Annotated in this window: 45 protein-coding genes and 1 pseudogene; 27 read left to right on the forward strand and 19 right to left on the reverse strand. The window is 30.7% G+C overall.

The annotated features are described in order from the left end of the window. Nucleotides 1-149 precede the first annotated feature (149 nt). From ACKTSW_RS05500 to ACKTSW_RS05520, 5 genes are all read right to left on the reverse strand, one after another. The gene (locus tag ACKTSW_RS05500; RefSeq protein ID WP_408024277.1) at nt 150-722 is read right to left on the reverse strand and encodes a phosphatase PAP2 family protein; all 573 of its coding nucleotides are present in this window, start codon (nt 720-722) and stop codon (nt 150-152) included. 2 nt (nt 723-724) lie between these two features. Continuing rightward, nucleotides 725-1774: a peptidylprolyl isomerase gene (locus ACKTSW_RS05505; protein WP_408024278.1), complete on the reverse strand. Its 1050-nt coding sequence runs from the start codon at nt 1772-1774 to the stop codon at nt 725-727. 71 nt (nt 1775-1845) lie between these two features. Beyond that, a complete protein-coding gene (locus tag ACKTSW_RS05510) occupies nt 1846-2616 on the reverse strand; it encodes an FKBP-type peptidyl-prolyl cis-trans isomerase (protein WP_408024279.1) in 771 nt (256 codons plus the stop codon). After that, complete coding sequence (gene gldI / locus ACKTSW_RS05515) at nt 2613-3152, reverse strand: gliding motility-associated peptidyl-prolyl isomerase GldI (protein WP_408024280.1); 540 nt, start codon at nt 3150-3152, stop codon at nt 2613-2615. Before gldI ends, ACKTSW_RS05510 begins: the two co-directional genes overlap by 4 nt. Next, nucleotides 3142-4170, reverse strand: coding sequence for a DHH family phosphoesterase (locus ACKTSW_RS05520; protein WP_408024281.1), 1029 nt, complete (start codon nt 4168-4170; stop codon nt 3142-3144). Before ACKTSW_RS05520 ends, gldI begins: the two co-directional genes overlap by 11 nt. Before the next feature lie 301 nt (nt 4171-4471). Here ACKTSW_RS05520 and ACKTSW_RS05525 point away from each other — a divergent pair, with 301 nt between their 5' ends. Beyond that, nucleotides 4472-4891: a nucleoside-diphosphate kinase gene (locus tag ACKTSW_RS05525; protein ID WP_408024282.1), complete on the forward strand. Its 420-nt coding sequence runs from the start codon at nt 4472-4474 to the stop codon at nt 4889-4891. Nucleotides 4892-4996: 105 nt separating this feature from the next. On the opposite strand, the gene ACKTSW_RS05530 is transcribed toward ACKTSW_RS05525, so the two are convergent. Both ACKTSW_RS05530 and recF read right to left on the reverse strand, forming a co-directional pair. Next, nucleotides 4997-5296, reverse strand: coding sequence for a DUF721 domain-containing protein (locus ACKTSW_RS05530; protein WP_408024283.1), 300 nt, complete (start codon nt 5294-5296; stop codon nt 4997-4999). A 38-nt stretch (nt 5297-5334) separates the two neighbouring features. Then, nucleotides 5335-6414, reverse strand: a complete 1080-nt coding sequence (recF, locus tag ACKTSW_RS05535; RefSeq protein ID WP_408024284.1) for a DNA replication/repair protein RecF — start codon at nt 6412-6414, stop codon at nt 5335-5337. 114 nt (nt 6415-6528) lie between these two features. On the opposite strand from recF, the gene ACKTSW_RS05540 reads away from it, so the two are divergent. The 10 genes from ACKTSW_RS05540 to ACKTSW_RS05585 all read left to right on the forward strand — a co-directional run bounded on the left by ACKTSW_RS05540 (nt 6529) and on the right by ACKTSW_RS05585 (nt 15565). Next, a complete protein-coding gene (locus tag ACKTSW_RS05540; protein ID WP_408024285.1) occupies nt 6529-7311 on the forward strand; it encodes a tetratricopeptide repeat protein in 783 nt (260 codons plus the stop codon). Continuing rightward, nucleotides 7311-7817 carry a 6,7-dimethyl-8-ribityllumazine synthase gene (ribH, locus tag ACKTSW_RS05545; protein WP_408024286.1) on the forward strand — a complete coding sequence of 169 codons (507 nt, stop codon included), beginning with the start codon at nt 7311-7313 and terminating at the stop codon, nt 7815-7817. Before ACKTSW_RS05540 ends, ribH begins: the two co-directional genes overlap by 1 nt. A gap of 194 nt (nt 7818-8011) precedes the next feature. Then, the gene (locus ACKTSW_RS05550; protein ID WP_408024287.1) at nt 8012-8290 is read left to right on the forward strand and encodes a riboflavin synthase subunit beta; all 279 of its coding nucleotides are present in this window, start codon (nt 8012-8014) and stop codon (nt 8288-8290) included. A gap of 4 nt (nt 8291-8294) precedes the next feature. After that, complete coding sequence (gene mutL / locus ACKTSW_RS05555; protein ID WP_408024288.1) at nt 8295-10148, forward strand: DNA mismatch repair endonuclease MutL; 1854 nt, start codon at nt 8295-8297, stop codon at nt 10146-10148. 8 nt (nt 10149-10156) lie between these two features. Then, nucleotides 10157-10888, forward strand: a complete 732-nt coding sequence (locus ACKTSW_RS05560; RefSeq protein ID WP_408024289.1) for a rhomboid family intramembrane serine protease — start codon at nt 10157-10159, stop codon at nt 10886-10888. A 41-nt stretch (nt 10889-10929) separates the two neighbouring features. Next, on the forward strand, nt 10930-11790 hold the full coding sequence (locus tag ACKTSW_RS05565; protein ID WP_408024290.1) for a rhomboid family intramembrane serine protease: 861 nt from the start codon (nt 10930-10932) through the stop codon (nt 11788-11790). A gap of 189 nt (nt 11791-11979) precedes the next feature. After that, the gene (locus tag ACKTSW_RS05570; protein ID WP_408024291.1) at nt 11980-12804 is read left to right on the forward strand and encodes an endonuclease/exonuclease/phosphatase family protein; all 825 of its coding nucleotides are present in this window, start codon (nt 11980-11982) and stop codon (nt 12802-12804) included. Between the two features lie 53 nt (nt 12805-12857). Beyond that, entirely contained in the window at nt 12858-14006 is a 1149-nt protein-coding gene (locus tag ACKTSW_RS05575) for a geranylgeranyl reductase family protein (protein WP_408024292.1), read from the forward strand. 144 nt (nt 14007-14150) lie between these two features. Further along, the gene (locus ACKTSW_RS05580) at nt 14151-14873 is read left to right on the forward strand and encodes an aspartyl/asparaginyl beta-hydroxylase domain-containing protein (protein ID WP_408024293.1); all 723 of its coding nucleotides are present in this window, start codon (nt 14151-14153) and stop codon (nt 14871-14873) included. 437 nt (nt 14874-15310) lie between these two features. Then, nucleotides 15311-15565, forward strand: coding sequence for an SAM-dependent methyltransferase (locus tag ACKTSW_RS05585; protein WP_408024294.1), 255 nt, complete (start codon nt 15311-15313; stop codon nt 15563-15565). A 247-nt stretch (nt 15566-15812) separates the two neighbouring features. On the opposite strand, the gene ACKTSW_RS05590 is transcribed toward ACKTSW_RS05585, so the two are convergent. The 4 genes from ACKTSW_RS05590 to ACKTSW_RS05605 form a co-directional block, all read right to left on the reverse strand. Next, nucleotides 15813-17438 (reverse strand): ABC transporter substrate-binding protein, encoded by a 1626-nt coding sequence (locus ACKTSW_RS05590; protein ID WP_408024320.1) that lies wholly within the window; start codon nt 17436-17438, stop codon nt 15813-15815. Then, nucleotides 17401-17685, reverse strand: coding sequence for a hypothetical protein (locus ACKTSW_RS05595; protein WP_408024295.1), 285 nt, complete (start codon nt 17683-17685; stop codon nt 17401-17403). Before ACKTSW_RS05595 ends, ACKTSW_RS05590 begins: the two co-directional genes overlap by 38 nt. 233 nt (nt 17686-17918) lie before the next feature. Further along, entirely contained in the window at nt 17919-18236 is a 318-nt protein-coding gene (locus tag ACKTSW_RS05600; RefSeq protein ID WP_408024296.1) for an antibiotic biosynthesis monooxygenase family protein, read from the reverse strand. Further along, nucleotides 18233-18733, reverse strand: coding sequence for a GNAT family N-acetyltransferase (locus ACKTSW_RS05605; RefSeq protein WP_408024297.1), 501 nt, complete (start codon nt 18731-18733; stop codon nt 18233-18235). Before ACKTSW_RS05605 ends, ACKTSW_RS05600 begins: the two co-directional genes overlap by 4 nt. 127 nt (nt 18734-18860) lie before the next feature. Between ACKTSW_RS05605 and mtaB the strand changes: the two genes are divergently transcribed. The 5 genes from mtaB to ACKTSW_RS05630 all read left to right on the forward strand — a co-directional run bounded on the left by mtaB (nt 18861) and on the right by ACKTSW_RS05630 (nt 23121). Beyond that, on the forward strand, nt 18861-20195 hold the full coding sequence (gene mtaB, locus ACKTSW_RS05610; protein ID WP_408024298.1) for a tRNA (N(6)-L-threonylcarbamoyladenosine(37)-C(2))-methylthiotransferase MtaB: 1335 nt from the start codon (nt 18861-18863) through the stop codon (nt 20193-20195). A 351-nt stretch (nt 20196-20546) separates the two neighbouring features. Then, nucleotides 20547-21299 carry a DUF6438 domain-containing protein gene (locus ACKTSW_RS05615; protein ID WP_408024299.1) on the forward strand — a complete coding sequence of 251 codons (753 nt, stop codon included), beginning with the start codon at nt 20547-20549 and terminating at the stop codon, nt 21297-21299. Then, on the forward strand, nt 21299-21964 hold the full coding sequence (locus ACKTSW_RS05620; protein ID WP_408024300.1) for an alpha/beta hydrolase family protein: 666 nt from the start codon (nt 21299-21301) through the stop codon (nt 21962-21964). Before ACKTSW_RS05615 ends, ACKTSW_RS05620 begins: the two co-directional genes overlap by 1 nt. A 36-nt stretch (nt 21965-22000) precedes the next feature. Then, a complete protein-coding gene (locus tag ACKTSW_RS05625) occupies nt 22001-22903 on the forward strand; it encodes a lytic transglycosylase domain-containing protein (RefSeq protein ID WP_408024301.1) in 903 nt (300 codons plus the stop codon). 2 nt (nt 22904-22905) lie between these two features. Continuing rightward, nucleotides 22906-23121 carry a hypothetical protein gene (locus ACKTSW_RS05630; protein WP_408024302.1) on the forward strand — a complete coding sequence of 72 codons (216 nt, stop codon included), beginning with the start codon at nt 22906-22908 and terminating at the stop codon, nt 23119-23121. Nucleotides 23122-23203: 82 nt separating this feature from the next. Here ACKTSW_RS05630 and ACKTSW_RS05635 read toward each other — a convergent pair whose 3' ends face one another. The 7 genes from ACKTSW_RS05635 to nadC all read right to left on the reverse strand — a co-directional run bounded on the left by ACKTSW_RS05635 (nt 23204) and on the right by nadC (nt 30609). Beyond that, nucleotides 23204-23395, reverse strand: a complete 192-nt coding sequence (locus ACKTSW_RS05635; protein WP_408024303.1) for a cold-shock protein — start codon at nt 23393-23395, stop codon at nt 23204-23206. A gap of 169 nt (nt 23396-23564) precedes the next feature. Next, entirely contained in the window at nt 23565-24233 is a 669-nt protein-coding gene (gene folE / locus ACKTSW_RS05640; protein ID WP_408024304.1) for a GTP cyclohydrolase I FolE, read from the reverse strand. Nucleotides 24234-24307: 74 nt separating this feature from the next. Then, nucleotides 24308-25669, reverse strand: a complete 1362-nt coding sequence (gene hisS, locus ACKTSW_RS05645) for a histidine--tRNA ligase (RefSeq protein WP_408024305.1) — start codon at nt 25667-25669, stop codon at nt 24308-24310. Nucleotides 25670-25809: 140 nt separating this feature from the next. Next, on the reverse strand, nt 25810-26745 hold the full coding sequence (locus ACKTSW_RS05650; RefSeq protein WP_408024306.1) for a YihY/virulence factor BrkB family protein: 936 nt from the start codon (nt 26743-26745) through the stop codon (nt 25810-25812). 240 nt (nt 26746-26985) lie between these two features. After that, on the reverse strand, nt 26986-27555 hold the full coding sequence (locus tag ACKTSW_RS05655; protein WP_408024307.1) for a pentapeptide repeat-containing protein: 570 nt from the start codon (nt 27553-27555) through the stop codon (nt 26986-26988). Then, entirely contained in the window at nt 27556-29664 is a 2109-nt protein-coding gene (locus tag ACKTSW_RS05660; RefSeq protein WP_408024308.1) for a M3 family metallopeptidase, read from the reverse strand. It abuts the gene before it with no gap. A gap of 84 nt (nt 29665-29748) precedes the next feature. Next, on the reverse strand, nt 29749-30609 hold the full coding sequence (nadC, locus tag ACKTSW_RS05665) for a carboxylating nicotinate-nucleotide diphosphorylase (protein ID WP_408024309.1): 861 nt from the start codon (nt 30607-30609) through the stop codon (nt 29749-29751). Nucleotides 30610-30915: 306 nt separating this feature from the next. On the opposite strand from nadC, the gene ACKTSW_RS05670 reads away from it, so the two are divergent. The 6 genes from ACKTSW_RS05670 to ACKTSW_RS05695 all read left to right on the forward strand — a co-directional run bounded on the left by ACKTSW_RS05670 (nt 30916) and on the right by ACKTSW_RS05695 (nt 36531). Continuing rightward, complete coding sequence (locus ACKTSW_RS05670) at nt 30916-31503, forward strand: 2OG-Fe(II) oxygenase (RefSeq protein ID WP_408024310.1); 588 nt, start codon at nt 30916-30918, stop codon at nt 31501-31503. A 744-nt stretch (nt 31504-32247) separates the two neighbouring features. Then, nucleotides 32248-32739, forward strand: coding sequence for a sigma-70 family RNA polymerase sigma factor (locus tag ACKTSW_RS05675; RefSeq protein ID WP_408024311.1), 492 nt, complete (start codon nt 32248-32250; stop codon nt 32737-32739). A gap of 4 nt (nt 32740-32743) precedes the next feature. Beyond that, the gene (locus ACKTSW_RS05680; RefSeq protein WP_408024312.1) at nt 32744-33073 is read left to right on the forward strand and encodes a hypothetical protein; all 330 of its coding nucleotides are present in this window, start codon (nt 32744-32746) and stop codon (nt 33071-33073) included. 162 nt (nt 33074-33235) lie between these two features. Further along, a complete protein-coding gene (locus ACKTSW_RS05685; protein WP_408024313.1) occupies nt 33236-34666 on the forward strand; it encodes an SMP-30/gluconolactonase/LRE family protein in 1431 nt (476 codons plus the stop codon). Between the two features lie 378 nt (nt 34667-35044). After that, nucleotides 35045-35518: a 23S rRNA (pseudouridine(1915)-N(3))-methyltransferase RlmH gene (gene rlmH / locus ACKTSW_RS05690; RefSeq protein WP_408024314.1), complete on the forward strand. Its 474-nt coding sequence runs from the start codon at nt 35045-35047 to the stop codon at nt 35516-35518. A gap of 143 nt (nt 35519-35661) precedes the next feature. Then, complete coding sequence (locus ACKTSW_RS05695; RefSeq protein ID WP_408024315.1) at nt 35662-36531, forward strand: coiled-coil domain-containing protein; 870 nt, start codon at nt 35662-35664, stop codon at nt 36529-36531. 39 nt (nt 36532-36570) lie between these two features. Here the strand turns inward: ACKTSW_RS05695 and ACKTSW_RS05700 are convergent, their stop codons facing one another. Continuing rightward, the gene (locus ACKTSW_RS05700) at nt 36571-37332 is read right to left on the reverse strand and encodes a helix-turn-helix domain-containing protein (protein WP_408024316.1); all 762 of its coding nucleotides are present in this window, start codon (nt 37330-37332) and stop codon (nt 36571-36573) included. A gap of 202 nt (nt 37333-37534) precedes the next feature. Here ACKTSW_RS05700 and ACKTSW_RS05705 point away from each other — a divergent pair, with 202 nt between their 5' ends. From ACKTSW_RS05705 to ACKTSW_RS05725, 5 genes and pseudogenes are all read left to right on the forward strand, one after another. Continuing rightward, the gene (locus tag ACKTSW_RS05705) at nt 37535-38113 is read left to right on the forward strand and encodes a non-canonical purine NTP diphosphatase (protein WP_408024317.1); all 579 of its coding nucleotides are present in this window, start codon (nt 37535-37537) and stop codon (nt 38111-38113) included. Further along, the gene (locus tag ACKTSW_RS05710; protein WP_408024318.1) at nt 38114-39145 is read left to right on the forward strand and encodes a FecCD family ABC transporter permease; all 1032 of its coding nucleotides are present in this window, start codon (nt 38114-38116) and stop codon (nt 39143-39145) included. A 127-nt stretch (nt 39146-39272) separates the two neighbouring features. Then, entirely contained in the window at nt 39273-39977 is a 705-nt protein-coding gene (locus ACKTSW_RS05715) for an ABC transporter ATP-binding protein (RefSeq protein ID WP_408024321.1), read from the forward strand. Between the two features lie 65 nt (nt 39978-40042). Then, nucleotides 40043-41080: a M28 family metallopeptidase gene (locus tag ACKTSW_RS05720; RefSeq protein ID WP_408024319.1), complete on the forward strand. Its 1038-nt coding sequence runs from the start codon at nt 40043-40045 to the stop codon at nt 41078-41080. A 101-nt stretch (nt 41081-41181) separates the two neighbouring features. Continuing rightward, nucleotides 41182-41330 (forward strand): annotated as a pseudogene (locus ACKTSW_RS05725) (IS3 family transposase); the annotation flags it as partial.

Consider the following 41330-nt stretch of genomic DNA (forward strand, 5'->3'; position numbering starts at 1 on the left):
GACCACATTTAAGTCTTAACATGAAAACACCTAACTTTGTACATAACAAAAAAACCAGAGAAGTTAACTTCTCTGGTTCAATATAATTTTTTAAATAACTGTCAACCTATTTTAGGACGACTCAATACTATTGTTATTTTCTGTAATCTTTACTCTTTTACTAAACCTATTTTCTTTTCTAAAACTAAGTACCCAAAGTAAAATAATGTTCCTAAAATTATTCCTGTGATATAACCAGTAGTAACATCTATTGGAAAATGTACTCCTAAATATATTCTACTATATCCAAAAATTAAAGGAAATAAAATCATTAAGTAAATCATCTTAAAATGCTTTCTTAACAATAAAATCATAAAAGTAGTTATGGTTGTAGATAATGACGCATGCCCTGACCAAAAGCTATATCCTTTGGGTTTATATGTAAACACTCTTAAGTACTCTTTTAACCCTTCAGTATTACAAGGTCTAATTCTTTCTGTTGTGTTTTTAATTAAGTTTGTAAGTTGATCGGAAAAAGCAACTATAAGTGCTATAAACAACACTGTGAATACTCCCTTTTTCCATCCAAACTGCTTAAAGACTAAAAACAACACAAAGACAAATAAAGGCGTCCAAGTAAATTGATTGGTAATGGTTAACCAAAAACTATCCCATTGCTCACTTCCTAAATTATTAAGGTAAATTAAAAGCTCTTTATCTTTTTGTATAATGTAATCTATCAAAACTACTTTCCTACTTTTAAAACTTCTATTTCGAAAATTAAATCAGATTTTGGAGGTATTGGACCTAGTCTACGGTCTCCATAGCCCAAGTATGAAGGTATAAACAAACGAACTTTATCACCTTCTCTCATTGTTTTTACCCCTTCTTTCCAGCCTGCTATTAAAGGAAGTTTTTCATCATCTACGGTAAAAACAAAAGCTTCTCCTTTATCTAAACTAGAATCTATTTTTCTTCCGTCAGCTAAATATAATGTGTAATGTGCTGTAGTTGGTAATGCTGGATTTACTTTTTTTCCTTCTCCTTTTTTTAAGGATAAAATTTTCAAACCAGAATCGGTAGTAATCGCCTCATTAATACCTTTCTCTTCTTGATATTTTTGTTTTAACTCTTCTAGTTTTTTCTTTCGTTCTTCTTCTTTCTTTTCGACATTATCTAATTCTTGTTCAAAAACTACTGGAGCATTAAATTTTGTAGCGTCTTTCCCTACTCTTAAAATCTCTACATGTTTGATGTAATCATTTTTTTGAATTGTATCTACTATTTTTTGACCTTTTAAAACACGACCAAAAACTGAATGCCCTCTATCTAACCAAGGGGTTGCTTTATGAGTAATAAAAAACTGACTAGAGTTTGTTACTGGTCTTGAGTAATTTGCCATAGACAACGTACCGGGACCATCGTGCTTATACAACAACTCCCCTTCCTCATCCATAGGAAATTCATCAGCAAATTTATAACCTGCATCTCCGCTACCAGTTCCTGTCTTATCTCCTCCTTGAATCATAAAGTCTTTAATTACTCTATGAAATTTTGTACCATCATAAAACGGTTTTCCTTTTAAAGAATCTGTCATTTTAGGATGGGTTCCTTCTGACAAGCATACAAAGTTAGCTACCGTCATAGGTACACCTTCTTTAAACAACTTTACCAAAACATCTCCTTTATTTGTTTGTATGTCTGCATATAATCCATTCTCTAAATTAGGATATTTAGTAGACTTGCATGATGTAAATATTATTACAAATACGATTAAATACTTAAAAAAATTCATTTTTTATAGGGTTTAAATAAAAAACATCAACTTTTGAGTGTTGATGTTTTTATATACTTGCAAATTTTTAATTAGTGTCCGTGTCCGTCTCCTTTCGAATGACCTTGCTCTAACGGCTCTACTACTTCCAATAACTCTACTTCGAAGACTAAAGTTGAGAAAGGTTTTATATGTTGACCTCTTTGTTGTGCTCCGTAGGCTAATTCTTGTGGGATAAAGAATTTATACTTTGCTCCTGGCTTCATTAATTGTAATCCTTCAGTCCATCCTTTTATTACCTGACCTACTCCAAACTCAGTTGGTTCTCCTCTTTCTACTGAACTATCAAATACAGTTCCGTCGATTAACGTACCGTGATAATTCACCTTCACTTTAGAATTTACTTCTGGAGCTTCTCCTTCACCTTCCTTTAAAACGATGTATTGTAAACCACTTTCAGTTACTTTAACACCTTCTTTTGTTTTATTTTCAGCTAAGAAGTCTTCGCCTGCCTTTTTATTATCTCCAAATTCAGCTTCTGCTTTTTTAGCTTGTTCTTCTTGCATTTGCTTCATTTTTTCTTGTTGTTTCTTCTGAAAAAATGTTCTTAAGATGTTATTTACATCTTTTGATTCTATTAGTAAGTTTGTAGAATCCATTCCGTTTTTAAACCCTTGAACAAATAAACCTTGATCCATTTCATCAAAATTCGTTTTAATTTTATTAGCCATATCTAACCCTATGGCATAACTTACAGAATCTACCTCTGTTGCTAATGAGCTTTTTTGCTTAAACTGACCGTTACTACATGAAACAATTGATAAACCTACAATTGTAGCTGCTAAAATTTTGGTTAATTTCATTCTTCTTTTTTTGATTTTATATCGATTAATGTTACTGTACTTTGTATTGGCTGATTTACAGCTATCTTGTTTCCATCCCCTGTAACTCCAAAAGCTCTGTATGATGGAATTACAAATGTAATAGTTTCTCCCTTTTTCATCAACTTTATTCCGTCTTGTAATGCCGGAATAAAATCTTCTTTATCTATTTTATAACTTCTTTCTTTTTTTTCATAGAGAATATTCCCGTTTAGATCTGTAATATTGTAAGACAATATTACTAAATCTTCAAACTGTGGAGACTTTGATTTTAAGGTATCTTTGGTTACATAGGCGTACCAAAATCCATTAGGTGAACTTTTATATTCTCTAACAGTATCTTTTGCCACCCAAACTTCTAAACGGTTTCTTTCTAAAGCATTTAATCTTTTGTTTTCTTTAAGAACTTCTTTATAAAAGTTTGTAGTACCATGTTGTTTTGGTCTTCTTGCTTTTGGTTCTTTACAAGATGTTATAATCAAAACAATGAGGACAAAAAGTGTTATTTTATACTTCATACGAATTCTCTAACTCTTGTTGGTATGCAGGTAATAACGATTTAAATCTCACTATCGTATTTTCCATACTATCGTCACTTTTTCCACCAGCAGCATTATCGTGCCCACCTCCATTAAAATAGTTACGTGCAAACTGATTTACAGAAAACTTCCCTTTTGATCGGAAAGATATTTTCACAATTCCTTGTTCTTCATCTTCTATAAAAATAGCTGCAAACACAATTCCTTTCAAAGATAATGCATAATTCACTACTCCTTCGGTATCTCCTTTTTCGTAGCAAAAACGTTTCTTCTCTTCTTCTGACAAAGTTATAAAAGCTGTTTTATATTCTGGTAGTACTTTCATATTACTTAAAGCTTGCCCTAACAACAATAACCTATTGTAAGAATTTGCGTCATGAACATTACTATGAATTCTATCATTTTCCGCTCCTTTATCTATTAAATCGGCAATAATTCTATGTGTAGTACTGGTTGTAGACCTAAAACGGAACGACCCTGTATCTGTCATAATACCCATATATAAACAAGTAGCTATGTTTTTATCTATCAACTCGATGTCTGCCATCATGTTAATAAAGTTATATACCATTTCACATGTTGAAGACATAGATGTATCAGAATACATATACATAAAATCATCAGGTTGCTGGTGATGATCTATTAAAACAAAGTTGTTTTTATATTGCTCTAACGTATTTTGCATATCATTTCCTACTCTATGCAATGCATTAAAGTCTAACAAAAAAACAATATCAGACTTCTCTAGAGCTTTGACAGATTGATTATTTTGACGATCAAAACGTTTTACGGTTTCTGATCCTGGCACCCAATGTAAAAAATCAGGATACTCATTAGGCATTAATACTTGTGTAACATGCCCTTTCTTATCTAAATAATGTTTTAATCCCAAGGTAGAACCTATAGCGTCTCCATCTGGGTTTCTATGGCCAATTATTACAATATTCTTAGGTTCTGATAAGAATTCTCGTAACTCAGTAAAGTGTTTCAAAATCATAAAGGGCGAATATACAAATTAATGCTATATTAACCTTTTATGTATTTATTTTTGTTTTCTAATATTAAAAACATAATTCAGCAAACTCTAGATTTTAAAATTTCTTTTTTGGCTACTTTAATATAAGTTATTGTTATGTTTTCACAGTTAAAACAAAGCTACCCAACAAGAAGTCAAGCAAATACACCCTTAACTTGTTAATCACATTAAAAAGTGTATTTTTGCGGCGATTTATGCAATATTTGCATAAGTAACAACAATTAAGAAATTTATCATATACTGATATTTATAACATTTAATAATGGCAACAAATAGAACTTTTACAATGATTAAACCAGATGCTGTTGAAAACAGACATACTGGTGCAATTTTAGAAAAAATTAATGCTGCAGGTTTCAGAATCGTAGCTATGAAAAAAACACAAATGACAAAGCATGATGCTGAGACTTTTTATGGAGTACATAGTGAGCGTCCTTTCTTTGGTGAATTAGTTGAGTTTATGACTCGCGGACCAATCATCGCTGCTATCTTAGAAAAAGATAACGCTGTTGAAGATTTTAGAACTTTAATCGGTGCTACAAATCCAGCTGAAGCTGCTGAAGGAACTATCCGTCAATTATACGCTACTTCTATTGGGGAAAACGCAGTACACGGTTCTGATTCTGATGAAAATGCAGCTATCGAAGGTGCTTTCCATTTTTCTGGTAGAGAAATGTTCTAAGAAAGAAACTTCTTAACAACATATATGAAAACTCGTTGCTTAATTGTAGCGAGTTTTTTTGTTTTAAATTTAATTTTACTCTGATTTCTAATATCTATTTGAGAATTAAACCAACATCAACTTTTTAACAAGCTCCTCTCCTATCTCTTCATTAATCATACGTATTATTTTATCTTTTCCATAATTTAACTCTTCTCGTAAAACAGAAGAAGATAAGCGTACAATTAATGTGCCGTTTTGTAGTTTTACTTCGCTTGTGTAAGAAGCAACACCAGCCCCCATGAGTTTTCCCCAAGCCTCATCAATATGAATTTTTTGAAACCCTTTTTTTAATTTATTATTCTCTTGAATAAAACTTCCCATCAAGTCTTTTAACGAAAAACTATCGTTTTCTCTTTTAGCCATTTCTTCTATTTTTTATCTTATTTTGTTTAGCTATAACATTATAATTTAAAAATCTGATATTCTTGGTTGCTCTTTTTAATCACTTCCTCGGTACGGTCTGCATGTGTATCTGTAATAAAAATTTGTCCAAACTCATCACTATTTACCAAATAGACAATTTGGGCAACTCTATTTTCATCTAACTTATCAAAAATATCGTCTAACAACAAAATAGGTGTCACGTTTGATTGTTGTTTAATAAACTCAAACTGTGCTAATTTTAATGCTATTAGATACGATTTTTGTTGTCCTTGTGAACCAAACTTTTTAATAGGGTACTCTCCTATTTCAAAATTTAAATCATCTTTATGAATTCCAACTGAGGTATACTGTACTATTTTATCTTTCTCTAGGTTTTGTTGTAATAACCCTTCCAAAGAACTATCGTGTAACTGACTTTTGTAACGTAAGTTTACCACTTCTTTTGCTCTAGATATAATTTGATGCTTTTCATTAAAGATAGGTACAAACTCTTCCAAAAAAGCTTTTCTCTTATTATAAATAACTGTTCCGTACTCAATTAATTGCTCATCATACACCTTCAAGTTTAAAGCATCAAAAACTCTATTCGCTGCAAAGTATTTTAACAATGCGTTCCGCTGACTTACTGTCTTAGTATAGGAAATTAACGTTTGTAAATATTTTTTGTCTTGCTGAGAAATTACTCCATCAATAAATTTACGACGAGTTTCACCACCTTCTACAATAAGATCTCTATCTGCAGGGGAAATAATTACCAATGGAAGTTGACCAATATGTTCCGAAAACTTCTCATACGCTTTCCCGTTACGTTTCAATACCTTTTTTTGGCCTCTCTTTAGAGAGCAAATAATCTTTTCTTGTCGTTCTTTCAATAAATAATCACCTTCCACCATGAAAAAATCTTGACCATGGCGAATATTTTGTCCAGCAATAGAATTAAAGTAACTTTTAGCAAACGACAAATAATAAATTGCATCTAACACGTTGGTTTTTCCAATTCCATTATTCCCCACAAAACAATTTATTTTCTTTTGAAAATCAAAAGTTTGCGATTCAATATTCTTAAAATTAACCAAAGATAGTTTTTGCAAATACATGAATAAGCGTTGTTTCTAAAAAGAATGCGCAAATTATTGAAAATTTACGAAAAAACGCCTTTTAAAATCCAATTAAAAAAACTATTTTTGTCGCCACTAATTTTTTAAGTAATTATGGCTACATACAAGAAAAGAGGTTACAAACCTAAGAAAGAAAAGGTTACACAAGAAGTAGAAGAAGCATTTGATGAAACACAAAGTACTACAGCTGAAGTATTTAACACTTTAGATGATACTGCGAACAAATCAGAGCAATGGATTGAAAAAAATAGCAAGCCATTATTTTACGGATTGGTAACTGTTGCAGCTTTAATTTTACTTTACTTAGGTTACAATAAATTTATTGCTGAGCCAACACAACAACAAGCTTCTAATGAATTAGCATATCCTCGTACTTTCTTTGATAAGGCTAATACATCTGCAGGTGCAATTGCTGACTCTCTGTATAATTTAGGACTAGAAGGCGGCGATGGAAAGTATGGTTTTATTGATATTGCTGAGCAATTTAGTGGTACAAAAGCTGGAAATTTAGCAAACTATTATGCTGGAATTTCTTACTTAAAAATGAAAAAATACGAAGAGGCTATCGAATATTTAAGCAACTTTAACTCTGATGATGAATTATTAGGCCCTACTGCTTTAGGTGCTATTGGTGATGCTTTTGCTGATATTAACCAACCAGAAGATGCTTTAGACTATTACCAACAAGCAGCTAATAAAAAAGATAATCAATTTACTACTCCTTTATTTTTATTCAAAGCAGGTCAAGTTGCTATGGGTTTAAAAGAATACAGTAAAGCTGAAAAATTATACACAACCATTAAAGAAAAATACGCTGATTCTGATCAAGGAAGAGATATTGAAAAATATATCAACAGTGCTAAATACGCTCAATAATGGCAACAACAAATTTATCTTATTACGATAAAGCAACAATCCCAAATGCGAAGTCTTTTCGATTTGGGATTGTTGTTTCAGAATGGAATCCTGAAATTACTCAAAATCTTCATAAAGGTGCTATTGAAACTTTAATAGATTGTGGAGCTACAGAAGAAAATATTATCTCTTGGGATGTTCCTGGAAGTTTCGAATTGGTGTACGGATGTAAAAAAATAATTGAAACACAAAAGTTAGATGCTATCATCGCTATAGGAAATGTAATTCAAGGTGAAACAAAGCATTTCGACTTTGTATGTGAAGGTGTTACACAAGGAATTGTGGATTTAAATATTAAATACGATGTACCTGTGATTTTTTGTGTGTTAACCGATAATACAAAACAACAATCTATAAATCGTTCAGGTGGTAAATTAGGAAACAAAGGAATTGAATGTGCCGTAGCGGCGGTTAAAATGGCAGCAATTAAAAACCAGGAACGCCCATCAAGCTCCTTAGGTTTTTAAAAATCTATCAACAAAGAAGTTTTAAGTTCTATATATATAAATTTAAAAGCACCAAGTCTAGCATTGTCTTGGTGCTTTTTAAGTTTAATTTATGTACTTTTTTTGACCACCTCTCTATAATTCAGTAACTTTGAACTTAGTCTTATTTGGTGTTATTTTTGTTCCACTTAAGCTATTAAAGAAGCAATAATTTTATGGGATTTATCAAAAGAGAAAATAAAAAATTCGATTACAAACCTCGTTACTATAAAGGAGAAGGAAACCCCTATGAAATAAAACAAAAATTTGATCAATACAGAACTACGATTGGAAAGAAAAAAGGGATAAAAGGAAAATTTAATGCTGCTATTGACGAATTTAAAGGGTCTGGTTACAAGCTAAATAAAACCATCGTAATTATAGCATTAATTTTAACGCTAATTTTCTTGTTTATTATCGATTTTGACCTTTCAATCTTTTTCTCAAAAAAATAACTAAATGTCAGATATCATACAGTTACTTCCTGATCATGTTGCAAATCAAATTGCTGCTGGAGAAGTGGTGCAACGCCCCGCGTCTGTAGTAAAAGAACTGATAGAGAACTCCATAGATGCAGGTGCTACTTCTATTACCTTATTATTAAAAGATGCTGGAAAAACCTTAATTCAAGTAATTGACGATGGTAAAGGAATGAGTGTAACAGATGCACGCTTAAGTTTTGAGCGTCATGCTACCTCTAAAATAAAGGAAGCACAAGACTTATTTAATTTAAATACTAAAGGTTTTCGTGGAGAAGCTTTAGCTTCTATCGCAGCCATTGCACACGTAGAATTAAAAACAAAACAAGAAGAAGACGAACTAGGTACACAAATAAAAATTGAAGGAAGTGAAATAACTTCTCAAGAAGTAGTTTCAACTGCTAAAGGAACTAGTATTGCTGTTAAAAATTTATTTTTTAACATTCCTGCACGTCGTAATTTTTTAAAATCTGACACTGTTGAAACGCGTCATATCGTTGATGAATTTCAGCGCGTAGCCTTAGCGCATCCTAATATTTCTTTTTTATTACATCACAATAACAACGAAGTTTATCATTTAAAAAAAAGCAACCTTCGTAAACGTATTGTAGCTATTTTTGGGGCTAAAATGAACGAAAAACTCGTTCCTATTAACGAACAAACTGACATTATTACTGTTAATGGTTTTGTGGCTAAGCCAGAATTTTCAAAGAAAAAACGTGGTGAACAATTCTTTTTTGTTAATAACCGATTTATAAAAAGTTCGTATTTAAATCATGCAGTAGTAAATGCTTTTGAAGGGTTGTTAGAAAGTGGCTCGCATCCTTCCTATTTCTTATATTTAGAAGTACCTGCAAATACGATTGATATTAATATCCATCCTACAAAAACGGAAATTAAGTTTGATAATGAAAAAGCACTATACGCTATTTTACGAGCTACAGTAAAACATAGTTTAGGGCAATACAATGTAGCTCCTGTGTTAGATTTTGATAGAGATGCTACTTTAGATACTCCTTATGATTATAGTAAAAAAAGCGGTTCTTCGGTTCCCCCAATAACGGTAGATCCGTCATTTAATCCTTTTAAAACAGAAACAAGTTACAAAGAACCTTCAAGCACAAGTAACCTATCAAAAAACACGACCATACACAGCTATCAATCTAACTTTAAAAAAGACACTGGAAGTTGGGAAGCTTTATATACAAATACTGATACTATTGAACCTGCTCAGCAAGAACAGCTTTTTGAGTCTGAACAAGAAACTGAAACTGGTAAAACTTTTCAAATTCAAAAAAAATACTTGTTAAGCTCTATAAAATCAGGAGTAGTGTTAATTCATCAATCTTTAGCACACCAACGTGTTTTATATGAAGAGTTTTTAGAAAATATTACTGTAAAAGAAGCTAGTAGTCAGCAATTATTATTCCCTGTAAATATTTCATTTTCTTCATCAGATATTGAAATGATTTATAGTATAAAGTCTGATTTAGAAAGTGCTGGCTTTATGTTTGATGAATTCACTAAAGAAAGTGTGGTTATTGCTGGAATTCCAACATCGATAAGCGAAAGTCAGATTACTCTTATTTTAGAACAGCTATTAGACGATATTGAACTTGAAGTACCTGATACTAGTTTTAGTCACTTTGATGTAATGGCTAAATCTTTTGCTAAATCACTAGCTATAAAAACAGGAACTTCTTTAAGTCCGAAAGAACAAGAAAACTTAGTAAACAACCTTTTTTCTTGTAAAGAGCCTAATATTTCACCATTTGGTAAACCCACGTTTAAAACACTAACTTTAAACGAAATAGACACCATTTTTAATAAATAAAAAATAGCATGCCAAAATTTACACAAACTATAAAACATTTAATAATCATTAACGTGATTATGTATTTTGCTCCGCAGTTATTAAACATGGATTTAACCAATTTGTTTGCGCTACATTATCCAAAAAATGAACATTTTGAAGTTTGGCAATATCTTACCCATATGTTTATGCACGGTAGTACAATGCACTTACTTTTTAATATGTATGCACTATGGGCTTTCGGTTCTCCCTTAGAACAAATGTGGGGTCGAAACAAGTTTTTATTCTTTTATTTTTCTGCAGGTATTGGCGCTGGTTTAATTTACACTTTAGTAAATTATTATCAATTTAATGGATATTATGAGCAATTAATTGCTTCTGGTGTAAGCTCTGAAAGCCTAACTTCATTTTTAAAAACAGGAAATTATTCTGATTTTGCACATCTAACAAATTTTAGCAGAACTGAATTAACAAAGTTCTTTTATCTATACGACACTCCTGCTGTTGGTGCTTCTGGTGCTATCTATGGAATTTTAGTTGCTTTTGGTTTAACATACCCTGATGCTAAATTAGCGTTGATTTTCTTCCCTGTTCCTATCGCTGCAAAATATTTTATACCTTTAATTATTTTAAGTGATTTATTCTTTGGTATCACAAGTTATTCTATTGGTAACATTGCTCATTTTGCACATATAGGTGGTGCTATTATTGGTTTTATTATTGCTTGGTACTGGAAAAAAAATCAATTTAAATTTCGTTAATTTAGTACCTTTACCTGTCTTTATTTAAGAGACCATACAATATGAATATACTCGAAAATTTAAAATACCGATTAAAAAATGCAGGAATTGTAGAACAATTAATATATGGAAACTTAGCTGTATTTTTATTAGTCCATTTAGCAAATGTTTTCAATTTTTTCTTTAAGTCAAAAACTAATTTCCTAGTAAAATGGTTTGCCTTACCTGCCAATTTTGATGAGTTTTTAACTAAACCTTGGACAATTATTACCTACGGTTTTTTACATACTAACTTTTTACATATTTTACTAAACTTAATAGCCTTATTTTATATTGGTCATTTATTTAAACAATATTTTACCTCAAAACAACTGCTTAATTTTTATCTATTAGGAACGTTATTTGGTGGGATTATTTTCATAGCTAGTTATAATTTTTTTCCTGTTTTTTCAAGCGATATTGATGTTAGTATTTTATTGGGTGCTTCTGCCGGAATATCTGCTATTTTTATAGGTATTGCTACCTATATACCTAATTATGAATTAAAGTTTCCTTTAATTGGCTTTGTAAAGCTGTGGGTCGTAGCCTGTATTTGGGTTGCTGTAGATATTATTCAGATACCTGCAGGTAATGCTGGTGGACATTTAGCACACATTGGTGGTGCTTTACTTGGTTTTTTCTACGTGCGCAATGCAAGTAACAAAGAGTTAAATATTTTCTCTTTTATTAATAAGCTTTTTACTAAAAAAGAAAAAAAACTTAAAACTGTATACAACTCTGGTAATAAAACACCTAAAAATAGCGTTGACAAAACAAGAAATCAAACAGAGATAGATGCTATATTAGATAAAATTAGTAAATCGGGTTACGATACACTAAGTAAAAGTGAAAAGGAGTTTTTGTTTAAACAAGGAAAAAATTAGATGAAAAAATATTCTATATCTCATAAGTTTTTATTTTTCTTCAATTCAGTATTTGCTGCTGTTTTATTGTTCTCATATATATTGCCATATGTGTCCCCAAAAACAATCCCTTTTTTATCTATTTTTAGCTTATTTGTTCCTTTTTTAATCTTAGTAAACCTTTGTTTTTTTGTGTATTGGCTTATCAAAATGCACAAAAACGCTTTCTTATCGTTACTTATCTTAAGTATAGGGTGGTTCGTATCTACTCCATTAATTAAATTCTCTAATAAGGATGTTATACTCAATGATGATTTAAAAATAATGAGCTACAATGTTCGTTTGTTTAATCATTACAAACACGAAGATGATATAACAACTGAACAAAAAATTTATGAGTTCATTAATAATGAAAAACCTGATGTTATTGCGCTACAAGAATTTTACAATTCTAAATTATTAGACATTAACCTTCCGTATAAGTATATTAAAACCAAGACAAAAAAAAATAAATTTGGACTTGCTATTTATTCAAAACACCCAATAGTAAACTCTGGATCTCTTAATTTTGAGCATAGCGCCAACAACACTATTTTTGCCGATGTTATTGTAAATAACGATACTATTAGAGTGTACAATGTACATTTAGAATCTTTAAAACTAAACCCAAAAAAGGAAAACTTTGGTGAAAAGAGCTCCGAACGTTTATTAAAACGTTTAGAGAATGGTTTTGTTAAACAGGTAAATCAAGTTGAATTAATTTTAAAACACGAGTACTCTTGGAAAACTAAAAAAGTAATTTGTGGAGATCTAAATAACACATCCTACTCTTGGGCCTACAAACAATTAGCCACCAATAAAAAAGATGCTTTTATTGAATGTGGTATAGGTATAGGTAAGTCTTTTCGATATGTTTATCCGATGCGTATTGACTTTATTTTAACAGATACTAAAGCTACGATTAATCAGTTTAAAACCTACAACAAGATAAAACTATCTGATCACTACCCTATCATGACCCGTTTACATTGGTAAAGTTATTTTTTTCAGTATAAAAGTGTATTTTTACTGCTCTTAAAATAGAATTTATGACACAACATTACGATGTTGCTATCATTGGTAGCGGTCCATCAGGAGCTTCATCAGCTTTTTATTTAGCTCAAAAGGGTATTTCAACAGTTATTATTGAAAAAGAAACCTTGCCTCGATACAAAACATGTGGAGGCGGTTTTGTTTTTAGAGGACGTAAAAACTTACCTTTTGATATTAAGGAAGTTGTTGAAAAAGAGTTTCATACCGTTGATATTTATTTAGGAGATAAACTTCATTTTAGGACTCATAGAGAGGAACCAACCATCTCTATGATTATGCGCGACACTTTTGATAACCTTATAACGCAAAAGGCAAAAGAATTTGGTGCCACATTACTAGAAAATCACAAACTAAAAGGATTGTCTTTTTCTGACAATATAATTACTTTAGAAACTTCTCAAGGAAATTATACTACTAATTTTGTCATTGCTGCAGATGGAGCCTTAAGCCCAACCGCAAAAATGGCTGGATGGAAAGAAGATACTCGTAAATTAATTCCTGCTTTAGAATATGAAGTAGAAGTTTCTGATGAAGATTTTGAACGTTTATCAAAAGAAGTTCGTTTTGATATTGATGCGATTCCATATGGATATGCTTGGAATTTCCCTAAGAAGAAACACTTATCTATTGGAGTAGCTTCGGCAAGAAGAACAAAGATTAACTTAAAAGAGCATTATCAACAATATTTAAAAACTTTAAATATTACGAATATTGTTAGTGAATCTCAACATGGTTTTCAAATACCTGTTTCTCCTCGTACAGATGGTTTTGTTAAAAATAATGTCTTTTTAATTGGTGATGCTGCTGGTTTTGCAGATCCTATTACTGCTGAAGGTATTTCTAATGCTATTTATAGTGGTAAATTAGCTGCTGAGGCCATTATTGAAGCGAACAAAGAACCACAATTAGCAAAAAAACTATATTTAGAAAAAATAGAAGAAACATTACTTCCTGAAATAAAAACAGGTTTATGGCTATCTAAATGGTTTTACGAACAAAAAACTATTCGAAATATTTTATTAAAGAAATTCGGTCAACAGTTTAGTGAAGCTATGGCAGATGTTTTTCATGGTAAAAGAAGTTACCCTAAAGACATAAAGAAAACGATTACTAATAAAATTAAAAATTACTATCTTAAGAACTAAGAGCGACCTTAATAAGGTTACTTTTTAATTTTATTCAGTTTCTTTCCTTTATACTTAAAAAACCAACACTTAGTATAAAAATAGTATTGTAAATTATATTTATAGTAACTTGCTATTCATATTTTAAATCATTTTTTTACACAAGTGGAAACAAAAACTACTTCTCATTTAAAGCTTCCTTTCTTTTTTGACGCTTCAAAACTTTTATTTGATTATTCTTTAGTAATGAACCAAAACTGGGTGCCTCATTTTAATACATCAGGTTATAAAGGAGAATGGAAAGCAATTCCTTTGTATGCTCCCAAAGGAAATGCTTCAAATATTTATGCTTTTCAACAGAGCAATGAAGCCATTTTAGAAACTCCTTTAATGAGTAATTGTAATTATTTTAAAGAAGTAATTAGTTCTTTTGAATGCCCCATTTTATCAGCTCGCTTATTACGATTAAACGTAGGTGCTGAAATAAAACCTCATCGAGATTATAAACTAGGGTATGAAGATGGTAACTTCCGTATACACATTCCAATTATTACTAACAACAATATTCAGTTTATTTTAAATGATGAAAAAATAACCATGCTCCCTGGTGAATGTTGGTATACCAATGTAAATTATGTACATTCTGTCTCTAATCATGGAAAGAAAGACCGCATTCATTTAGTGATTGATGCGGAAAGAAACGAATGGTCCGATAATTTATTTTTTTCGCTTGCTCCAAAAGAAAGCTTTCAGCCCATACAAGAAAAAATTGAATCGTCTGAAACAATTCGTTTAATTATAGACGAATTAAAACGAAAAAATGAACCTGCTTCTGAGCAGTTAATTTTTGAACTGGAGCAAAAATTATCGAAAAACATAATAGAATAACACTTTTTACAACAGTTTTATTATGAATTTCAAAAAAAATTGTTTCTAATTACATCTTTATTTTTTGAAAGTACATTTAACAATCTTGAACTATTTTTAGCTTTTTAAAGAGTATAAGAATCTATTATTAGACGTTTCAAATGAGAACCTTAATAAAGAAGAATATCGAAGTCATATGTAACTCGAAAAAGGCATTGTAATTGGCACTTATGGGCTGCTAATTGTCTTGATGGTGTAGTGCGAACTGAAAAATTTATTAAAGAAACAGATACTGCTATACAAAACAAGATTCGTAAAAAAACTCATTACATATACTTTATGCTGGTACGGGGTCTTTTGCTTCACTCATACTTCCTTTCCTTCTATAATATCCTAATTTAAATATAGTATACACATTATTAGAGATAAATACTTTGAGTTTTACAAACTTAAAGGAAATGATAAAAAGATTAAAAATAGAAACGCATAATATTACTTTTATTAATAATGATGCTACGAAACATGTAATACCAACAAATTCTTGTCCTGATATTATTGTAAGTGAAATTATACAATTCATATTAGATAGAAAACAACAAGTTTCAATCTTTTACAACTTAATGAAACAAGTTAATTCAAACACGTTTTTTATTACAGAAAAAATAGCTTTATATATTGGTACAAAATCCTCTCAAAAAAACAAACAGTCCTAACAGATAAAGAATTTTCAACAGCAAGTGAAATTGTAGTAATTACCAAAATGACAATTTATAAAAATGAAAAACTAGGCATTAATGAGAGTGGTTTAACCATTCTTAAATACATTAAAAATGTTCCTACTGATATAAACGGGACTATGACTATTGAATCACATTTATATTATTGGCTCTGACCCTAAACTTAGTTTAAAAACTTCTTCTCATCATCTTGCTTAAGAAATATATTATAAACTAATGGTTATTATTCTTTATACACGCTCTTCAAATCCAACATATCAATCGGGTTAATCCCCAAACCTTTTACATTTTTCTGTGTAAAACGAATAACCTCATCATAATACAACGGTACAACTGGGGCCTCAGCAATAATAATACTATCCATTTTTTGATATAACTTGTAACGTTTTTTTACATCTACTTCTTTGATGGATTCTTCGTACAAAGTGTCAAAAAATTCATTTTTAAAATGAGTGTAATTGGGTCCGTTAGGCGTAAAATTTTTACTGTAAAATAACGACACATAGTTTTCAGCATCAGGATAATCTGCAATCCAACTAGCCCTAAAGACAGGTAACTTACCATTAGCTTTTCCTTGACGTAACGTTGAAGGCGGAATCATATCAACTTTAATATCTATACCTACTTTTTGCAATTCTCTTTGAATAAATTCACACAAATCTAAGTAGTTACTATTGGTAGTGATTGTAATTTGTAGATTTGTATTTCCTGTTTCTTGTTTGTATTTCGCCACTAGCTTTTTTGCTTCTTCTGGTTTGTACGAATATCCTTTTTGATTATTGAACGATGGTAATCCTTTTGGTATAAAACCACTCGTAGCAGGACTACCAATTCCATTTCTCAAAAACTTAATCATCTTCTCTCTATCAAAACCATAATTTATAGCTTGTCGTATTAATTTTGATTTTGTCGGGTACCCCTCCTCTCCATCCAAATAAATCCCCAAGTATTCGGTATTCAAATACGCACCAGTTTGCATATTTATTTTAGAAACATATTTCTCTTTTAAAGTTCCGTCAGTATTTAGTATATCATCTTTATACGAAGCATCTAAGCTTTTCATAAAATCGAGATTCCCTTGAATAAACTGTAAAAACTCACTCTGTTTATCTGGTAAAAAAGTAACAGCAACTGATTCTATGTACGGAAGTTGATTTCCTTCTTCATCTTTTTCAAAATATAGTGGATTTTTTCTCAGTACCAACTTAGTATTTTCTACCCACATTTTAAGGTAGAAAGGACCTGTTCCAATCGGGTTTGCTCTAAATTCATTTCCAAAGTAATCAATAGCTTCTTTTGGAACAACAGAGCAATATTTCATTGCCAACAAACCTAAAAAAGGTGGAAATGGTTGTTTTAGGTTAATCGTAAAAACTGAATCATTTTCTGCTTTGAAATTTGCAACATTTTGCAATACCCAACCTCCTGGAGAGGCTACGTTTTTGTCTAGTAATCGGTTAAAAGAATATTCAAAATCTTTGGCTATTACATTTCTTGTAGAATCTTTGCCAAATAACTCGTGTTTATGAAATTGCACATCATTTCTTAACTCAAACTGATATGTTTTTCCATCTTCAGAAATAATCCATTTTTTAGCTATAGCTGGTTCTACTTGCAAACTATCATCTAACGCTACTAAACCATTAAATAACTGATTTACCGCCCAAATATTTCGTTGATCTTTTGCAAAAGCAGGGTCTAATGAGGTTATATTTGAGTGTTCATTGTATCTGAAAACCTGGTCATCTGTGTACTCAGACTTCTCCTTTGCACAAGAAAAAAGGAACAACAACGTTATAAAGACAACAATGTTATTTCTTCTTACGTTTATTTTTATAGTAGATTTTATCTGCAATGTAAATGGTTTTAGATACTTCAGCAAAAACAACAGATTTGCCTTTGTTGGTTATTTTAATCTCTTTAATTAAATTAATTCCTTGCTCTTCTTCCGTTTGTTTTTTCATTTGTTCTATTTCTTCTTCAGAAAAACCAAAATCTATATAAGCATCTTGTTTAGCAGGTCTTTTAAATTTTATAATTGCCTCTTTACCCCAAACCACATATTTATCCCCTAAGATATTAAGCAACTGAATCATAAAAACTGGGTCGGTTGCTGAAAACAAACTCCTCAAAAAATAGATCCTACATAGTTCTTATTTCTATAAGTGATAGGAATTTTCACTTGTACTTTGAATATAATATTCAGAAATATATTTTATTTCCCCTATAAATCTTCTATACATAGGTAACACATTAAAGCCGTACTTAAAAATAGTGCTTTCTTTAAAGCATCTCTTTAAAAAGTTAGCAATCGTTTCGTACATACTAATTATTGTTCAAAACCATATTCTCGTTCTACTTTACAAATGCGAAGCTGGTATTTTTGATACCATTTTTCTCTTCCCAACTCCCTCGCTTCTGTATGCTCTACATTGTTCTTCCATTTTGTAATCGCTTCTAAACTTTCCCAATAAGAAACTGTAATTCCTACATCACTTCTTGCTGACTCTACTCCTAAATACCCCTCTTGCTCTTTAGCTAAACTCTCCATTTTTTCAGCCATTTCATAATATCCTTCTCTATCCTCGGTAAGAGTTGTGGTAAAAATTACCGCGTAGTATGGAGGTTTTAAATTATCTACTATCATAAAATTAATTCATATTTTGTTTCTGGTAAGCCAATATCGTCACTTATAAATTTCTCTATCGCAACAAAATTGAATCGTTCTAATATTTTAGCGGAAGCAACATTTTCATCCACCACACAACCAATAAGCTTTTTCATTCCTATCGATTTACAGTACTGTATTAATTTTTCACAAAGTTCAGTTGCAAATCCATTACCCCAGTATCGTTCTATAAACCGATATCCAATTTCATCATTTCCTTCTTCATCTTTCACCAAGGCAACCGTACCTACAAATTCATTATTTGACTTACGTTCTATGGCATAAATCCAAAAATCATTTTCTTTATTAGTGTATCGTGCTATAAGCTGTTCTAAATCCTCTTTAGTTTCTTCTAAATTTTTAGGTTTTCCTGTAGCATATTGTAATACTTTCGGATTGCTTTCCAACTCATAAAAAGTCTCTATATCAACAACTTGAAGCTTTCGAATAAGTAAATTTTTCGTTTCAAAAATCATGAATATTATCGTACTTTTGCAAACCCAAAACTGTTTTAAACAGTACTAGATTAAATAAACTATACGAACTTCTAAAAAATTAAAGACTTGTACAAGGCTTTTGTTTTTTATTTAGGACAGCGAAAAGATGAATGTAGATAAGAAAGTAGCTTTTTACACCTTAGGTTGTAAATTAAATTTTTCAGAAACCTCAACCATTGCCAGAAACTTTGTTAATGAAGGCTTTGAACGTGTTGAGTTTGAAGAGAAAGCAGATATATATGTAATTAATACTTGTTCTGTAACAGACAATGCTGACAAACGTTTTAAAAGCATTGTAAAATCTGCTCTAAAGAAAAATGAAGAAGCTTTTGTAATTGGGGTAGGATGTTATGCTCAATTAAAACCTGAAGAACTAGCCGCTGTTGATGGTGTTGATTTAGTATTAGGGGCTACTGAAAAGTTTAATGTAACTAGCTATATTAATGACTTAACCAAAAATGATATTGGTGAAGTGCATTCATGCGAAATTGAAGATGCCGATTTTTATGTAGGCTCCTATTCTATTGGAGACCGTACTCGTGCTTTTTTGAAAGTACAAGATGGTTGTGACTATAAATGTACTTACTGTACGATACCACTAGCTCGTGGAATTTCTCGAAGTGATACACTAGAAAACGTATTAAAAAATGCCAAAGAAATTTCAGAAAAAGGAATTAAAGAAATCGTATTAACTGGAGTAAACATTGGGGACTACGGAAAAGGTGAATTTGGAAACAAAAAACACGAGCATACTTTTTTAGAATTAGTACAGGCACTTGATAAGGTTGAAGGGATTAATCGTTTGCGAATTTCATCTATTGAGCCAAATTTATTAAAAGATGAAACGATTGATTTTGTTTCAAGCTCAAACACTTTTGTTCCTCATTTTCATATTCCACTACAATCTGGTAGTGATGAATTATTAAAAAAAATGAAACGTCGTTACTTACGAAAAGTGTATACCGATAGAGTTACAAAGATTAAAGAAGTAATGCCTAATGCCTGTGTTGGTGTAGATGTTATTGTTGGTTTTCCTGGTGAAACAGATGAGTTATTCTTAGAAACCTACAATTACTTAACTGACTTAGACATTTCATACTTACATGTTTTTACCTACTCTGAAAGACCCAACACAGAAGCTGTTGAAATGGACGGTATAGTTCCTAAAAAAACACGTGCAAAACGTAGTAAGATGTTACGCGGGTTATCTGTTAAAAAACGTAGAGCTTTTTATGAAAGTCAATTAGGAAATACCCTAACCGTATTATTTGAAAGTGAAAACAAAGAAGGTTACATTCATGGATTTACCGAAAACTATGTAAAAGTTAAGGCTCCCTGGAACCCTGAGTTAGTAAATACACTACACACAGTTACTTTAACAAAAATTGATGAAGACGGTTTAGTGCGTTTTGATTTTGTGGATGCTGAAGTTAGTGCTTAATGTCTTTACAGTAATCTGTTTATACCCTATCTATTGTTCTAATATTAGGCACTTTTTTTTTCTTGTATATCTTAATTAAAGATAGAATAGAAATTATAAGAAGTATCAAACCTAAGAGCGTTAGGAATTTTTTGGGTACTATGACAATACAAATCCTATTAATTACATTTTTAAGCTTCCTTTCTAGATATACCAAAAACCCTCTTGTTACAATTTTATAAACATTATTGGACTAATTATATGGCTTCCTTTTTGGGTTATAGATAAAATATTCCATTTAAATATTTTTGAAGATAAATAATAGTGTATTTTTATAGTCTGAATGAATTCTTTATTTATAAAACAACACCTATGAAGTACTTTTTATACTCTTTTTTAGCCTTAGGAATCTCTTGTAGTATCCCTAAAAAAAAATCTGAAACCAAAGTAACAGAACCGATAGAAAAAGAAACGATTATTGAAGAGGTAAAAGATGTTGCAAAACCCGTAGCACCTCAAAACAAACTAATTATTGTTCTTAAAAATACTAAAAGTATTAATGACGTAAAATCACTTATAAAAAACAGTGGTTTAACTTGGAGTGAAACTCCTTATGATACCGAAGCTACAAAAATTGGTATTGTTGAAGTTCCTGAAGGAAAGCGAGACTTTTGGATTAATAAACTACAGGAAAGTGGAGAGTTTAGATTAGTTGAAAGTAATTCAAAAGAAAAACTATCTGATATTATTTCAGAAGAAAAAAATAATCTTTTAAGAATTACAAAAACACAATGTTTTGGTGATTGCCCTGTATATACAGTTGCTATTGATAAAGAAGGAAATGTCGTTTACAACGGTATTGAATACGTACTAGAAAAAGGTATCCGTAAGTTTACTCTTTCTGAAAAACAACTTCAAGAGCTTACCAGTAAGCTTAATAAAAAAGATTTTTCTAGCTTTAAAAAAGTTTATGATAACCCTAAAGTCCTTGACCTAGCAAGTACTTATATTGTACATGATGGTAAACAAGTTACAATTCGCTTATGGAAAAACATTCCTGAAGAACTTGTTGAAATACACGAATATGTAGATGGTCTTTTATTTGACAAAAAATTCTTTGAGTAATGTCCAAAACTCATATATATTTTGTTCCTGGTTTAGCGGCTAACTCCAAAATATTTGAGTATATCTCTTTACCAGAAAAAAAAAATGAACTGCACTTTTTAAATTGGATGCTACCTACATCTATTAATGAAAGTATTGAGGAATATGCACAAAGGTTTTGTGCTCAAATTAAACATAAAAACCCTATATTAATTGGAGTTTCTTTTGGAGGAATCATGGTGCAAGAAATGAGCAAAATTATTGATTGCAAAAAAGTAATAATAATATCGAGTGTTAAGAGTAATAAAGAATTTCCTAAACGCTTAAAACTGGCTCAAATAACGAAGGCTTACAAGCTTTTCCCTACAAAAATAATCGCTAATATTGAGAGCTATAAACGCTATTTCTTTAATGATTATTTAAAAAAGCGTGCTGAGTTATATAAAATATATTTATCGGTAAGTAGTAAAGAATATTTACAGTGGGCTATCTATAACGTTTTACATTGGAAACAAGAAGAATCAATTCCTAACATAGTACACATTCATGGAAAAAAAGATGAAGTTTTTCCTATAAAACATATTAAAAAATCAATTGAGGTTGAAAACGGTACACATGTAATGATTCTTTATAAAGCAAAAACTATTTCTGAAATATTAAAAAAGGAATGTTTTTTGATGGACTAAAAGCAGTAGGAAACTTGAATATAAAAAATAAATAAAATGAATAAATCTATACGTTTTTTATCAATCTTAATAGTAGTATTCGTAGCTGTTTTATTTACCAATACCATAGGAAAATCGAACGAACCTATTATTAAAAATGTAGCTGAAAGTTATGAAGTTAAAGCTTTAAAGTTACCAGAAAACTTAAATTTAGCGGGAGAACGTGTTCCTATTGAAAAACCTGATATCAGAGAACGAATGGATAGAGAGCTGTTGGTGAATACTTATTGGCAATCTAATGGACTGTTACTCATAAAACGGGCACACAAATACTTTCCAATTATAGAGCCTTTATTAAAAAAACACGGACTACCAGATGATTTTAAGTTTTTAGCCCTAGCTGAGAGTGGGTTTATTGATGAAACATCAAATGTAGGCGCTGCTGGAATGTGGCACTTTATGAAACAAACAGGTAAAGAGTTTGGCTTAGAAATTAATAGTAATGTAGATGAGCGCTACAATATTGAAAAATCGACTAAAGTAGCTGCTGAATACTTAACAAAATCAAAAGAACGTTTTGGTTCTTGGACTCTTGCCGCTGCTGCATACAACGCTGGTAACTATGGCGTATCTAAAAGATTAGAAACTCAAGGAGTAACGAGCTATTATGATGCTTTATTACCAGATGAAACTGAACGCTATGTTTTTAGGATCTTAGCTTTGAAAGAAATCATTTCTAATCCTGAAAAATATGGTTTTATTTTCGATCAAGAAGATTTATACACACTACCTAAAACATATACCGTAAAAGTAGATACCGCCATTAGTAATATTGCTTTATTTGCCAAAAAGTTTGGAACAACTTACAAAAATTTGAAGCTACATAATTCATGGTTACGAGAAAACAAACTAAATAACAGGAGTAGAAAATTATACGAAATTAAAATACCTGCTAACTAAACATGAAAAAAGTACTTCCTTTTATATATTTATTCATAGGTATATTTATTTTAATTAATACATTTTCTATCTTTTTTCAAAAAAGAGAAGTGTATCGACTTTTATTCAGCTTTACAACCGAAAACCAATATGTTTTCTTGCTCTTTAGAGTATTATTTGCTTCTTGGTTTATAGTAGATGGTGTAAAAAGATTAAAACGAAATACTGTTGAAAAATAAATTGTAAAGTACAAAAAACAACAAAGCCTATCAATTTTTGATAGGCTTTGCTCATTAAAAAATTAACTCGTAATATATTATATTATAATACTCGTACGTTTACCGCGTTTAATCCTTTTTTTCCATTTTGTAATTCGAATTCAACTTCATCGTTTTCACGAACTTCGTCGATTAATCCTGAAACATGTACAAAATGTTCTGTGTTTGATCCTTCTTCTGTAATAAATCCAAATCCTTTTGATTCGTTGAAGAATTTTACTATACCTTTATTCATTATAAAAAATTATGCGTTGCTTACTTAAGTGTCTGCAACATTTATTGTTTTGCAAATGTAATGCCAAATTATTTAATAATAGATAAAATATTTATTTTCTTTAATTTAAATTAAAAAAAAAGCTTATTCCTAAAACGGAATAAGCTTTTTTCTTTATTATTATTTTTATTTACTGAAAATCTGTATTTAACTTAATATAATCTAAAAATTCTCGTTTAGTTTCTTTGTTTTTAAACGCTCCACCAAACTCAGCTGTTACTGTACTGCTTTCAATGTCTTTAATTCCTCGTGAGTTAACACATAAATGTTTTGCATCAATAACACAAGCTACATCTTTGGTTCCTAATGCTTCTTGCATTGCTTGCACCACTTGCATTGTTAAACGTTCTTGTACTTGTGGACGCTTAGCATAATACTCTACAATACGATTCATTTTTGACAAACCAATTACCTTACCATTTGAAATGTAAGCCACATGTGCTCTACCAATTATTGGCAATAAGTGATGTTCACATGTTGAATACACAATAATGTTTTTTTCAACTAACATTTCACCATACTTATATGTATTATCAAATGTAGATGCTACTGGTTTGTTTTTTGGGTTTAATCCCATAAACAATTCATTTACGAAAGCTTTTGCTACTCTTTTAGGAGTTCCTTGCATGCTATCGTCAGTTAAATCCATTCCTAACGTTTCAAGAATCTCTTTAACGCTTTTTTGAATTTTTTCTATTTTTTTGGTATCAGAAATATCGAAAGCATCTGCTCGCAGAGGTGTTTTTGCTGATGTACCAATATGGTTCTCTCCTATTTCGTCTAATCTATCGTCATTCATTTTGTTGCTGTTCACTTCAAACATTTCTATCTAAAATTAGTAGGGCGCAAATTTACAACATTGTTGGTAATTTACTACACTTTATTTATCAATTCATCTAAAGAACAAGTGGTTTGCTCTCCAGTTGACATATCTTTAACAACAAGTGTACCGTTTTCTACAGTGGTTACCACAAACTCAATTTCTCTATTGGTTGCATATTTCCACTGCTTTTTTTGTTGGTTATTACTTGTTGCTGTATCTGGATACATTTCTGTTTTTATATTGTTACTACGTAACTTTTTTATCATTTTTACTTTATCTAAACTCTCATTTTCATTAAAGTTTAAAAATAAAACTTTAGGTTTTGGTAATGCCAGGGCTTCAAATAAGCCTAATTCTTCCATCACCAAGTAAATTCTATCCAACCCAAAAGAAATCCCTACTCCTGAAACATCTTTTAAACCAAAAATCCCTGTCAAATCGTCATAACGACCTCCTCCTCCAATAGAACCCATTTTTACACCTTCTGGGGCTGCTACTTCATAAATTGCTCCTGTATAGTAATTTAATCCACGAGCTAGAGTTACATCTAATTCTAGGGTTGCGGAATCTAATCCTATATTTTCTACTCTAGTAACTACAGTTCTTAAATCTGCTACTCCTTGTAACCCTTCTTCCGACCCTTGTAACATAGCCTCTAAAGAAGCTAACTTATCTTGATTACTTCCAGAAAAATTAAATAACGGATCAACTTTTTCAATGGCTTCAGCAGAAATTCCTTTCTCCAACATCTCCTTAACCACACCGTCTTTTCCTATTTTATCTAACTTGTCTAAAGCTACTGTGAAATCAATCAACTTGTCTGATGCTCCAATTACCTCAGCTATTCCTGATAGAATTTTTCTGTTGTTGATTTTGATAATCGTTCCTTTTAATCCTAACTTACTAAAAACAGTATCGTATAATTGTACAAATTCAACTTCTTGCCATAAAGAAGTGCTTCCTACCACATCGGCATCGCATTGATAAAACTCGCGAAAACGTCCTTTTTGTGGTTTGTCTGCTCTCCAAACTGGTTGAATTTGATAACGTTTAAACGGAAAGGTAATTTCGTTTTGGTGTTGTACCACGTAACGTGCAAATGGCACAGTTAAATCATAACGAAGTGCTTTTTCAGAAATTTTAGTTGTTACTTTTTGACTATCCTTAATCGCTAATAAACTTTCGTCTACTTTCTTTAAATAATCACCAGAATTTAGAATTTTAAAAATCAAACGATCTCCTTCTTCTCCATATTTTCCCATTAATGTAGAAGAGTTTTCAAAACTTGGTGTTTCAATAGGTTGAAACCCGAAATTTTCAAACGAATGTTTAATCGTATTAAAAATATAGTTTCTCTTTGCTACTTCAGTTGATGAAAAATCTCTTGTTCCTTTTGGGATTCCTGGTTTCATTTTACAAGTTTTTAGTCGTTAGTTCTTAGTAGTTCGTTACACTAAGCACTAAAGTATATTTATAATTATGAATTAATTGTTAATTCGTAATTTGATTTGCGTTTTAGCCTGCAAATATCCGAAAAATATGAAGAATAATGTTATTTGATTACTGCTTTATTTTCATGCTTTAACCTATAAATAGTTGCATTTAACTCAAATCCTAAGAGTAAAATAATAGCATTTAACCAAACAAACAACATTAAAATTAACAAGGTACCTATAGAACCGTATAGCTGATTGTATTGGGCAAACTTTACTACATAAATTCCAAATAAATAAAAGGTAAACATCGATACTACTGTTGTTAAAATCGCTCCAGCTGAAAAGAATTTCACTTCTTTTCCTTGTTTAGTTCCATACCTAAAAAGTAGTGATACGATGGTAAATATCATCACTAAAAAAAGAAAACCCCTTCCGTAATAAAACAAATCTAAGTCTCCTGTGTTTAACCATCCAAACTTATGAATTCTTGCCAATGCTATTTGATAAAATATAATTAATGTTACTGTTACAATTAAGAAGAAAGACATTAATAATGATACTGCTAAAGAGATAACGTAGGCTCTTAATACATTTCTTACTTCGGTTACATGATATGAGTATTCAAACCCTCCAAAAATAGCATTTACACCATTGGTCATTAAAAAAATGGAAGCTAAAAAACCAAATGATAATAAACCTCCATACTGATTGTTTATAATATCTTTAATAACAAAATCGACTGCTTCAAAGGTTTTAGGGGGTAATGCTTCTTGCATTAATGAGAGTAACCCGTCTTGAAACCCTTCTATCGGGATATATGGGATTAGTGTTAAAATAAATAGTAAAAAAGGGAAAATTGCCATAAAAAAACTAAAAGCAATACCTCCCGCTCTTGTTGTTAATGCTCCTTTTACTATACCTATTACATACATTTCAAGTACGTCGTATAAAGACATACCTTCTAAACCAGGAATTTTTATCTTTTTACCAAAAGCTACGAACCAATTAACCACTGGAATTTTCTCTAGGTTTTCTTCTATATGTTTAGTCATACGTTTTTAGTTACAAAGTGTTTCTAGTTTTAGAGATTCTAAGTTACAAAGTGTTTTTAGCTACAAAGTGTCTTTGGTTTCTGAGGTTCAAAGCTGCAAAGTCTTATTAGTTGTAAGGCTTTCATCGTTTTTCTTTCAGCTTTCTTATTAAACTTAACAGCGTTCTTTTTATCTCTCTTAATTCCTCATAAAGTCTGTCAAAAGATTCTTTTGAAAGTTACTTCAATAATTCTAAACCATTTACTCCACCACAATATTATATTTATACAACAATCCTACAATATTTTCATTAGAAAATTTTGCTTTTTTAACCCTATTATTTTCAGGATTGATAGTAAAATGAGTAGCTGTTCTTAAATCTGTTTTTTCTAAATTAGTTTGATCAAAAATCGCTCCTTTTAAATTACAGTTTTTAAAAATGCTTTTTTGTATATCTGCTTCCATAAAATCTACTTCTTGTAAATTACAATTTACAAATTTTGTTCCCGGAATTTTTAATTGATAGAAAGAAGATACATTTAGTTGACAGTTATGAAAACTCATTGCTAAGAGAAAGTTGTTGCATTCATTAAATTTTACGCCAATTATCTTACAATTTTCAAAAACACAGTCTTTAAATGAGGTATGGTTTACCACTGTATTGCTAAAGTTACAATCGATAAACTCACATTCTAAAAATTCAATATTTGAAGCGTGTACGTTCTCGAAATTACAATTCTTGAACGTACAGCTGTCATATTCTCCTTTGTTGATTTTTGTTAATTTAAAATCAACTTTTGTATATGTTTCGTTATCAAAGAAATCATTCATTTATTGCAATCCTCTCGCTTTTAACATTGGTTCAGCTTGTGGGTCACGACCTGCAAAAGCTTTATACATTTCTGCATAATCCATGGTATTTCCTTTCGATAAGATTTGCTCTCTAAATTTCTGACCGTTTTCTCTTGTTAACAAGCCATTATTTTTAAACCAATCGTACGCATCATGACTCAACATTTCTGTCCATAAATACGAGTAATATCCCGCAGAATATCCTCCGCTAAAAATATGAGCAAAATATGTTGAACGGTACCTTGGTGGTATTTGAGCTACTTTTAAATTCATCTTTTTTAATGCTTCATTTTCAAAACTTGCTACATCTTCTATTTTAGTATCAGCAGTAATGGTATGCCATTGCATATCTAAATTAGAAGAGCATAAGTTTTCTATAATAGAGTACCCTTGGTTAAAGGTTCCAGCATCTTTAATTTTTTGTAATAACTCATCAGGAATTACCTCTTCTGTTTCATAATGTAACGCATAGTTATTTAACACTTCTGGGTGCGTTGCCCAGTTTTCATTAAATTGTGATGGAAATTCTACAAAGTCTCTTGCTGTACTTGTTCCTGAAATTGATGCATATTGTTGGTTTCCAAATAAACCATGTAGTGCATGCCCAAACTCATGGAAAGTTGTTTCTACATTATCAAAACTGATTAATGCAGGCTCTCCTTCTGCTGGTTTAGGGTAGTTACATACATTAAAAATTACTGGTTTTTGATTGCGTAATTTTGATTGCTTTACAAAAGAACTCATCCAAGCTCCTCCTCTTTTACTATCTCTTGCAAAAAAGTCTCCATAAAACAACCCTAATTTACTCCCATCTTCTTCAAAAATCTCATAAACCACTACATCTGGATGATAGGTTGGAATATCAGTGCGTTTTTTAAACGTAATTCCATATAGTTTGGTTGCTGCATAAAAAACTCCTTTTTCTAATACATTCGTTAATTCAAAATACGGTTTAACCTCCTCTTCATTTAGGTTATATTTTGATTTACGTACTTTCTCTGCAAAGTGATTCCAATCATACGGTTCTAAATCAAAATTGTTTCCTTCTTTATTAATTTCTGCCTGAATTTCTTTGGTTTCTGCAGCTGCTTTTTCTAATGAACCAGGAATTAATCCGTTGAACATTTCAAAAACCTTATCTGGTGTAGAAGCCATGGTACCTTGCAAGCTCCAACTAGCATAATTATCAAACCCTAATATTTGTGCTTTTTTCAATCGTAAAAGCGCCATTTTTTTCACTAAATCACTTGTATTATAATCACCAGCATCTGTTCTATGAATAGATTTTTCGAACAATTCTTTACGAACCTCTCTATTTTCTAACGTTTGCAGTAACGGTTGTTGCGTCGTATTAATTAGTTGGATTTCATACTTTCCGTCTTTTTCTAAACTTTTGATTTTATCCTCAGAAAGTCCTGCTAACTTTTCTTTATCGGTAATGGTTAATCCACCTTTTTTACTAGCATCTAGTAATTTCTTCCCAAAATCATTCGATAAGCTTGCTAATTCTGCATTAATTTCCTTTAATTCGGTTTTCTTTTCTTCAGACAAATTAGCTCCAGCTTTTACAAAGTTTTTGTAATATTCTTTTACTAAGTGTTTCGACTCAGCATCTAAACCTAAATTTTCTAAATCGTTGTGTACCTTATTTATTCTTTCAAACAACTTCGTGTTTAATAAAATCTCATCGTTATGTTTAGAAAACTTTGGTGCTAATTCTTTTTGATTTTCTTTCAGCACGTCGTTTGTATGTGCTCCAGTTAATGCATAAAAAACTGCTGTTACATTGTCTAATATTTTACTACTTTCTTCTAAAGCTAGTATGGTATTTTCAAAGGTAGCAGCTTCTTTATTCGCTACAATCTTAACTATCTCTTCATTTTGAACTTTCATACCTTCTAAAATTGCAGGCATAAAGTGTTCGTTCTTTATCTTAGTAAAGTCTGGTGCTCCGTAATCTACGGTACTCTGAACTAGCAACGGGTTTTCTTTCATATTGATATGGGTCTCGCTTTCTTTTTTAGCTTGTTCTGTTTTACACGCCATAGTCACTACTAAGGTGGCTATAACTAATAATTGTTTTTTCATGAGTTTTGGTCTTTATTATTCTAACAGAGTGAAATATAATATCTACAAAAGATTACTTCGTTTCACTCTTAATGACTATTTAAATTAATCAACAGCTTTTAAGCTTAAGTCCATATTATATACTGAATGTGTTAAAGCTCCAGAGGAGATAAAATCAACCCCGCACTCTGCATACTCTCTAATGGTTTTTTCGTTAATTCCTCCAGAAGATTCTGTTAAGCATGTGTCTCCAATCATTTCAACTGCTTTGCGGGTATCTTCATAATTAAAATTATCTATTAAAATTCTGTATACACCCTCATTTTGTAAAATCTCTTCAATTTCTTCTAAACTACGAGCTTCAACAATAATTTTAATATCTAGTTTTTTTTCCGCTAGGTATTTCTTAGTCTTGGTTATTGCTTGTGTAATTCCACCAGCAAAATCAATATGATTGTCTTTTATCATTACCATATCGTACAAAGCAAATCGGTGGTTTTCTCCTCCTCCTATTTTTACTGCCCATTTTTCTAAAGCACGAATTCCGGGTGTTGTTTTTCGTGTATCTAATACTTTGGTTTTTGTTCCTTCTAATAAGTTGGCAAAAAACTTTGTTTTGGTTGCTATTGCACTCATACGTTGCATGGCATTTAACACCAAGCGTTCTGCCATAAGTATCGATTGCGATTTTCCTGAAACATAAAACACAACATCTCCATACTTTACTTCTTCCCCATCGTTAATTAACGTTTCTACTTCTAAACTTGGATCGACATAAACAAACACCATTTTTGCAAATTCTACCCCTGCAATAACTCCTTCGTCTTTTACCAATAATTTTGCTTTACCAGTAGCATCATTAGGAATACACGATAATGATGTGTGATCTCCATCTCCAATATCTTCTCGAATAGCATTTGCTATAATTAAATCTAACTCTTTATTAAATTGTTGTTTTGAAATCATAGTATTGAATTGTTGACGTAAAAATACAATTATTTTTAGTTCTCTGTTTTGAGTTTTTTGCTTATTATTTTGGTGATTTTCACTCTTTCTTTACTAACAAAATTCTAAACTTATACTAATTTAACAAATAGAAAAGCCATTACTAATAACACGACGTTCCTAATTAAAATACTTGCTTTTACGGATTTTTTTAAAAACATGGTCTTTGATTTTTTATATTGTGCTATCAAAATACTAACAGATTTAAAAATACAAAAATCATAGAGAAAAGAATACTTTTTCTTCGCTTACAACTACTTTTATACTATGGCAATAAACTACCCATTTGGTCTTCCGTTAAAACATAATTTTGTTGAATTTGTGCATTACAACGGATTATTTCTTCCACATGAAACAGAAAGAATTCTTAGTTTATGGGATGACAATCAAAAAATTAAAGCAACGCTGAGTGGAGCGGATACTTATGATGATGAACTTCGGAAAAGCGATGTGATGTTTATTGACAATACTCCTGAAAATGAATGGGTATACAACCGATTGGCTGGTTTGGCTATTCAATGTAATAATGAACGGTATTGGTTTGATTTATTGGGGTTTCATAATTGTTTACAATTGGCTAGCTATACGGAAGGTGATTTTTTTGATTGGCATTTGGATTTTGGAGCGGGTGAAATTTCTGATAGAAAGTTGAGTATTTCCATGCAATTATCTGACCCTGATGAATATGAAGGTGGGGATTTACAGTTTATGCTGAATCAAAAAATTGTAAATGCTCCTAGAGAGAAAGGTACCATCATCGTTTTTCCTTCTTTTATGATGCATCGTGTAACCCCTATTACTAAAGGAGTTCGTAAATCTATTGTTGGTTGGGTTGCAGGCCCTCCGTATAGGTAGGTTGTTAAGGGGCTTATGGGGTTCTGTAAGAATGTATACGCGCTTTGTATTAGGTTCGCAGTAATTGTATAATTAATTAACAAACAACAGTAACTCGTTAATAACTTTACCTTATATAAAACATTGATTTTATTATATTTGATAGCGTATAAAAATTGCTACACTTTATGATATCACATGTATTTGTCGAGATAAAAGAAGTAAAGTTTGGTATATGACGAGTTGTACACAATACCTGAAATGAAAATCGCTACTAAAATATTAATACTTTTTCTGAGTTTGAATTTGCTTTCTTGCAAAGGTTCAGCGTAAGAAACTGAAACAAGAAAACCTATTCCGAAGTTTGACTTCTCAACTATTGAAAAGACAACAAATTCAATGCACAGATTCTATAAGTACAAAAACATCAATAAACTTATACTTTATTCAAACAGAGGTATACAGTATTGCAGCAATGTTTACACACAAATACTTAAAAGAAATAAAATTGGAATAAGCATGACAGAAAAAAATCATTGCTGCGAAAATGCAATTAATTTATACATAAAAATTAGATTACATTTATCTTTAGACTATAAAACACCTAATATGGTATATTTAAAAACAGCGTAAAATTAATTTTAACTTGTAGCCATATTTCAAAGACACTTAAGATAATTCGTATATAAATTCATAAACCTGTCATATTTCGAAAACTATTGTCACTAAATAAGTAGAGATTAATAATGAAAGATAAAAAAACCGATGACAGAAACATTTGAACAGCTACTTGAGAATAATAAAGAGAAAATTTATAGAATTTGTAAAATTTACGCAGTTTCTCCTTTAGAACCTCAAGACCTTTTCCAAGAGGTAATTTTTGCAATTTGGAAATCTCTTTCAACTTTTAAAGGTAATTCGAGTGTTGACACTTGGATTTACAGAATTACACTAAATGTCTGTCTTCGCTCAAAACAAAAATCAGAGAAAACTTATAACAAGACACTTCAATTAGAATCTATTCAATTTACTCCTGTTGAAATGCCTATTGAGAATGAACAACAAGAAAAGTATAATGCTTTAACTTCTTGCATCTCAAAACTAAACAATGAAAATAAATCAATTATTATCCTTTATTTAGAAAAATTGAAGTATAAAGAAATTGCTGAAATAACCGGATTAACAGAAAATCATATTGCTGTAAAAATGAAAAGGATTAAAAAAATCCTGTTGGATTGTATAACAAATAAAATATAATACTATGTGGAATAATGAACAAAAAAATATTTGGCACGACATCAAAGATGCTTGGAATGACCAGCCTCAATCCGAAAAAATTAATATTCAAGTATCACAGCTCTTAGATGAATTTAAAAGTAAGGCTAGTCAATTTGAGAAAGATTCAATCAATAAGGATTTAGCTTTTATAACTTCTTCCACAACTAAATTTGAAAAAGATTCAATTAAAAGAGACCTAGCTTTTATAACTACTTCAGTAACGAAATTTGAAAAAAAATCAGTAAAAAGCGGATTAAATTTCATTTCTAATTTTTTAGAGAAAGTTATATCTAAACTCAAGAAAAATAAATAAAACTACTGAACAATAAACGTATATAAAAAAAACAGCAATTTAATCGCCTAAACAAAAGAAAATTAATAAATTAAGATCATTGTAAAACTGAAAATTTAGTGCTTAAAATGCACTACTTTTCATATACAAACCATAAAAACATAAAAACATAAAATGGTAAATATGAAATATTTCAAATATCACTGCATATTATTAGGTCTTTTGGTCAGTTTAGGTTCATGTAAAGTTAAACAGGAAAAAATATATGATGTAGAAGAACTCATTCAATCCAATGAATTACAACGTTTAGCACACATGGAAAATAATGCTCAACTTTTGGTAGATCAAATTGCAGATACAATGATAAGTATCTCTGATGGCCAAATACAAAAAATATCTAATCAGGACATTAAAAAGAGATTTAGCAACTATTTCACTAATGTTCAGTATACTTCTTGGGATGATGTCCAGAATCCGATTATTCATCTTTCTGAAGATGGTTATACTGCCTCTTTATATGTTCAAAAATTAATTGATATTCAGCATCGGGGTCAAAAAGGAAGTTTTGGAGAACATGAATATACACTCTTTGCTTGGAATGCAAACTACAGGAAAGTTAATGAACAATGGAAAATCATAGGAAATACATCTACTAGGCAGAAACTGAGTGAAGAAGAGGCATTCGAACTTCCGATAAATTTAAGTGAAAAATATGCTTCAATCAATGAAGTTGATTTGATACCGGAAGGAGTTGCATATGATCATATTTCAAAAACAGTATTCCTCTCCAGTACGTATAAACAGAAAATCATAGCTATTAATTCAGATGGTTCTTATTATGACTTTAAGACGGAACAAGAGGACGGGTTATGGAGCACGGTGGGAATGGAAGTAGACGAAAAGAATAAACGCCTTTGGGTGATATCTTTTAATGGTGGAGAAGCTTTACCTATGAAGTATCCAGAACCTAAAACAGAATGGACTGCTAAACTATATGTATATCAATTACCTGAAGGAAATCTCCTAAACATATTTGAGCCCGAAATTGAAGGTCGTTATGGGTTTAATGACCTATGTATTGATAACAATGGCGGTGTATATGTTAGTGAATCTTTAAATAACAAAATATACTACTTAAACCCTAATTCTAAATCTTTTGAGAGCTTAGCTATTAAGGATTCTTTATTTGTTTTTCCTAATGGAGTAACAATATCAGATGATCAAAATTATTTATATATCGCAACCCAAAATGGAATCATGCAGTATAACTTAAACAATAAGACTTATTCGTTTCTGAAAAAATCATCAGGAATAGTAGATATAAGAATAGATGGTTTGGCCTACTATAAAGGAACTCTTATTGGGAATCAACCCTTTCGCAATAGAATTTTAGAGTTTTCATTAGACGAAAAGAATCAAATTATTAAACACCAAAGAATATTAGAAGCTAACAATCCACATTTTAATCAACCAGCAACAGGAGAAATAGCAGCCGGATATTTTATTTATCTGGCAAATGCTCAAATGCGAAGTGGTTTTGAAAATGGGGTAATAAAAAAATTGAATCAATTAGACACAATCAAGCTATTAAAAGTAAAGCTGCATTCTCGTTAGTTTTTAAAGGTCAATAAGTTAATTTGCAAATAAATTGCCCCAGATTATGTACAGAAAATAAAACTATTAGATATTAATTCAACAATGAAGTAGATTTACAATAATCAAAAGTATTACGATGCACAACAAAGAACTGAGCTAAAAAACAAATGAATTCTTCATCAAATCTGGCATTAACAATAATTATTTGTCGAATTTAGAGGTGTCCTAAAAAAAAAGAAGCCTACAACACGTTAAACACAAACCGTGAAATGAGTTGGATAATAGGAACTATAGTGATAATAGTACTTGGAAATTCAATTTTTTACATAAAACTTACTTTTTAATACTGAAAACCTATCTCTTTAAGGGTTTATAAAACATTCGTAATTTTGTCGTATGAAAATAAAACTACTCGCCATAGGTAAAACTGATAATAAACAGTTACAACAATTAATTGACGAATACCAAAACCGCTTAAAACATTACGTAAAATTTGAGCTGAAAATTATTCCTGATATTAAAAATGTTAAAAACTTGAGCGAGGGGCAACAAAAAGAAAAAGAAGGTGATTTAATCTTAGCTGAGCTTCAACCTACAGATCAGTTAGTTTTATTGGATGATAAAGGAAAACAACATACTTCTGTAGAGTTTTCAAAATATTTACAGAAGAAAATGAACTCCGGCATTAAACAACTGGTATTGGTTATTGGTGGTCCTTATGGTTTTTCTGATGCTGTATACAATAAAGCACAAGGAAAGTTATCTTTATCTAAAATGACTTTTTCACATCAAATGATTCGTTTGTTTATTGTTGAGCAAATTTATCGTGGGTTTACCATTTTACGTAATGAACCTTACCACCATGAATAACCATAATAATCTCTCTGCAATCATACAAATTAACACACCGTATTTCTTCTTTCTAAAAAAACTTCCCAAAAAGTTGTTTTTTTATACTAATAACCTGTAATTTTGCGCCCCAAAAAATTAAATCTTAATACCCTAATATTAAAATGAAAACACTAAAATTCTTAGCTGCTTTAACCCTTTTTACAGCTTTTGTACACACACAACAAATAGTTGCACAAGATGATATTAAAGAATTAAAGATTCAAGTAAAAAATAAAGAAAATCAAATTAATGCTAATGAAGAAATTCTAGTAAGTGGCGTTACCGCTTTAAAACGTGTAAAAACAAATTTTGAGCGCTTTAAAAAAAATAAAAAAGCTACAAAACAAGAAATAGAGAGAAAAGAGAAAATTGTTGCAAATATGCAACAAAGACTTACTAAATTAAACGCACAAGTTGATAACCAAAAGAAAGATTTAAACATCCTTGAAAGGAAATTAGCTAGAAAACTTAAAAAAGAAGAGGCTAAGGAAGAAGATGTAAAAGAAGAAGGTAAAGCTGCTACTGCAAGCAATGGTTTGGTTGTATATGAAGATAATATAAGTGATGAGCAGAAAGAGGTTCTTTTACAAAAACAAAAGCTTGAAGAGGCTCGAAAAAAGTTAGACGAAGAACGTAAAGCTAGAGAGCTTGCTTACTTAAAAGAGCAAGAAGCTTTGCGTTTAGAGGAAGAAAAACTGAAACAATTAAGCAACCAAATTAAAGCTAAAGAGAAGAATATTAGTAAAGAGAAAAACACTTTAATTAGTGACCTTGAAGACGATATTAGTATTAATGAAGAAATTTTAATAAGCGGTAAAGAAGGCTTAGCTAAAATGAAGTCTAAACTAGAAAAAGCAAAAAAAGACGCTACTACTTCTAAAGAAAGTATTGAAAGAAAACAAGTTATTATTGATAAAATTGAAAATCGCTTGCTAAAAATTGAAAATGAGATAGACGTTAAAAAACAAGAATTAGCAAAAATTAAAGGATAAAAAAAAGAGGCAATTAAGCCTCTTTTTTTATTAAGTTATTTATTTTCTTGCCAACTTATAAACTATTATTATTTCAATTATTATAGTAGGTATTAACAAGAATAGCCCTAAACTAGCTAAAACAATTGTAGCTAGTAAAGCTCCTGTTATTATTTCTAAAACGCCACATACTTGCACTAAAGTTCCCAACTTACTCTTTAACTGCAATAAGCCAATACCAAAAATTATTTGAATTACTCCAAAAACAAGTAACTCCGCTACAAGAGATACTCCAATAGTCTCTTTACTAAAACTTATTAAAAATATATCATAGAACTCAAACAACACATAAACTAACATAAAGACATAAACCACTACCTCTAATAATTTATGAGCATAAATTTTGGCTATTCTTAAAAACCCCATAAAGAATAATACAAAAGCTACAGAAGAAACAACTTTAATGCTAACATATATCAACACATTAAAGTTAGATTCATTCTTTGTAAACTGATATACATCTGCAATGGTTTCAACAAAACCAAAAACAAAATAAATGATTCCAAAAAACCAAGCTAAGTTTAGTTTCTTCTTATCTTGATTTGTAAGTACTAGCTCTTTTGTAAATTCATCTAAATCAATAGTTGCATCTAATGCCTGTAATATTGTCTTTATAGTAAAACTTCTAGGCATCGTTTCTCCTGCCTCTATGCGTTGTATGGTACGTACATTAATATTGCATTTTTCAACAAGCTCTTCTTGAGTTAAACCTTTTTGTTTTCTCAATTCAAGAATCCTTTTTCCTAAATCTGGTTGTTTCATGATAAGTAAATTTTTATTTTTCATACAATATTACTTTTGATTGCTAATTTGAAAAAAGATTTTAATTGTTTTAACCCCGACATTTACACGACATCTCTTTATTTGCAATACTTTCAGAGACTATCTTACTTTTACAAAAAAGAAAAACAACCACAAAGATGATAAAAATTGAATACATTTGCTTTTGTAAATTTTTCAATACATGAAACTGGTTTTTGCTACTAATAACCTAAACAAACTTACTGAAGTTCAAAAAATGCTTCCTAACTCTATTGAACTGTTATCTTTAAAAGATATTAACTGTTTTGATGAGATTGAGGAAACTGCAACTACTTTAGAAGGAAACGCTAAAATTAAAGCGAATTATATTACTAAAAAATTTGGGTATAATTGTTTTGCTGACGATACTGGTTTAGAAGTTATCGCTTTAAACGGAGGGCCTGGTGTATATTCTGCTCGTTATGCTGGTGAACCTGCTAATGCAGAAAATAATATGCAAAAACTGTTAACTGAGTTAAATAATAAACCTAACAGAGATGCTCAGTTTAGAACTTCAATTTGTTTAAATTTAGATGGAAACCAATTTTTATTTGACGGAATTTGTAAAGGAAGTATTTTAATATCTAAACACGGTGAAAAAGGTTTTGGATACGATCCTATTTTCCAGCCTGAAGGGTATAATAAATCATTTGCAGAAATGACACCTGAAGAAAAAAACAAAATAAGTCATAGAGGATTAGCTATTCAGCAGTTAGTAGCATTTTTAAAATCAATTAGTTAATTGAATTTATCAAAAACATACACCGCTCATTTTTTATTGTTATCGATTTTACTAATCGTTTTTTTACTACTAAACATTAGTCTAGGTTCAGTATCAATTCCTTTAAAAGAAATATTTAACTCCTTACTTGGCAATACTGTTGCCAAAGACAGTTGGGAAACTATCATTATCAACTACCGTTTACCCAAGTCAATTACTGCAATATTGGTAGGCTCTGGATTATCAATAAGTGGTTTATTAATGCAAACATTATTCAGAAACCCACTTGCGGGTCCTTTTGTACTAGGAATATCTTCTGGGGCAAGCCTTGGGGTAGCATTACTTATTTTAGGCTCAGGTGTTTTTGGTGGTTTTTTCTTAGTAGCAATTTATTCAAATTGGGCACTAGCTATCGCTGCAAGTGCAGGATCTTTCTTAGTATTATCAGCTGTTATAATTGCTGCTAATAAAGTTCGTAATACGATGTCTATTTTAATTATTGGATTAATGTTTGGTTCCTTAACATCAGCAGTTATTAGTGTTTTAGCTTTTTTTAGTGAAGCTGAACAAATACAACAATATTTATTTTGGAGCTTTGGAAGTCTTGGAAACCTAACTTGGGCTGAACTTTCGGTTTTTGGAGTTATTTACCTTGTAGGAATTCTTGGAACTTTTTCTGTTATAAAACCTTTAAACAGCTTTTTATTAGGTGAAAACTATGCAAAAAGCCTTGGTATCAACATTAAAAAAAGTAGAAATATTATTTTATTAATTACAAGTATTCTTACAGGAGTAATTACTGCTTTTTCAGGTCCTATTGCTTTTGTCGGACTGGCTGTTCCACATATCTCAAAAATGATTTTTTCTACTTCAAATCATAAAATATTATTACCTGCGGTAGCTTTAATAGGAGCCATCATTTTGTTGATTTGTGATAGTATAGCACAATTACCAACAAGTGAATTTACGTTACCTATTAACGCTATAACTTCATTATTTGGAGCACCTGTAGTTATTTGGCTGCTCGTAAGAAAAAAGAAAATATACGTATAGAGTCAGAATTACAAAACATTATAAATCAATAAATATCAAGCAACAACAAAAACATATCGTCTTACAAACAGAAAGCCTTTCTATAGGATATCAATCAAAAAAGGAACAAACTATTATTGCTTCCAATATTGATTTAGCTATTGAAAAAGGAAAATTTGTTGCATTGTTAGGTAAAAACGGAATAGGAAAGTCAACTTTACTACGTACTATTTCTAAAGTTCAAAAGCCTTTAAAAGGTGCTGTAAAAATTAATCAAAAAGAACTTTCAGCTTTCACAAATCAAGAACTATCTACTACACTGAGTTTAGTATTAACAGAACGTTTACCTTTAAGCCAATTAACCGTTTTTGAATTGGTAGCTTTAGGACGTCAACCCTACACTAACTGGATTGACAAACTTACACAAGATCATTTAAAAAAGATTCTTTGGGCAATTGAACAAACAGAAATTACACATTTAAAAAATAAACGTTTTTATGAATTAAGTGATGGTCAATTACAACGTGTACTTATTGCTCGTGCTTTAGCTCAAGATACTGAAATCATCATTTTAGACGAACCTACTGCACACCTAGATATACACCACACATTTAAAGTATTTTCTTTGTTAAAGAAACTTGTAAAGAACACAGGAAAAACTATTATTATTTCTACTCATGAAGTAAATCTAGCTATTCAATTAGCTGATGAATTCATACTACTTTCTGAAAAGCAATTATACACTGGTACTTCACAAGAATTAATTGCTCAAAATGCTTTTGAAGAACTTTTTCCTAAAGAATTAATAAGTTTTAACAAAACATTAGAACAATTCGTTATTAAGAAAAATTAAATTTGAGCAATAACAACATTTTGTTACTTTTGAAGTTAATCAAACTAAACAAACCTTAATTATTGATGAAAAAATTACTTTATATAGCTAGTGCAGTTGCACTGGTAGCATGTGGCTCAAGTAAAGAAACTGCAAATACAGATAATGATGCAACGACAGACCAGGCTGCAAAATATGCAAAAACCATTACCGCAAAAGATTTAGGTAAACATTTATTTATCTATGCATCAGATGAATTTGAAGGAAGAGACACTGGAGAATCTGGACAAAAAAAAGCGGTAAAGTATTTAAAAGATTTTTATGTTAGTCAAGGAATTACTTCTCCTTTAGGTGGTGATGATTACTTTCAAGAAGTACCTTCTGAGTACTTAAGTGACAATCGTAGAGGAATAACTTTAAAAGATTCTGAAAACGTAGTTGCTTTTATTAAAGGAACAGAAAAACCAGAAGAAGTAGTCGTTATTTCTGCACACTTGGACCACGAAGGAGTTAAAAATGGAAAAATTTATAATGGTGCAGATGATGATGGATCAGGTACTGTAGCTATTTTAGAAATTGCTGAAGCTTTTAAACAAGCTACTGATGCTGGTAAAGGTCCTAAGCGTTCTATTCTATTCTTACATGTTACTGGTGAAGAAAAAGGTTTATTAGGCTCTAAGTATTATACCGAAAATCCTATTTTCCCATTAGCAAATACTGTTACCAACTTAAATATTGACATGATTGGTAGAGTTGACGACCGCCACAAAGGAAACCCAAATTATGTATATTTAATTGGTTCTGATAAATTAAGTACTGAATTACACAACATCTCTGAAGCGATGAATAAAAAATATTCAAACATCGATTTAGATTATAAATACAACGATGATAACGACCCTAACCGTTTTTATTATCGTTCAGACCACTATAATTTTGCGAAGCACAACATTCCTGTTATTTTTTATTTTAACGGAACACATGCCGATTATCACCGACCAACTGACACTCCTGACAAAATCAATTATGAAATGTTAGAAAATAGAGCTCGTTTGGTTTTCCATACTGCTTGGGAAGTTGCGAATCGTGAGAATCGTGTTGTAGTTGATAAAGCCGTAGAATAAGGTTTAAATCACAGCAAATAAAAAGCTCATCTAATTAGATGAGCTTTTTATTTGCTTTATATGTCCCGTCCTGAAATAAGTTGACACAAAATCGACTTATTATGAGTAAAGGAGTAAACAAGTGGGTTAAGCGCACCCAACGCGATTACAATTTAGGCTTTAAATTAGCCTTAGTAGCCGAGGTAGAAAAAGGCAACTACACCTATAAGCAGGTACAAAAAGTCTATGGTATTCAAGGTAGGAGTACTGT

Origin of the sequence: Tenacibaculum sediminilitoris (assembly GCF_964513795.1) — a bacterium.
Lineage (GTDB): Bacteria > Bacteroidota > Bacteroidia > Flavobacteriales > Flavobacteriaceae > Polaribacter > Polaribacter sediminilitoris.

Bases quoted from the DNA above. Each gene is read 5' to 3' on its own strand.
- ACKTSW_RS05505 (WP_408024278.1), bottom strand. From the start codon at position 1,774: ATGAATTTTTTTAAGTATTTAATCGTATTTGTAATAATATTTACATCA.
- ACKTSW_RS05510 (WP_408024279.1), bottom strand. From the start codon at position 2,616: ATGAAATTAACCAAAATTTTAGCAGCTACAATTGTAGGTTTATCAATT.
- gldI (WP_408024280.1), bottom strand. From the start codon at position 3,152: ATGAAGTATAAAATAACACTTTTTGTCCTCATTGTTTTGATTATAACA.
- ACKTSW_RS05520 (WP_408024281.1), bottom strand. From the start codon at position 4,170: ATGATTTTGAAACACTTTACTGAGTTACGAGAATTCTTATCAGAACCT.
- ACKTSW_RS05525 (WP_408024282.1), top strand. From the start codon at position 4,472: ATGGCAACAAATAGAACTTTTACAATGATTAAACCAGATGCTGTTGAA.
- ACKTSW_RS05530 (WP_408024283.1), bottom strand. From the start codon at position 5,296: ATGGCTAAAAGAGAAAACGATAGTTTTTCGTTAAAAGACTTGATGGGA.
- recF (WP_408024284.1), bottom strand. From the start codon at position 6,414: ATGTATTTGCAAAAACTATCTTTGGTTAATTTTAAGAATATTGAATCG.
- ACKTSW_RS05540 (WP_408024285.1), top strand. From the start codon at position 6,529: ATGGCTACATACAAGAAAAGAGGTTACAAACCTAAGAAAGAAAAGGTT.
- ribH (WP_408024286.1), top strand. From the start codon at position 7,311: ATGGCAACAACAAATTTATCTTATTACGATAAAGCAACAATCCCAAAT.
- ACKTSW_RS05550 (WP_408024287.1), top strand. From the start codon at position 8,012: ATGGGATTTATCAAAAGAGAAAATAAAAAATTCGATTACAAACCTCGT.
- mutL (WP_408024288.1), top strand. From the start codon at position 8,295: ATGTCAGATATCATACAGTTACTTCCTGATCATGTTGCAAATCAAATT.
- ACKTSW_RS05560 (WP_408024289.1), top strand. From the start codon at position 10,157: ATGCCAAAATTTACACAAACTATAAAACATTTAATAATCATTAACGTG.
- ACKTSW_RS05565 (WP_408024290.1), top strand. From the start codon at position 10,930: ATGAATATACTCGAAAATTTAAAATACCGATTAAAAAATGCAGGAATT.
- ACKTSW_RS05570 (WP_408024291.1), top strand. From the start codon at position 11,980: ATGCACAAAAACGCTTTCTTATCGTTACTTATCTTAAGTATAGGGTGG.
- ACKTSW_RS05575 (WP_408024292.1), top strand. From the start codon at position 12,858: ATGACACAACATTACGATGTTGCTATCATTGGTAGCGGTCCATCAGGA.
- ACKTSW_RS05585 (WP_408024294.1), top strand. From the start codon at position 15,311: ATGATAAAAAGATTAAAAATAGAAACGCATAATATTACTTTTATTAAT.
- ACKTSW_RS05595 (WP_408024295.1), bottom strand. From the start codon at position 17,685: ATGATTCAGTTGCTTAATATCTTAGGGGATAAATATGTGGTTTGGGGT.
- ACKTSW_RS05600 (WP_408024296.1), bottom strand. From the start codon at position 18,236: ATGATAGTAGATAATTTAAAACCTCCATACTACGCGGTAATTTTTACC.
- ACKTSW_RS05605 (WP_408024297.1), bottom strand. From the start codon at position 18,733: ATGATTTTTGAAACGAAAAATTTACTTATTCGAAAGCTTCAAGTTGTT.
- mtaB (WP_408024298.1), top strand. From the start codon at position 18,861: ATGAATGTAGATAAGAAAGTAGCTTTTTACACCTTAGGTTGTAAATTA.
- ACKTSW_RS05615 (WP_408024299.1), top strand. From the start codon at position 20,547: ATGAAGTACTTTTTATACTCTTTTTTAGCCTTAGGAATCTCTTGTAGT.
- ACKTSW_RS05620 (WP_408024300.1), top strand. From the start codon at position 21,299: ATGTCCAAAACTCATATATATTTTGTTCCTGGTTTAGCGGCTAACTCC.
- ACKTSW_RS05625 (WP_408024301.1), top strand. From the start codon at position 22,001: ATGAATAAATCTATACGTTTTTTATCAATCTTAATAGTAGTATTCGTA.
- ACKTSW_RS05630 (WP_408024302.1), top strand. From the start codon at position 22,906: ATGAAAAAAGTACTTCCTTTTATATATTTATTCATAGGTATATTTATT.
- ACKTSW_RS05635 (WP_408024303.1), bottom strand. From the start codon at position 23,395: ATGAATAAAGGTATAGTAAAATTCTTCAACGAATCAAAAGGATTTGGA.
- folE (WP_408024304.1), bottom strand. From the start codon at position 24,233: ATGAATGACGATAGATTAGACGAAATAGGAGAGAACCATATTGGTACA.
- hisS (WP_408024305.1), bottom strand. From the start codon at position 25,669: ATGAAACCAGGAATCCCAAAAGGAACAAGAGATTTTTCATCAACTGAA.
- ACKTSW_RS05650 (WP_408024306.1), bottom strand. From the start codon at position 26,745: ATGACTAAACATATAGAAGAAAACCTAGAGAAAATTCCAGTGGTTAAT.
- ACKTSW_RS05655 (WP_408024307.1), bottom strand. From the start codon at position 27,555: ATGAATGATTTCTTTGATAACGAAACATATACAAAAGTTGATTTTAAA.
- ACKTSW_RS05660 (WP_408024308.1), bottom strand. From the start codon at position 29,664: ATGAAAAAACAATTATTAGTTATAGCCACCTTAGTAGTGACTATGGCG.
- nadC (WP_408024309.1), bottom strand. From the start codon at position 30,609: ATGATTTCAAAACAACAATTTAATAAAGAGTTAGATTTAATTATAGCA.
- ACKTSW_RS05670 (WP_408024310.1), top strand. From the start codon at position 30,916: ATGGCAATAAACTACCCATTTGGTCTTCCGTTAAAACATAATTTTGTT.
- ACKTSW_RS05675 (WP_408024311.1), top strand. From the start codon at position 32,248: ATGACAGAAACATTTGAACAGCTACTTGAGAATAATAAAGAGAAAATT.
- ACKTSW_RS05680 (WP_408024312.1), top strand. From the start codon at position 32,744: ATGTGGAATAATGAACAAAAAAATATTTGGCACGACATCAAAGATGCT.
- ACKTSW_RS05685 (WP_408024313.1), top strand. From the start codon at position 33,236: ATGAAATATTTCAAATATCACTGCATATTATTAGGTCTTTTGGTCAGT.
- rlmH (WP_408024314.1), top strand. From the start codon at position 35,045: ATGAAAATAAAACTACTCGCCATAGGTAAAACTGATAATAAACAGTTA.
- ACKTSW_RS05695 (WP_408024315.1), top strand. From the start codon at position 35,662: ATGAAAACACTAAAATTCTTAGCTGCTTTAACCCTTTTTACAGCTTTT.
- ACKTSW_RS05700 (WP_408024316.1), bottom strand. From the start codon at position 37,332: ATGAAACAACCAGATTTAGGAAAAAGGATTCTTGAATTGAGAAAACAA.
- ACKTSW_RS05705 (WP_408024317.1), top strand. From the start codon at position 37,535: ATGAAACTGGTTTTTGCTACTAATAACCTAAACAAACTTACTGAAGTT.
- ACKTSW_RS05720 (WP_408024319.1), top strand. From the start codon at position 40,043: ATGAAAAAATTACTTTATATAGCTAGTGCAGTTGCACTGGTAGCATGT.